This window comes from Ectothiorhodospira shaposhnikovii (assembly GCF_022227765.1).
Classification (GTDB): Bacteria; Pseudomonadota; Gammaproteobacteria; order Ectothiorhodospirales; family Ectothiorhodospiraceae; genus Ectothiorhodospira.
Map to the genome: position 1 here is coordinate 1 of NZ_JAJMLZ010000002.1, position 55,778 is coordinate 55,778.

The window sequence follows — 55,778 nt, forward strand, 5'->3', positions numbered from 1 at the left end:
CCAACTTTTCAAGCACTTAAAAAAACAACCCGACAGCACGCAAGCCCGGACACTCCCTTCCCCACTCTCTCCAACCCCTCTCCCGCAAGGGGAGAGGGGCTGGCAAACCGCTACAGCGCAAGCTCCAGCACGAAGGCGCACAGGAACAGCAGGGCAAATACCGCAAACAGCTTTCCGGTCAACGGTGGCAGATCGCTGCGATCGGCTTGGCGGTTCACAACCTTCATCAACGGCACAAAGGCCAGGGGTAACGAAAAAAGAAGCTGCCACACCCAGGGCAGCAAACCAGCCAACCATAATCCCAAACTGACCAGGTAAGCACCCACCAGCATGGCCACATACAGATATCGTCCCGCATCGAGCCCAATCCTCACCGTCAATGTCCCCAGACCATGGCGGCGATCTTCCTCATGATCCCGGATCTCGTTCGCCAGCAGCACCAAGGACGTAAGCAGACTGAACGGGATGCTTACCGCCAGCATGGACAGGGTCATCGGCGCCCCCATGGCCATGGCCGATCCGCCCACCAGCAGGACGCCCATGAACCAGAACACCAGCACCACGCCAAGCCCCCGGCGCTTGTAGTGGACAGGCTCCGCGGAATAGAAATACCCCCCCAGCAGACCCAGGATGATGATCACCAACAGGGGCCAACCCTGCATCAGAACAAGCCCCAGCCCGATCAACAGGGACACGCCGAAGAAGATCATTCCCAGGGCGTGATAACGCCGAACATGCTCGATGGCCTCCGCCCACTCCCGGCGCGCCTCCCCTTCCGCGGCCTGTAAACAGGATTCCAGCACCGGTAGGTCGGCATGATCGTTGATCAGGTTCACTGCCGCCTGAATGAGCACCCCCGCCCCGATGATCAGCAGCGCCAGCCAGAGATTACCGTATCCCTGCTGCAGCGCCAGCACCGTGCCCAGACCGCAGGCGGCGATCGCCACGGTGTAGGAAAAGGGCCGGATGGCTCGTCTGAATCGATACGCCCCAGCAGGCTTCATGAATCTCTCCCGGAAATGACCAAACGGATCAGGATATACGCGATCCACGCCAAGGCGAAAGAATGCCCCGACCCCACCCGCGGGTAGAACACCGTCATTCCGCGCACTCAATGGGGCTACCGACCCCAAGCCCCAGTCGCTGAGCGGCGCTGCCCTGATTCATGGCAATCTCCACCAGGCCGATGGAATTGCGGTACCAAAACAGCCCCCCCGGACCCACCTCCCCAAAAACCCGTCGATAGGGAATGTGCCTACCCGCCAGATTGAACACCACGGCATCACTCAGCGAGCCGGCCGGGATCCCGGTCATCGCATTGCCGTAGACATCCACATAGACCACCTCCCACAGGGCCGTCGGCCAGTCCCAGCCTTGCAACGCATCCGGCTGGACCGGATCACCCGGGACGATTTCCCCATTGGCCAGCATGGCCGCCACCGGCGCAAACAGATCCCGACCATGAAAACTTTGGGAAAGGAACGGCGGTTCCCAGCGGATGACCCATGCCTCCATCGCACCCAGGCGACGGGCCGCCGGCAGCAGCAAGCCATTGTCAGGCCCGACAAACCAGTGCGTGCCGGCATGCAGCATCAGGGGACGACGGGGCGTCCCCACCCCCGGATCCACCACGCACAAAAATACACACCCCGACGGAAAAGGCGCCAGCAGTGCCTGCAGCAGATAGGCGGCGGCACGGGGGCGGAAGGCCGGCGCGTCGCTCTGCAGGTGAATCACCCGGGAACGCGGCGCCCGATGAGCCAGCACGGCCTCCATCTGCCCCAGATAGGGGCCCTCCCCGCCAAAATCGGTGAAGGTCACGATCACAAACCCACCCCCCTTTCAGAGTCTTGCATGGCCCCGATACCACAGACACGAAAAAGCCGGCACTAAGGCCGGCTTTTTCGGAACAGCGTGAACAGCAGATGATGCCGAGAAAGATTACTCGGCGGCCTCCGCAGCCGCAGGCTCCGGACGATCCACCAGTTCCACGTAAGCCATCGGTGCGTTGTCTCCCTTACGGAAACCGCACTTCAGGATACGCAGGTAACCACCCGGACGCGCCTGGTAACGAGGGCCCAGTTCATTGAACAGCTTGCCCACGATCTCGTCGTCCCGCAGACGTGCAAAGGCAAGACGGCGAGTGTGAACGCTGTCTTCCTTGGCCAAGGTGATCAAGGGCTCAGCCACCCGGCGCAGTTCCTTCGCCTTGGGCAGCGTCGTCTTGATCGCTTCGTGGCGGAACAGCGACAGCGCCAGGCTCTGCATGGTGGCCTTGCGGTGTGAACTGTTGCGATTAAGTTGCCTACCCGAGTGACGGTGACGCATGGCTTATATTCCTTAAGTCAAAATCTGCGAGACGACCGGGATTAACCGGCGCTCTTCTTTTCGTGTTCTTTAAGGCCCGGCGGCGGCCAGTTCTCAAGACGCATACCCATGGACAGGCCATGGGAGGCCAGCACGTCCTTGATCTCGGTCAGGGACTTCTTGCCCAGGTTCGGGGTCTTGAGCAACTCCACTTCGGTTCTCTGAATCAGATCACCGATGTAGTAGATGTTCTCCGCCTTCAGGCAGTTGGCCGAACGCACCGTCAACTCCAGATCATCCACCGGCCGCAACAGAATCGGGTCGATGTCCATGGACTTGCTTTCCTGGGTCACGGTCTCGTCACCCCGCAGTTCCACAAATGCCATCAACTGACTCTGCAGGATGGTGGCCGCCTGGCGAATGGCGTCGTCCGGTGACACGGTGCCGTTGGTCTCCAGTTCGATGACCAGACGGTCCATGTCGGTGCGCTGTTCCACACGGGCACTTTCCACGTTGTAGGCCACACGACGGATCGGGCTGAAGCTGGCATCCAGCATCAGGCGGCCGATCGGGCGATCCTCGCCATCGGCCTGACGACGGGCGGAGACCGGCTGATAGCCGCGACCCTTGCCCACCTTCAGGGTCATGTTCAGCTCACCGCTCTTGGTGAGATGAGCAATGACATGCTCCGGATTCACCACTTCCACGTCATGATCCAGGGTGATGTCACCGGCCGTGACCACTCCCGGTCCCTTCTTCTTCAGGACCAGAGTGGCTTCGTCCCGGGCGGTCATGCGCAGTGCGATGCCCTTCAGGTTCAGCAACACGTCGACGACGTCTTCCTGAACCCCTTCGAGGGTGGTGTACTCATGCAGCACACCTTCGATCTCCGCCTCCACCACGGCGGCGCCGGGGATGGAGGACAGCAGAATACGGCGAAGTGCGTTGCCGAGCGTATGACCGAAACCCCGCTCAAGCGGCTCCAGCACCACCTTGGACACATTGTCCGTGATGGACTGGACCTCGATATGCCGAGGCTTGAGGAGTTCGTTGACCTTGGTCTGCATCAAAGACCTCGTAACTGATTACTTGGAGTAGAGCTCGACCACCAGGGATTCGTTGATATCCGCCGGCAGGTCGCTGCGCTCAGGAGCGTTCTTGAACACGCCTTCCATTTTCTTGGTGTCCACGTCCACCCACTCGGGGAAGCCGAACTGCTCGGCCAGCGCCAGGGAATCCTGGATGCGGACCTGCTTGCGGGACTTCTCGCGAATGGAGATCACGTCCGTGGGCTTGACCTGGTAGGAAGGGATGTTCACGGTGCGACCGTTCACCTGGATGGCCTTGTGGCTCACCAGCTGACGGGCTTCCGCGCGGGTGCTGCCGAAGCCCATCCGGTACACCACGTTGTCCAGCCGGCATTCCAGCAGACGCAGCAGGTTGTCACCGGTGGAGCCCTTCAGGCGGCTCGCTTCCTTATAGTAGTTGCGGAACTGACGCTCCAGAACTCCATAGATACGGCGCAGCTTCTGCTTTTCACGCAGCTGCACACCGTAGTCGGACAGACGGGTACGGCGATCGCCGTGCTGCCCAGGAGCCTTGTCCAGCTTGCACTTGGAATCCAGTGCGCGGACGCGGCTCTTCAGGGACAAGTCGGTGCCTTCGCGGCGACTCAGCTTGCACTTGGGACCAATATAACGTGCCATGGTGCTCCTCCGGGACTATACGCGCCGCTTCTTCGGCGGACGGCAACCATTGTGGGGAATCGGCGTGATGTCGCTGATGTTCGTGATCTTGAAGCCCACGTTGTTCAGGGCGCGAACCGCCGACTCCCGCCCCGGGCCAGGACCCTTGACGAGCACTTCCAGATTCTTGAGACCATATTCCTGAGCAGCCGTACCGGCACGCTCGGCAGCCACCTGGGCGGCGAACGGCGTGCTCTTGCGGGAGCCGCGGAACCCGGAACCACCGGCCGTGGCCCAGGACAGGGTGTTGCCCTGGCGGTCGGTGATCGTCACGATCGTGTTGTTGAAGGACGCATAGACATGCGCCACACCGTCGGAGACGGACTTCTTGACCTTCTTACGGGTCCGGGTGGGGGCCTGTGCCATACCTGTTTCCTGTAATCCTGATAATTACTTGCGGATGGGGCGACGCGGTCCCTTGCGGGTGCGCGCATTCGTGCGGGTACGCTGACCGCGCAGAGGCAGGCCGCGACGGTGGCGCAAGCCCCGGTAGCAACCCAGATCCATCAAGCGCTTGATGTTCATGGAGGTCTCACGACGGAGGTCACCCTCGACCGTGAAACGACCCACTTCCGTACGCACCTTCTCCACTTCGTCTTCGGAGAGTTCGCGGATCTTGATGTCCGGACGAATCCCAGCTGCCTCGCAGATTTTCTGGGCACGGGTTTTACCAACACCATAAATTGCCTGAAGGGCAATCACGGCATGTTTGTGGTCCGGAATATTGACACCTGCTACACGAGCCATCCAGCTATCTCCAAGCACCGGCGGAAAAGCCGGGTATTCTAACCAGTGAACGCCGCCGAATCAACGGTTAACCCTGCCGCTGTTTGTGACGGGGATCCGAGCAGATCACACGCACCACACCATTGCGGCGGATGATCTTGCAGTTGCGGCAAATCTTTTTTACAGACGCACGTACTTTCATCTCAATTTCCTCTAGCTGGGCCTGCTATCGCAGCATGCCCGACTTGCCATAGCCTTTCAGGTTGGCCTTGCGCATCAATCCCTCGTACTGATGGGACACCAGGTGCGCCTGCAACTGCGCCATGAAATCCATCACCACGATCACGATGATCAGCAGGGACGCACCACCGAAGTAGAAGGGCACGTTCCAGTACAGGATCAGGAACTCGGGCATCAGACACACGGCGGTGATGTAGATGGCACCCACCGCCGTCAGACGGGTCATGACACCATCGATATACCGCTCGGTCTGCGCCCCCGGCCGGATACCTGGAATGAAGGCACCTGACTTTTTCAGGTTTTCCGCCGTCTCCCGGGCATTGAACACCAACGCCGTATAGAAGAAGCAGAAGAATACGATTGCCGCACCATAAAGCATCACGTAGAGCGGCTGTCCCGGGCCCAAGGCCGTCGACAGATCCCGCAACCAGGTCATGCCCTCCGCCTGCCCGAACCAGGTCCCCAGGGTAGCGGGGAACAGGATGATGCTGGAGGCGAAGATGGCCGGAATCACACCCGCCATGTTCAGCTTCAGGGGCAGATGACTGCTCTGACCGCCGAAGACCTTACGCCCTACCTGGCGCTTGGCATAGTTGACCGTGATACGACGCTGACCACGTTCCACGAAGACGATGAAACCGATCACCGCCATGCCCATGGTCATGAGCAGGATCACGAAGGCAGGAGACAGCTCACCGGTGCTGGCCAGTTCCAGAGTCCCTCCCAGGGCACCCGGCAGACCGGCAACGATACCGGCGAAGATGATGATGGAGATACCGTTGCCGATACCCCGCTCAGTCACCTGTTCACCCAACCACATCAGAAACACCGTACCGGTCACCAGAGAGACCACTGTGGTGAAGATGAAACCGATACCCGGATTCACCGCCACCGTAGTGTCGCCGATCACCTGCTGATTCAGGGCGATGGCGATACCGATACTCTGGATCAGGGCCAGGAACACCGTGCCGTAGCGGGTGTACTGGGTGATTTTTCGCCTACCCGGCTCCCCTTCCTTCTTGATCTGTTGCAGGGCCGGCACCGTTGCAGCCAGAAGCTGCATGATGATGGCCGCCGAGATGTACGGCATCACCCCGAGGGCAAACAGACTCAGACGCTCAAGGGCCCCACCCGCAAACATGTTGAACATGTCCAGAATGGTTCCCGACTGAGCGTCGTAGAACTGCGCCATTGCAATGGGATCGATCCCCGGCACCGGGATGAAGGTCCCGATGCGGTAGACCACCAACGCCATCAGCACAAACAAAAGGCGCTGGCGAAGTTCAGTGAACCTCCCCAGCCCGCCTAGTGTTGCGCCCCCTGCTGTATTGGAAGCGGCCACTTAGTCCTCGATTTGCCCGCCGGCGGCCTCGATGGCAGCCCGCGCGCCCTTGGTTACGGCCACGCCCTTGAGGCTCACGGCCTTGTCAATGGAACCCGAAGCAATCACCTTGGCCTTGACGGTCTGTTCCGGCACGATGCCGGCGGCCTTCAGGGCAGCCAGATCGATCACGCCTTCCAGACCGGCCAGCTCGTGCAGACGCACCTCGGCATTGCCGGCACTGGTACGGGAACGGAAACCCACCTTCGGCAGGCGGCGCTGCAGGGGCATCTGACCGCCCTCGAAGCCCACCTTGTGATAACCGCCAGCACGGGACTTCTGACCCTTGTGACCACGGCCACCGGTCTTGCCCAGACCGGAACCGATACCACGGCCAAGACGCTTGGCGTCGGGACGGCTACCCGGTGCGGGACTCAGATTGTTCAGTCTCATCTCAAACCTCCTCAACCTTCAGGAGATAGGATACCTTGTTGATCATCCCCCGATTTTCCGGCGTATCCTTGACGACCACCGGATTGTGGATACGACGGATGCCGAGGCCGCGCAGGCAGGCCTGGTGGCTCTTCAGCCGCCCATGCTTGCTGCGGATCAGCGTCACCTTGAGTTCGTTCGCGGCTGCCATGATTACCCCACGATCTCTTCGAGTTTCTTGCCACGCTTGGCGGCGATGAGCTTCGGATCATGCACGGCGGTCAAGCCATTCAGGGTCGCGCGCACCACATTAATGGGGTTGCGCGAGCCAATGCACTTGGCCAGCACGTTACGCACACCCGCCACTTCGAAGACGGCACGCATGGCACCACCGGCAATGATACCGGTACCTTCGGAAGCCGGCTGCATGAAGACCTTCGCGGCGCCGTGACGGGAACTCACGGAGTAATGCAGCGTGCCATCGTTCAGGGGGACGGAGCGCATGTTCTTGCGCGCGGATTCCATCGCCTTCTGGATGGCCAGGGGCACTTCACGGGCCTTGCCGTAGCCAAAGCCGACCTTGCCGTTGCCGTCACCGACCACGGTCAGGGCAGTAAAACGAAACTGGCGTCCACCCTTGACCACCTTGGCCACGCGGTTGACGGAGATGAGCTTCTCCTGAAGGCCGTCGTTCTCGCTCGCATTCACACTTGCCATTGCATCACCCTTGTCAGAATTCCAGGCCACCTTCGCGGGCGGCATCGGCCAGCGCCTTCACACGGCCGTGATACTTGAACCCCGAGCGGTCGAACGCCACCTTCTTGATACCCTTGGCGACCGCACGCTCGGCAATCAGACGGCCCACGGCGGCAGCCGCTTCGATGTTGCCGGTGGACTTCAGGCCACCGCGCACATCGGCTTCCACGGTGGAGGCGCAGGTCAGCACCTCGGAACCGGAGGGCGCGATGATCTGCGCGTACACATGCCGCGGCGTGCGGTGCACGCAGAGACGATGGGCGCCGAGTTCACGGATTTTGTACCGGGCCCGCTTGGAGCGCCGGAGTCGAGCTTCTTTCTTATCCATTGCGGTCACCTAGCCTACTTCTTCTTCGCTTCCTTGCGGATGATCTGTTCATTCGCATACCGGATACCCTTGCCCTTGTAGGGCTCCGGCGGACGGTAGCGGCGAATCTCGGAGGCAACCTGCCCCACCTTCTGCTTGTCGACACCCTTCACCAGGATTTCGGTCTGGCTGGGGGTCTCAATGCTGATGCCTTCCGGCACCGGGTATTCCACCGGGTGGGACAGACCGAGAGTCAGGTTCAGCTTGTTACCCTGTGCCTGGGCACGATAGCCCACGCCCACGAGTTCCAGCTTGCGCTGGAAACCTTCGCTCACACCCACCACCATGTTGTTCACAACGGCGCGCATTGTACCCGCCATGGCGTTGTGACGGGTATCATTATTGGCAGGCTTGAAGGTAAGCACACCTTCTTCCTGGGCAATCTCGACGTTCGGGTTGGCCGGGAAGGCAATGTTTCCCTTCGGCCCCTTCACGGAGATCGACTCATTGCTGATAGACACATCGACGCCCTTGGGCAGTGCGATGGGGTTTTTCGCTACTCGGGACATGGCTTCAATCCGATTAGGAGACGATGCAGAGTACTTCGCCGCCCTGACCCTGGGCGCGGGCCTGGCGATCGGTCATCACACCCTTGGAGGTGGAGACGATGGCGACACCCAGTCCGCCGATCACCTTGGGCAGTTCATCCTTGCTACGGTAGATCCGCAGACCAGGCCGGCTGACGCGACGGATGGTCTCGATGACCGGGCGGCCCTGGAAGTACTTCAGCTTCACCGTCATGACGGGTTTCTTGTCCTGCTCGCTCACCACCACATCGGCGACGTAGCCTTCGTCCTTGAGGACGTTGGCGATGGCCACCTTCAGCTTGGAAGACGGCAGGCTGATTTCGGTCTTGGCAGCGCGCTGGCCATTGCGGATGCGGGTCAGCAGATCTGCCACGGGATCGGTCATGCTCATATCAGGTGTTTCCCTCTTACCAGCTCGACTTGACCAGGCCGGGGACATCCCCGCGCATGGCCGCCTCGCGCAGCTTGTTGCGACCCAGGCCAAATTTCCGATAGTACCCATGGGGACGACCGGTCAGGTGGCAGCGATTGCGCTGACGCACAGGACTGGAATCACGGGGCAGCTTCTGCAGCTTCATCACTGCAGCCATGCGATCCTCGTGGCTCGTCTCCGGGTTCTGGATGAGCGCCTTCAGCTCCGCGCGCTTCGCCGAGTACTGCTTAACCAACTGGGCGCGCTTGAGTTCGCGCATCATCATGGAAGTTTTGGCCATAGCTCTATAAACCTCTTATTGCTTGAACGGGAAGCGGAACGCTTCCAGCAGCGCCCGGCCTTCCTCGTCGGTCTTGGCCGTGGTGGTGATGGTGATGTCCATGCCACGCAGGGCGTCGATCTTGTCGTAGTCCACTTCAGGGAAGATGATCTGTTCCCGAATGCCCATGTTGAAGTTGCCGCGACCGTCGAAGGACTTGCCGGAGATACCACGGAAGTCACGCACACGGGGCAGCGCCACGTTCACCAGACGATCGAGGAATTCGTACATCCGCTCCCGGCGCAGGGTCACCTTGCAGCCAATGGGGTAGTCATCACGGATCTTGAAGCCGGCGATGGACTTGCGGGCACGGGTCACCACGGGCTTCTGACCAGCGATGGCGGTCATGTCGCCCAGGGCGTGCTCGATGATCTTCTTGTCGGCCACCGCCTCACCCAGACCCATGTTCAGGGTGATCTTGGTGATGCGCGGTACCTCCATGACGTTGGAATAGTTGAAGCGCTCCATGAGCTGCTTCACCACCGTCTCCTGATAAAATGCTTTCAGCCTGGCCATCTGATCCACCTTAAGACGCGTCGACGACTTCGTTGTTGGACTTGTAGACGCGCACCTTACGGCCGTCCTCCAGAGTCCTGAACCCGACGCGGTCGCCCTTGCCGGACGCAGGGTTGTACAGCATCACGTTGGAGATGTGCAAGGGCATCTCCTTGTCGATGATGCCGCCACTCACGCCCGCGTAGGGGTTTGGCTTCTGGTGTTTTTTCACCATGTTGATGTTCTGGACCAGCACCCGATCATTTTCGAGCACCTTCAGAACGGTACCGCGGCGGCCCTTGTCTTTGCCGGCGATGACTACCACGTCATCACCCTGTCGAATTCTGCGCATCGTCTCTTACCTCAGCCTTACAGGACTTCCGGCGCCAGTGAAATAATCTTCATGAACCGCTCGCCGCGCAGTTCGCGGGTCACGGGTCCGAAGATACGGGTGCCGATGGGCTGGAGCTGGTTGTTGAGCAGAACGGCCGCGTTGCGGTCAAAGCGCACCACCGAACCATCCGGACGACGCACGCCCTTGGCCGTCCGCACCACCACGGCGTTATACACCTCGCCCTTCTTCACCTTGCCGCGGGGGATGGCGTCCTTGACGCTCACCTTGATGATGTCACCCACGCCGGCATAGCGGCGATGAGAGCCGCCGAGCACCTTGATGCACTGGACCCGGCGCGCCCCGCTGTTGTCCGCTGCATCCAAAACCGTCTGCATCTGAATCATGTTCTGATCTCACTTCCTATCGGTGGTCACTTGCACCGGCTTACTCAGGCGCGCGCTCAACGACCTTAAGCAGACGGAACGTCTTGGTCCGGGACATGGGACGGCACTCCTTCACCAGGACCTTGTCGCCCATCCGGGAATCATTGTTCTCGTCGTGCACATGGAGCTTCGTGGAGCGACGCATGTACTTACCGTACAGCGGATGCTTGACCCGGCGCTCGATGAGCACGGTACGGGTCTTGTCCATCTTGTCGCTCACCACACGGCCGGTGATCGCACGCTGTTCTTTCTGTTCCTGTTCGCTCATGACTTCACTCGCCTGCCATCGAACGCTGATTCAGCACGGTCTTGATGCGGGCAATGTCCTTACGGATCTTGCCGAAGCGGTCAGGACGCGGCGACTGGCCGGTGCCCTTCTGCATGCGCATTTTGAACTGCTCGCGATAGAGCTCCAGCAGTTCGCCCCGCAGCTCGTCGCTGCCCTTTTCACGTACTTCGCTTACCTTCATCACATCACCTGCCGAGTCACAAATGCGGTCTTGATGGGCAGCTTGGCGGCGGCCAGGCGGAAGGCCTCGCGTGCCACTTCCTCACTGACGCCTTCCATCTCGTAGAGCACGCGACCGGGCTGAATCTTGCACACCCAGTATTCCACGTTGCCCTTACCCTTACCCATGCGCACTTCAACGGGCTTTTTGGTGACCGGCACATCCGGGAACACCCGGATCCAGATCTTGCCGCCACGCTTGATGTGACGGGTCATGGCACGACGGGCCGCCTCGATCTGGCGCGCCGTGATCCGGCCCCGGTCCATGGACTTCAGGGCGTATTCACCGAAACTGACCTTTTCGCCGGAGGTGGCGAGACCGCGGTTCTTGCCCTTGAACTGCTTGCGGAATTTGGTCCTCTTGGGCTGCAGCATCTTTCAACTCCTCAGTTAACCGCGGCCTTGCCATCCTGGGGAGCGTCCGTCTTGCTATCGAAGTCGAACACCTCACCCTTGAACACCCACACCTTGACGCCGATGATGCCGTACGTGGTGCGAGCTTCGGCAAACCCATAATCAATGTCAGCGCGCAACGTATGCAGCGGCACGCGGCCTTCCCGGTACCACTCGCTGCGGGCGATTTCCGCACCGTTCAAGCGACCGGACACATGAACCTTCACACCCAGCGCGCCCAGGCGCATCGCGTTGCCCACGGCGCGCTTCATGGCGCGGCGGAACATGATGCGGCGCTCCAGCTGCTGGGCGATCCCTTCGGCGACCAACTGCGCGTCGGTCTCCGGCTTGCGGATCTCTTCAATGTTGATCTTGACGTTGGGGACAGCCAGACCCAGTCGACCCGCCACTTCCTTGCGCAGGGACTCGATGTCTTCGCCCTTCTTGCCGATGACGATACCCGGACGCGCCGTGTGGATCGTAATGAACGCCTGGCGCGCAGGCCTGGCGATCTGGATCCGGCTGACAGAGGCCTGGGCCAGTTTCTGCTTCAGGAACTGACGAATTTCCAGGTCCTTGTGCAGGTTATCCGCATAATCCCGTCCGTCGGCGTACCAGGTTGACGCCCAGTCGGCGGAGATCCCAAGGCGGAAGCCGATCGGATTTACTTTCTGACCCATCTCAGACCCCTAACTTTACTCAGCGCTCACGGCCACAGTGATATGGCTCGTGCGTTTCGTGATCCGGTTGGCACGGCCTTTCGCCCGTGCCGCGATGCGCTTGAGAACCGGCCCCTGGTCCACGCAAATGCGTGATACCTTGAGCTCGTCCACATCAGCGCCGTCATTGTGTTCTGCGTTGGCAATGGCCGACTCGAGAACCTTCTTCACCAGGTGAGCACCCTTCTTGGGGCTGAAGCTCAGCACCTGGAGAGCCCGCTCGACGGGCAGTCCCCGAATCTGATCCGCCACCAGGCGGCATTTCTGCGGCGATATACGCGCAAATCGCAGTTGAGCCATGGTTTCCATGATGATCCTCTACCTAGCCTTCTTGTCGGCCACATGGCCCTTGAAGGTGCGCGTTGCCGCGAACTCCCCGAGCTTGTGACCCACCATATTCTCGCTGACCAGCACGGGCACGTGCTGCCGACCGTTATGCACGGCGATGGTCAAGCCCACCATTTGCGGAATGACCATCGACCGGCGGGACCAGGTCTTGACCGGACGCCGGTCATTGTTGGCGGCGGCGGTTTCGACCTTCTTCAGCAGATGATGATCGACAAAAGGACCTTTCTTGAGCGAACGCGGCACTGACCTATCCCCTCTTACTTCGCTTTGCGACGGCGAACAATCATGTTGTCCGTACGCTTGTTCTTGCGGGTCTTGTAACCCTTGGTCGGCACACCCCACGGGGTGACCGGATGCAGACCGAAGTTCCGGCCCTCACCACCACCATGGGGGTGGTCCACCGGGTTCATGGCCGTACCGCGAACGGTGGGACGGATACCCAGCCAGCGCTTCGCACCGGCCTTGCCGAACTTGCGCAGACTGTGTTCCTGGTTACCCACTTCGCCGATGGTGGCGCGGCAGTCGACATGCACCTTACGCATCTCGCCGGAGCGCAGACGCAGGGTTGCATACTGACCTTCACGGGCCACCAGCTGGACGCCGGCGCCGGCACTGCGAGCCAGCTGGGCGCCCTTGCCGGGACGCATCTCGATGCAATGCACCACGGTACCCAGCGGAATGTTCCGCAGGGGCAGCGCGCTGCCCGGCTTGATCGGAGCATGGACGCCGGAGACGATCGGATCGCCCGCCTTGACGCCGCGGGGCGCAATGATATACCGCCGCTCGCCGTCTGCATACAGGACCAGCGCAAGATGCGCGGTGCGGTTCGGATCATATTCCAGGCGCTCGACCTTGCCCGGGATGTCATCCTTGTTCCGCTTGAAGTCCACGATGCGGTAGTGCTGCTTGTGTCCGCCGCCCACGTGCCGCACAGTCACACGGCCCTGGTTGTTACGACCACCCGACCGGCGCTTCTTTTCCAGCAGAGGACCGAAGGGCTCGCCCTTATGCAGATCGGGCGTCACCACCCGGACCACAAAACGACGGCCCGCGGAGGTGGGTTTCGACTTGACGATCGCCATCTCGCGTTACCTTTCCGATTACTCGTTGCCGGCCAATTGAATGTCGTGCCCTGCTTCCAGGGTCACGTAGGCCTTTTTCCAATGCTTGCGGCGTCCGGCGTGGACACCCATGCGCTTGCGCTTACCCTGCTGGTTCAGCATGCGCACAGAGTTGACCTTGACGTCGAACAAGGACTCAACCGCCTTCTTCACCTCGACGCGGGTCGCGTCGACGGCCACTTTGAACACGTGCTGATTGTTCAGCTCAGCCAGCATGGTGCCCTTTTCGGACACATGCGGGGCCACCAGGACCTTGAGCAGTCTTTCCTCGTTCATGACAGCCACCCTTCAACTTGCTTCAGCGCCGGCACGGTGATGACCACCTTGTCGAAGCCCACCAGAGCCACCGGATTCAGATCCACCACTTCGCACACACCCACGCGGAGCAGGTTGCGGGCAGACAGATAGAGATTGATATCCGCCTCGCTGGTGACGATCAGGGCACCCTCGAGATTCATGCCGTCCAGCTTGGCCTTCAGGTCACGGGTCTTGGGGGCATCGACACTGAATGCATCCACCACCACCAGGCGATCCTGACGGACCAGCTCGGAGAAGATGCTGGCCATGGCGGCGCGATACATCTTCTTGTTCAGCTTCTGGGAATAATCCCGGGGACGCGCCGCAAAGGTCACACCACCCCCACGCCACAGCGGACTGCGGATGGTACCGGCACGGGCACGACCACTCCCCTTCTGACGCCAGGGCTTGGCACCGCCGCCACGCACATCACTGCGGCTCTTCTGCGCCTTGGTACCGGCACGACCGCCTGCCATGTAGGCAACCACGGCCTGGTGCACCAGGGCCTCGTTAAAATCCCGACCGAACGCGCGATCAGAGACCTCGACGTCCTGCTGGGTGTCTTGAACCTGAAGCTTCATGAGATTCAACCTTTCGCCTTAACAGCGGGACGCACCAGCACGTCACCACCGGTGGAACCCGGCACCGCACCATGAATCAGGAGCAGATTGCGCTCGACATCAACCCGGACCACTTCCAGGTTCTGCACGGTGCAGCGCTCATTCCCCATCTGGCCGGCCATCTTCTTACCCTTGAATACGCGACCCGGAGTCTGGTTTTGACCGATCGAGCCCGGCGCCCGGTGAGAGCGCGAGTTACCGTGAGTGGCATCCTGCATGCTGAAATTATGACGCTTGATGACACCCTGGAAGCCCTTACCCTTGCTGGTCCCGGTGACATCCACCTTCTGACCCGCGGAAAAGACTTCCACATTGAGGCTGGCACCCGCTTCGATGCCTTCACCTTCTCCGTCTTCAAGACGGAATTCCCAAAGCCCGCGACCGGCTTCCACACCGGCCTTGGCCAGGTGGCCCGCCTGGGGCTTGGAAACACGACTTGCCTTGCGGCTGCCCACCGCGACCTGCACGGCCCGATAACCATCCCGGTCGCTGGTCTTAACCTGCGCCACCCGGTTAGGCTCAACCTCGATGACAGACACCGGCAGGGAGACCCCGTCTTCAGTGAAGACACGAGTCATGCCCACCTTGCGACCGACCAGTCCGATTGCCATGACACTACCTCTTGCTTCCGCCCCGAAACGGAGCGCCGAAGAAATTATTCTGCGTTCTGAAAATCACGGCCCGGCACAAGTTACCCTGCACCGGGCCATGGAAAGCCAACAATTATGCCACAACTAATGCGGCTAGTTAAGCTTTATTTGCACATCCACGCCGGCGGCCAGATCCAGCTTCATCAGGGCGTCCACGGTCTTGTCCGTGGGGTCCATGATATCCATCAGGCGCTTGTGGGTACGGATTTCGTACTGATCACGGGCATCCTTGTTGACGTGCGGAGAAATCAGCACGGTAAAGCTTTCCATCTTGGTCGGCAGCGGGATCGGACCCTTCACACGGGCACCGGTCCGCTTCGCGGTTTCCACGATCTCACTGGCGGAACGATCAATCAGACGATGATCGAAGGCCTTGAGGCGAATACGGATTCTCTGCTTGGCTGCCATGATGCTTACTCGATGATCTTGGAAACGACACCGGCGCCGACGGTACGGCCACCTTCACGGATCGCGAAGCGCAGACCGTCTTCCATCGCGATCGGCGCGATCAGGGATACGGTCATCTTCACGTTGTCACCCGGCATCACCATCTCGATGCCTTCCGGCAGATCGCAGGAACCGGTCACGTCCGTGGTACGGAAGTAGAACTGCGGACGGTAGCCGTTGAAGAACGGGGTATGACGACCACCCTCTTCCTTCGACAGCACGTACACTTCCGCTTCGAACTTGGTGTGCGGGGTGATGGAGCCGCTCTTGCACAGCACCTGACCACGCTCCACCTCGTCACGCTTGGTGCCGCGCAGCAGCACGCCCACGTTGTCACCCGCCTGACCCTGATCCAGCAGCTTGCGGAACATTTCCACGCCGGTCACGGTGGTCTTGATGGTGTCGCGGATACCCACGATGGAGACTTCGTCACCCACCTTCACGATGCCGCGCTCGATACGACCAGTCACCACGGTACCACGACCGGAGATGGAGAACACATCTTCCACCGGCATCAGGAACGCGCCGTCGATGGCACGCTCCGGCTCCGGAATGTACTCGTCCAGGGCCGCAATCAGCTTGTCGATGGCCGGCATGCCGATGTCGGAGGTGTCGCCTTCCAGCGCCTTGAGCGCGGAACCCACGATGATCGGGGTGTCGTCGCCAGGGAAGTCGTAGCTCGACAGCAGGTCGCGCACTTCCATCTCCACCAGCTCCAGCAGCTCGGCGTCGTCCACCATGTCGGCCTTGTTCAGGAACACGACGATGTAGGGCACGCCCACCTGACGGGCCAGCAGGATGTGCTCACGGGTCTGAGGCATCGGGCCGTCGGCCGCGGACACCACCAGGATCGCGCCGTCCATCTGCGCCGCACCGGTGATCATGTTCTTCACATAGTCGGCGTGGCCGGGGCAGTCCACGTGGGCATAGTGACGATTGTCGGACTCGTACTCCACGTGCGCGGTGGCAATTGTGATACCACGAGCGCGCTCTTCCGGGGCGTTGTCGATCTGGTCGTAGGCACGGGCCTCACCACCAAACTTCTTCGCCTGAACCACCGTCAGCGCCGCCGTCAGCGTGGTCTTGCCATGGTCAACGTGACCGATCGTGCCCACGTTCACGTGCGGCTTCTTACGCTCAAATTTTTCCTTCGACACCTTGTATTACCCCTTCAATATTCGAATCTGGTGACGTCCGATCAGGCCGATCTTCAGGACGACTTCTTGATGACCGCTTCAGCCACGCTGGCCGGCGCTTCCGCATACTTGGAGAATTCCATGGAGTACACGGCGCGACCCTGAGTGGCGGAACGCAGGTCGGTGGAGTAACCGAACATCTCGGCCAGCGGCACTTCGGCGCGAACGATCTTGCCCGCCGGGGCATCGTCCATACCCTGCACCAGACCGCGACGACGGTTCAGGTCACCCATCACGTCGCCCATGTATTCTTCCGGCGTCACCACTTCCACCTTCATGATGGGCTCCAGCAGCACGGCGCCCGCCTTGGCGGCGCCTTCCTTGAAGCCGATGGAACCGGCGATCTTGAACGCGGCTTCCGAGGAGTCCACGTCGTGGTAGGAGCCGTCGAACAGGGTGACCTTCACATCCACCACCGGGAAGCCGGCGATGACACCGTTCTTGATCTGCTCCTGCACACCCTTATCCACGGCCGGGATGTATTCCTTGGGTACCACACCGCCGACGATGGCGTTGACGAACTCATAACCGGTACCCGCTTCCAGGGGCTCGATGCGCAGCCAGACGTGACCGTACTGACCACGACCACCGGACTGACGCACGAACTTGCCTTCCTGCTCCACCGTCTTGCGGATGGTTTCGCGGTAAGCCACCTGAGGCTTGCCCACGTTGGCCTCCACCTTGAACTCGCGACGCATGCGGTCGACGATGATGTCCAGGTGCAGCTCGCCCATGCCGGAGATGATGGTCTGGCCGGATTCCTCGTCGGTACGCACCTGGAAGGAAGGATCTTCCTGAGCCAGCTTGGACAGGGCCACACCCATCTTTTCCTGGTCGCCCTTGGTCTTGGGCTCCACGGCCACGGAGATCACCGGCTCGGGGAACTCCATGCGCTCCAGGGTGATGATGTCGTTCAGGTCGCACAGGGTGTCACCGGTGGTGACATCCTTCAGACCCACAGCAGCGGCGATGTCGCCGGCGCGCACTTCCTTGATCTCTTCGCGGGAGTTGGCATGCATCTGCACGATACGGCCGATGCGCTCCTTTTTACCCTTGACCGGATTGTAGACACTGTCACCGGACTGCACCACGCCGGAGTAGACGCGGAAGAAGGTCAGCGTACCGACGAACGGGTCGGTGGCGATCTTGAATGCCAGCGCGGCAAACGGCTCGTCATCGGTGGAATGACGCACGCCTTCGCTTTCGGCCGCATCATCCAGGATACCCTTGATGGCCAGCACGTCGGTGGGGGCCGGCATGAACTCGATCACCGCGTCCAGCATGCGCTGCACGCCCTTGTTCTTGAAGGCGGTACCGCACAGGGCGGGGATGACTTCGTTGCGCAGGGTACGGGCACGCAGGCCCTGCTTGATCTCGTCGATGCTCAGCTCGCCGCCTTCCAGGTACTTCTCCATCAGCTCCTCGGAGCCTTCAGCAGCAGCCTCGACCATGTGCTCACGCCATTCGTTGCACAGATCCACCATCTCGGCCGGGATATCCTTGGCCTCGAAGGTCATGCCCTGAGAGGCGTCATCCCAGTAGATGGCCTTCATGGTCAGCAGATCCACCACACCGGAGAAACTGTCCTCGGCGCCGATGGGCATCACGATGGGCACGGGATTGGCGGCCAGGCGGTCGCGGATCTGACCGATCACGCGCAGGAAGTTGGCACCGGGGCGGTCCATCTTGTTGACGAACGCCATCCGCGGCACCTGGTACTTATTGGCCTGACGCCACACGGTCTCGGACTGGGGCTCCACGCCGCCCACGGCACAGAACACGGCACAGGCACCGTCCAGCACGCGCAGGGAACGCTCCACCTCAATGGTGAAGTCCACGTGCCCGGGCGTATCGATGATATTGATGCGGTGCTCGGGGAACTGCTTGTCCATGCCGGACCAGAAGCAGGTGGTCGCAGCGGAAGTGATGGTGATGCCGCGCTCCTGCTCCTGCTCCATCCAGTCCATGGTGGCAGCGCCGTCATGCACCTCACCGAGCTTGTGGGAGACGCCGGTATAGAACAGGATACGCTCCGTCGTGGTCGTCTTGCCGGCGTCGATGTGCGCCATGATACCGATGTTCCGGTAGCGCTCGATGGGTGTTTTGCGTGCCACTTGAATTACCTCGAAAAGTCTTGTTTCCGACCGCCGGTTGCCTTACCAGCGGTAATGCGAGAAGGCCTTGTTGGCATCCGCCATGCGATGGGTGTCTTCACGCTTCTTCACGGCGGCACCCTTGCTTTCAGCGGCATCCATCAGTTCACCCGCCAGCTTCAGGGCCATGGACTTCTCGCCGCGCTTGCGGGAGGCATCCACGATCCAGCGCATGGCCAGCGCGTTCTGACGCACGGCGCGCACTTCCACGGGCACCTGATAGGTGGCACCACCCACGCGACGGGACTTCACCTCGACGCGGGGACGCACGTTTTCCAGGGCCTGCTCCAGCACCTGGATACCGTCGCCCTTCTTCGACTCAATCTGGGTCAGGGCACCGTACAGCACGCGCTCCGCAACGGACTTCTTGCCGTCGCGCATCACGGTATTGATGAATTTGGCGAGCAGCTCACTCCCGTACTTGGGATCGGGAAGGATGGTGCGCTTGGGAGCTTCAGATCTTCTGGACATGGTCTTATCTCAACGAGCCCTTAGGCCTTCTTGGGACGCTTGGCGCCGTACTTGGAGCGAGCCTGCTTACGGTTCTGTACACCCTGGGTATCCAGGCTGCCACGGACCGTGTGATAGCGCACACCCGGCAAATCCTTGACACGACCACCACGAATGAGCACCACCGAGTGTTCCTGAAGGTTGTGACCTTCACCACCGATGTAGCTGGAGACCTCGTAACCGTTCGTCAGGCGCACACGAGCGACCTTACGCAGCGCGGAGTTCGGCTTCTTCGGCGTGGTGGTATAGACACGTGTACACACGCCACGCTTCTGCGGGCAGGCCTCCAGGGCCGGCACGTTGCTCTTTTCCGTCGGGCGCTTGCGCGGCTTGCGCACTAACTGGTTAATTGTTGCCATGAAAGCGTTTCTCCTAGCCCAAAAACAACGACAGGCCGGACCTACCGGCCTGTCGAGGGTGCGATATGTTAGGCAGAGGGCCCGTCAGTGTCAAGACATGACGGACCCTCTCACCACCAAAAGACTGCTGCATCATTCCTCGGAGGCCGCGGCGCTGTCCGAATCCCCGTTGGATTCGGGGGTCACCGGGGCCTGGGACGGAGCAGGCGCCGTTTCCGGCACGGCCAGGGTCAGCCCCTCGCTGTGACGGCGACGACGACGCTCCTTGTGGTACGCCAGCCCGGAACCCGCCGGGATCAGGCGACCCACAATCACGTTCTCCTTCAGGCCGCGCAGGTCGTCCCGGGCACCGCGCACGGCGGACTCGGTGAGCACCCTCGTGGTTTCCTGGAAGGAAGCCGCTGAGATGAAGGATTCCGTGACCAGCGAGGCCTTGGTGATGCCCAGCAGCACCCGATCATACAGGGGATGCTGCTTGTCCGGTCCCAGCATGTCCATCTCTTCCACCACCCGGGCACGATCCACCTGCTCCCCGGTAAGGAAGCGGCTGTCTCCCGGATAGGTGATTTCCACCTTGCGCAGCATCTGGCGAATGATCACCTCGATGTGCTTGTCGTTGATCTTCACGCCCTGCAGACGATAAACGTCCTGGATCTCCTTGACCATGTATTCAGCCAGGGCGGTGACGCCCAGCAGGCGCAGGATGTCATGGGGGTTGGGTTCACCGTCGGCGATCACTTCCCCGCGCTCCACGTGCTCACCTTCGAACACATTCACCTGACGCCACTTGGGAATCAGCTCCTCATGGGTCTCGCCGCTCTTGTCATCGGTGATGATCAGACGCTGCTTGCCCTTGGTGTCCTTGCCGAAGCTGACCGTACCGGAACGCTCCGCCAGGATGGCGGGCTCCTTCGGCTTTCTGGCCTCGAACAGGTCGGCCACCCGGGGCAGACCACCGGTGATGTCACGGGTCTTGGAAGACTCCTGCGGGATACGGGCGATAACGTCACCCACCTCCACCGTGGCCCCGTCTTCCAGGTTCACGATGGCGCCGCTCTGCAGCACGTAGTTGGCCGGAATCTCGGTGCCCGCCAGGCACAGGTCCTGACCATTGGGACCCACCAGCTTCACCATGGGGCGCAGGTCCTTGCCCTGGGAGCCGCGGGACTTGGGATCGATGACCACGGTGGAGGTCAGGCCGGTGATGTCGTCCACCTGCTTGTTCACCGTCACGCCATCAAGGAAGTCCTGCATGCGGATGGTACCGGCCACCTCGGTGATGATCGGGTGGGTATGCGGGTCCCAGGTCGCCACTTCCTTGCCGGCTTCCACCGCCTCGCCGTCGGCCACCAGGATGACCGCGCCATAGGGCAGCTTGTAGCGCTCGCGCTCGCGACCGGCTTCGTCGATGACGCCGATTTCACCGGAACGGGACACCGCCACCAGGTTGCCGTGCTTGTTGGTCACCGTCTTGATGTTGTGCAGACGGATGGAGCCCTTGCCCTTCACGGAGATGCTGCTGGCGGCCGCGGTACGGCTGGCGGCACCCCCGATATGGAAGGTACGCATGGTCAGCTGGGTACCCGGCTCACCGATGGACTGGGCGGCGATGACGCCCACCGCCTCGCCGATGTTCACCCGGTGACCACGGGCCAGATCGCGGCCGTAGCACTTGGCGCAGATGCCGTGACGGGTCTGGCAGGTGATGGCGGAACGCACCACCACCTCGTCCACGCCGGCGGCTTCCATGGCATCCACGGAGTCCTCGTCCAGCAGGGTGCCGCGGGGCATGATCAGGTCGCCGCTCAGGGACAGCACGTCTTCCGCCAGCACGCGCCCCAACACCCGCTCACGCAGCGGCTCCACCACGTCGCCGCCTTCGATGATCGGCTTCATGACGATGCCCTGGTCGGTACCGCAATCCTGCTCGGTCACCACCAGGTCCTGGGCCACGTCCACCAGACGCCGGGTCAGATAACCGGAGTTGGCGGTCTTGAGCGCCGTATCCGCCAGACCCTTACGGGCGCCGTGGGTGGAGATGAAGTACTGCAACACGTTCAGACCTTCACGGAAGTTCGCCGTGATGGGGGTCTCGATGATGGAGCCGTCCGGCTTGGCCATCAGGCCGCGCATCCCCGCCAGCTGACGGATCTGGGCGGCGGAACCACGGGCACCGGAGTCGGCCATCATGAAGATGGAGTTGAAGGAAGGCTGCTTGACGAGATTGCCTTCGGCGTCCTCCACCTCGTCCTTGCCCAGCTTCTCCATCATGGCCTTGGCCACCTGGTCATTGGTATGGGACCAGATGTCCACCACCTTGTTGTAGCGCTCGCCCTTGGTCACCAGACCCGAGGAATACTGCTCCTCGATGTCCTTCACCTGGGTCTCGGCCGCCGCCAGGATGCCCAGCTTCTCGTCCGGGATCACCATGTCGTTGATACCGAAGGAGACACCGCCCCGGGTGGAGTACTTGAAGCCGGTGTACATCAGCTGGTCGGCGAAGATCACCGTCTCCTTCAGACCCACCCGACGATAGCAGTGGTTGATCAGCCCGGAGATGGCCTTCTTGGTCAGATCGCGGTTGACGATCTCGAACGGCAGGCCGGGGGGCAGGATGCGGGACAGCAGGGCGCGACCCACGGTGGTCTGGTAGCGGGTCAGGGTTTCCGAATGCTCGCCGTCCTCGCTCACCACCACTTCGCGGATACGCACCTGCACGCGGGCGTGCAGTTCCACCACGCCGTTCTCGTAGGCGCGGTGCACCTCGTCCACGTCACTGAACATCATGCCCTCGCCCTTGGCATTGATGCGGTCGCGGGACATGTAGTACAGACCCAGCACGATGTCCTGGGACGGCACGATGATGGGCTCGCCGTTGGCCGGGGACAGGATGTTGTTGGTGGACATCATCAGGGCGCGGGCTTCCAGCTGCGCCTCCAGGGACAGGGGCACGTGCACCGCCATCTGGTCACCGTCGAAGTCCGCGTTGAACGCGGCACAGACCAACGGATGCAGCTGAATGGCCTTACCTTCGATGAGCACCGGCTCAAAGGCCTGGATGCCCAGACGGTGCAGGGTCGGCGCCCGGTTGAGCATCACCGGATGCTCGCGGATCACCTCTTCGAGGATATCCCAGACCTCCGGCCCTTCCCTTTCCACCAGCTTCTTGGCCGCCTTGATGGTAGTGGCCAGGCCGCGGCGATGCAGCTTGCCGAAGATGAAGGGCTTGAACAGTTCCAGGGCCATCTTCTTGGGCAGACCGCACTGGTGCAGGCGCAGGGTCGGACCCACCACGATCACGGAACGACCGGAGTAGTCCACGCGCTTGCCCAGCAGGTTCTGACGGAAGCGCCCCTGCTTGCCCTTGATCATGTCGGCCAGGGACTTGAGCGGGCGCTTGTTGGTGCCGGTGATGGCACGACCGCGACGGCCGTTGTCCAGCAGGGCATCCACCGCCTCCTGCAGCATGCGCTTTTCGTTGCGCACGATGATGTCCGGGGCGTTGAGCTCCAGCAGGCGCTTGAGACGGTTGTTGCGGTTGATGACCCGGCGATACAGATCGTTCAGGTCGGAGGTGGCGAAGCGACCGCCGTCCAGGGGCACCAGGGGACGCAGGTCCGGCGGCAGCACCGGCAGCACCGTGAGGATCATCCACTCGGGCTTGTTGCCGGACTCCAGGAAGGACTCGATCAGCTTCAGGCGCTTGGCCAGACGCTTGATCTTGGTGTCGGAACTGGTCTCGCGCACTTCCGTGCGCAGGCGGTTGGCCTCCTGCTGCAGATCGATGGAACGCAGCAGCTCGAACACGGCCTCGGCGCCCATGCGGGCATCGAACTCGTCGCCATGCTCCTCGATGGCGTCCAGGTACTGCTCGTCGCTCAGCAGCTGGCCCCGCTCCAGGGTGGTCATGCCCGGATCCACCACCACGAAGGCTTCAAAATACAGCACCCGCTCGATGTCGCGCAGGGTCATGTCCAGCAGCAGGCCGATGCGGGACGGCAGGCTCTTGAGGAACCAGATGTGGGCCACCGGGCTGGCCAGCTCGATATGCCCCATGCGCTCGCGGCGCACCTTGGTCTGGGTCACTTCCACGCCACACTTTTCGCACACCACACCGCGGTGCTTGAGGCGCTTGTACTTGCCGCACAGGCACTCGTAGTCCTTGATGGGGCCGAAGATCTTGGCGCAGAACAGGCCATCCCGTTCCGGCTTGAAGGTACGGTAGTTGATGGTTTCCGGCTTCTTGACCTCGCCGAATGACCAGGACCGGATCATTTCAGGGGACGCCAGCGCGATCCGGATGGCATCAAATTCTTCCACCTGGCCTTGCTGCTTGAGTAGATTGAGAAGATCTTTCATCGATTCACCTCGATTGAGTCGGAGCGGACACGTCCTGATTGCCCGACGGGGCGGACGGAAGGTCCGCCCCCGTCATGTGGTCCTGGCTCAGTCCTGCTCCAGTTCGATATTGATGGCCAGCGAACGGATTTCCTTCATGAGTACGTTGAAGGACTCGGGAATATTCGCTTCCATCCGGTGATCGCCGTCGACGATGTTCTTGTACATCTTGTTGCGGCCCTGTACGTCATCCGACTTCACGGTCAACATTTCCTGCAGTGTATAGGCGGCGCCGTAGGCCTCCAGGGCCCAGACTTCCATCTCCCCGAAGCGCTGGCCGCCGAACTGGGCCTTGCCGCCCAGCGGCTGCTGGGTGACCAGGCTGTACGGACCGGTGGAACGGGCGTGCATCTTGTCGTCCACCAGGTGGTTCAGCTTCAGCATGTGCATGTAGCCCACGGTGACCGGACGATCGAAAGAATCGCCGGTACGGCCGTCGAACAGGGTGGTCTGACCGGTTTCCGGCAGATCCGCCAGCTTGAGCATGTGCTTGATCTCATGCTCTTCGGCACCGTCGAACACCGGAGTGGCCATGGGCACGCCGCGACGCAGGCGCTTGGCCAGCTCGATGACTTCCTCGTCGGTGAGCTGGGACAGGTCTTCCTTGATGTTCTTGGGATCATGGTTGTAGACCTGATCCAGGAACCGGCGCAGCTCGTCCACCTGGGCCTTGGCATCGATCATGCGACCGATCTTCTGACCCAGGCCCTTGGCGGCCCACCCCAGGTGGGTCTCCAGCACCTGCCCCACGTTCATGCGCGACGGCACGCCCAGGGGGTTGAGCACGATATCCACCGGAGTGCCGTCATCCAGGTAAGGCATGTCTTCCATCGGTACGATCATGGACACCACACCCTTGTTACCGTGGCGGCCGGCCATCTTGTCACCGGGCTGCATGCGACGCTTCACGGCCAGGTAGACCTTGACCATCTTCAGCACGCCCGGGGCCAGATCGTCACCGGCGGTGAGCTTGGCCTTCTGCTCCTTGAAGCGCTTCTCGAAGGCGTCATGCTGCAGCTTGAGCTGATCCTGCATCAGTTCCAGCTGTTCGTTGACTTCCTCGCTGCGCATGCGGATCTCGAACCACTTCTCGCGAGGCAGTTCGCTCAGATAGGTGCGGGTCACCTTGGCGCCATCCTTCAGGCCGCCGGGGCCACCAGCCGCCAGCTTGCCGGAGAGCAGCTTCTCCACGCGGTCGTAGATGTCGTCCTCGTAGATGCGCAGCTGGTCCTTGAGATCCTTGCGGACGGATTCCAGGGCCATTTCCTCGATCTGCAGGGCACGCTTGTCCTTCTCCACGCCGTCGCGGGTGAAGACGCGCACGTCGATCACGGTGCCCTCGATGCCGGAAGAGACACGCAGGCTGGTGTCCTTCACGTCCGAGGCCTTCTCGCCGAAGATGGCGCGCAGCAGCTTCTCTTCCGGGGTCAGCTGGGTCTCGCCCTTGGGCGTGACCTTGCCTACCAGGATGTCACCCGGCTTCACCTCCGCACCCACGTAGACGATGCCCGACTCATCCAGCTTGGACAGCAGACCCTCGGACACGTTGGGGATGTCGGCACTGATCTCCTCCGGCCCCAGCTTGGTGTCCCGGGCCACACAGGTGAGTTCCTCGATATGGATCGAGGTAAAGCGGTCTTCCTGCACCACCCGCTCGGAGATGAGGATGGAATCCTCGAAGTTGTAGCCATTCCAGGGCATGAAGGCCACCAGCATGTTCTGGCCCAGGGCCAGTTCGCCCAGATCCGTCGAGGAACCGTCGGCGATCACGTCGCCGCGGGCGATGACGTCACCGACACGGACCAGCGGACGCTGGTTGATGCAGGTGTTCTGGTTGGAACGGGTGTACTTGATGAAGTTGTAGATGTCCACACCGGGTTCGCCGGCTTCGGTCTCGTCGTCGTTGACGCGCACCACCACGCGGGCCGCGTCCACGGAGTCCACCACCCCGCCGCGACGAGCCACGATGGAAGAACCGGAGTCGATGGCCACGGTACGCTCGATGCCGGTGCCCACCACCGGGGTCTCGGCACGCAGACAAGGCACCGCCTGACGCTGCATGTTGGAACCCATGAGGGCGCGGTTGGCGTCGTCATGCTCCAGGAACGGAATCAGCGCCGCCGCCACGGAGACGATCTGCTTGGGCGAGATATCCATGCACTGGATCTTGTCCGGGGTGGACATGGTGAACTCGTTCTGGAATCGGCAGGACACCAGTTCGTCCACCAAGTTGCCGGACTCGTCCAGGGTGGCGTTCGCCTGGGCGATGACGTAGTTGCCTTCCTCGATGGCCGACAGATACAGAATCTCCTCGGTCACCTTGCCGTCCACCACCCGGCGGTACGGGGTTTCCAAAAAGCCGTAGCGGTTGGTGCGGGCGTACACGGCCAGAGAGTTGATCAGACCGATGTTCGGACCTTCCGGGGTCTCGATGGGGCAGACGCGACCATAGTGGGTGGGATGCACGTCACGGACTTCGAAGCCCGCCCGCTCGCGGGTCAGACCGCCGGGACCCAGGGCGGAGATACGCCGCTTGTGGGTGACCTCCGACAGCGGGTTGTTCTGGTCCATGAACTGGGAGAGCTGGCTGGAGCCGAAGAATTCCTTCACCGCCGCCGCCACCGGCTTGGCGTTGATCAGTTCCTGGGGCATCAGACCTTCGCTCTCGGCCACGCTCAGGCGTTCCTTCACGGCCCGCTCCACGCGCACCAGGCCGACGCGGAAGACGTTCTCCGCCATCTCGCCCACGCTACGCACGCGACGGTTGCCCAGGTGGTCGATGTCGTCCACATGGCCGTTGCCGTTACGGATATCGATCAGGACCTTGATCACGTCCAGGATATCGTTGTTGTCCAGCACGCCGGGGCCGATTTCTTCCTCGCGGCCGACGCGGCGGTTGAACTTCATGCGACCCACGGCGGAAAGATCGTACCGGTCTTCGCTGAAGAACAGGCTCTGGAACAGATTCTCGGCGGCATCCTTGGTCGGCGGCTCACCCGGACGCATCATCCGGTAGATCTCCACCTGGGCCTCCAGCTGGGAACGCGTGGTGTCAATGCGCAGGGTGCTGGAGATGTAGGGACCGTGATCCAGATCGTTGGTGTAGAGGGTACGGAAGGTCTTGGTGCCGGAACGACGGATCTTCTCCAGCATGTCGGGCGTGAGCTCGTCGTTGGCATTGGCCACCAGCTCGCCGCTGTCCTCGTCGACGATGGTATGGGCCAGGATCTTGCCCACCAGGAACTCGGCCGGCACTTCCAGGGACTTCAGCTCGGCCTGCTCCATCTGGCGCACGTGGCGGGCAGTGATGCGACGGCCGGATTCCACCAGCAACTGGTCGCCCACATAGATGTCAAAGGCCGCCGTCTCGCCACGCAGGCGCTCCGGGACCAGTTCCATCTCGAAACCTTCCTTGAGGATCTTGACCGTATTGGTCTCGAAGAAGGTTTCCAGGATGTCTTCTTCCTCCATGCCCAGGGCACGGAGCAGCACCGTCGCGGGCAGCTTGCGGCGACGGTCGATACGCACAAAGATGGCGTCCTTGGGATCAAACTCGAAGTCCAGCCAGGAGCCGCGGTAGGGAATCACGCGGGCATTGAACAGGAGTTTGCCGGAACTGTGGGTCTTGCCCTTGTCGTGGTCGAAGAACACGCCGGGGGACCGATGCAGCTGGGACACGATCACGCGCTCGGTACCATTGATCACAAAGGTACCGTTCTCGGTCATGAGCGGCAGTTCGCCCATGTAGACTTCCTGCTCCTTGATGTCCTTGACCACACGGGAGCCCGCCGGGGCTTCCTTGTCGTAGATCACCAGGCGCAGCAGCACACGCAGCGGAGCGGCGTAGGTCATCCCCCGCAGCTGGCATTCCTTCACATCAAATACGGGATCACCCAAGCGGTAGCTGACGTATTCCAGTTCCACGGACCCGGAATAACTCACGATCGGGAACACCGACTTGAAGGCGGCGTGCAGGCCTACCTCATCGCGGCCCTGACGGGGCTCGCTCATCTGCAGAAACTGACGGTAGGAATCAATCTGCGTGGCCAGCAGATAGGGGACATCGAGGATCTGGGGCCGTTTGCCGAAATCCTTGCGGATGCGCTTCTTCTCGGTGTAGCTATAAGCCATTGTGATTCCTCACACTAGAATCGACACGCCACCCTTGTGTGCGGGGTGAAGTGGAGCAAGCAGCAAGAGGCCGGCGGTGCATCACCGCCAGCCCCCGGGTGTCACGCGACCAGGTCGCGAAACAAAGACCAGACCAACGCCTTACTTGAGTTCGACGCTGGCGCCGGCTTCTTCCAGTTCCTTCTTGATCTTTTCGGCTTCTTCCTTGTTCACGCCTTCCTTCACGGTGGCGGGAGCGGATTCGACCATGTCCTTGGCTTCCTTCAGACCCAGACCGGTCAGGCCGCGGATGACCTTGATCACGTTGACCTTGTTGGCGCCGAAGCTGGTCATGACGACGTCGAACTCGTCCTTGACCTCGGCAGCGGCTTCGCCACCGGCGGCGGCGACGGGGGCGGCGGCCACGGCAGCGGCAGCGCTCACGCCGAACTTCTCTTCCATCGCGGAAATCAGATCAACGATTTCCAGGACGGTCATGTTGGAAATGGTTTCCAGGATTTCTTCTTTCGAAACAGCCATGGTTAACTCCTAAGAGGGTGTGATACCCGATTCGGTTCAAAAATGTACTCAGGCAGCCGCCTGTTTCTGGTCGCGAATGGCGGCCACAGTGCGAACGAACTTGCCCGGGACTTCGTTGAGGGTGCGCGCGAACTTGTCGAGCGGCGCCTTCATGACAGCCATGAGCAGGCTGATGGCCTGATCGCGGGTCGGCATGCTGGCCAGACGATCCAGTTCGCCCGGACCCAGCAGCTGTCCACCCACGGACACCATCTTGCACTCCAGCTTCGCGTGGTTCTTGGCAAAGTCCTTGACCAGTCTTGCAGCGGCACCCGGATCTTCCTGGGAGAAGGCCAGGACCAGAGGTCCGACCATGCCTTCCTGCATGCACTGGAAATCGGTCCCCTCGACCGCACGACGGGCAAGGGAGTTCTTCACCACCCGCAGGTAGACGCCGGACTCACGCGCTTTCTTGCGCAGTTCGGTCATCTCGCCCACGGAGAGCCCGCGATATTCGGCCGCAACGGCCGAATGAGCGCTGGCGGCCACCGCAGCGACCTCAGAGACAATCGCCTTCTTGTCTTCGAGATTCAGTGCCACGGATATACCTCCTGTTTGACGTCAAGGGCATGCGCCGATGACGCTGAGTGATAAAGCCGGAGGCCGGGCCTCCGACTACCTTTACGGCGTACCCTCAGCAGGAAGAACCTGAATCGGGAGACACCGTCTGCGCAGGCGGACCTGAAACTTCCATTAAGTCCCGGCAACCGGGACGCCTGCGGTCTTGGACGGATACCGGCTTGCGCCGGCAGTCCCACCCAAACTTAAACATTTAAACGCCCTCCCCCCCCCCCGCGGGGGGAGAAGGACTTGAAGCCATTACAGCGCCAGCGAACCCTGATCCACCGGCACGCCGGGGCCCATGGTGGTGGAAACGGTCACCCGCTTCATGTACACACCCTTGGCGGCGGACGGCTTGGCCTTCATCAGGTCACCCAGCAACGCCATCAGGTTTTCTTCCAGCGCCTTGGGCTCAAAGCTCACGTTGCCGATGGTGCAGTGGATGATGCCGCCCTTGTCGGTGCGATAGCGCACCTGACCGGCCTTGGCATTCTTCACCGCGCCGGCCACGTCGGCGGCCACCGTCCCCACCTTGGGGTTCGGCATCAGGCCGCGGGGGCCCAGGATCTGGCCCAGCTGGCCCACCACGCGCATGGCGTCGGGGCTGGCGATCACCACGTCAAAGTTCAGATTGCCGGCCTTCACCTCGGCGGCCAGATCATCCATGCCCACGATGTCGGCACCGGCTTCGCGGGCGGCATCGGCATTGGCACCCTGGGTGAACACGGCCACGCGCACGGTCTTGCCGGTGCCGTTGGGCAGCACGGTGGAACCACGCACCACCTGGTCGGACTTACGCGGGTCCACACCCAGGTTCACGGCCACGTCCACGGATTCACTGAACTTGGCGGAAGCCGTGTCCTTCAGCAGTTGAAGGGCTTCGGACACCGGATACATCTTGCCCGGCTCGACCTTCTCGCGGATCGCCCGCATGCGCTTGCTCAGCTTTGCCATCTCACACGCCCTCCACGTCAAGACCCATACTGCGCGCACTGCCGGCGATGGAACGCACGGCGGCGTCCAGATCCGCGGCGGTCAGGTCGGGCATCTTGGTACGGGCAACCTCTTCCACCTGCTCACGGGTCACCTTGCCCACCTTGACGGTGTTGGGGGTGGCGGAACCCTTGGGTACACCGGCGGCCTTGCGCAGCAGCACGGAAGCCGGCGGGGTCTTGGTGATAAAGGTGAAGGAACGGTCGGAATAGACGGTGATCACCACGGGAATCGGCAGACCCGGCTCCAGATTCTGGGTCTGGGCATTAAAGGCCTTACAGAATTCCATGATGTTCACACCGCGCTGACCCAGCGCGGGGCCGACGGGCGGACTGGGGTTGGCCTTACCAGCGGCCACCTGAAGCTTGATGTAAGCTTCGATCTTCTTAGCCATGACATGAACTCCTGAGTGTGGGTGCTAGCGCCTTTCGGCTCCCCTGAGGAAAAGCGGCAGGACTCGGGGCTCCCCGGGTCCTGCCGCGATTCGGTGCTTCCAACAGACCTAGACTTTCTCGACCTGATGAAACTCCAGCTCCACGGGCGTGGAGCGGCCAAAAATCTGCACAGCCACCAGCAGGCGGTTCTTGTCGTAGTTCACCTCTTCGACGACGGCATTGAAGTCGTTGAAGGGGCCGTCGGTCACCCGGACCACTTCTCCGGGCTCGAACAAGACCTTGGGACGCGGCTTCTCCGCGCCCTCCTGCATGCGCTGCAGAATGACATCGGCTTCCTTGTCGGAAATGGGCGTGGGACGATCGGCATTGGCGCCGATGAAACCCAGCACCTTGGGCACGCTCTTCACGAGGTGCCAGGTGTCTTCGTCCATCTCCATCTGGACCAGGACATACCCGGGGAAGAACTTGCGCTCACTCTTGCGCTTTTGTCCGTCGCGCATCTCCACCACTTCCTCGGTGGGCACGAGGATGTCCCCGAACTTGTCCTGCATGTCGAAACGGGCAATGCGCTCCTTGAGGGAGCGCTTCACCTGATTCTCGAAACCGGAATATGCATGCACGACATACCAACGCAGGGCCATCTTGACTTCCTAATTGCTCAGCGGATGAATTCGCGAATCGACCACCCCAGCAGCATGTCGATCAGCCACAGCATGATCGCCACGAGGATAGTCACAGCCAGGACGACCAGAGAGGTCTGCAGGGTCTCGACCCGGGTGGGCCAGACCATTTTGCGCACTTCCGTGCGCGAATCCTGGAGGAACCCAGCCAGCGCCCGACCCTTGGCGGTAGTGAACACGATGCCCACCGCCACCCCGCTGATTGCCAGCAGGCCAAGAACGCGGAAGAGCGTCGACCCGTCCGAGAACCAATAAAAGCCGATGACGCCCGCCACCAGCAGCCCAACGGCTACCAGCAGCTTGACGGTGTCGAAACCGGCACCTTCTACTTCCGCTTTACCTGCCATGGGATAGAACTTGACCCGGTTGCAATCGCAACTGCCTGCGAGAGATGGCAGGCCAGGAGGGACTCGAACCCCCAACCTGCGGTTTTGGAGACCGCTGCTCTGCCAATTGAGCTACTGGCCTGTAACAACCGATACAAACGAATTGCTTTTTCGATTCAAACCCGGCGCCTGATTTCAGGCGCCGGACTCAAGCCGATGCAGCCAGACGATTGTATCGCCTCGGCGGATGATTCCGCCAGTACTTCTTACTGCTTACTCGATGATCTTGGCGACCACGCCGGCACCGACGGTACGGCCACCTTCACGGATCGCGAAGCGCAGACCGTCTTCCATCGCGATCGGCGCGATCAGGGATACGGTCATCTTCACGTTGTCACCCGGCATCACCATCTCGATGCCTTCCGGCAGATCGCAGGAACCGGTCACGTCCGTGGTACGGAAGTAGAACTGCGGACGGTAGCCGTTGAAGAACGGGGTATGACGACCACCCTCTTCCTTCGACAGCACGTACACTTCCGCTTCGAACTTGGTGTGCGGGGTGATGGAGCCGCTCTTGCACAGCACCTGACCACGCTCCACCTCGTCACGCTTGGTGCCGCGCAGCAGCACGCCCACGTTGTCACCCGCCTGACCCTGATCCAGCAGCTTGCGGAACATTTCCACGCCGGTCACGGTGGTCTTGATGGTGTCGCGGATACCCACGATGGAGACTTCGTCACCCACCTTCACGATGCCGCGCTCGATACGACCAGTCACCACGGTACCACGACCGGAGATGGAGAACACATCTTCCACCGGCATCAGGAACGCGCCGTCGATGGCACGCTCCGGCTCCGGAATGTACTCGTCCAGGGCCGCAATCAGCTTGTCGATGGCCGGCATGCCGATGTCGGAGGTGTCGCCTTCCAGCGCCTTGAGCGCGGAACCCACGATGATCGGGGTGTCGTCGCCAGGGAAGTCGTAGCTCGACAGCAGGTCGCGCACTTCCATCTCCACCAGCTCCAGCAGCTCGGCGTCGTCCACCATGTCGGCCTTGTTCAGGAACACGACGATGTAGGGCACGCCCACCTGACGGGCCAGCAGGATGTGCTCACGGGTCTGAGGCATCGGGCCGTCGGCCGCGGACACCACCAGGATCGCGCCGTCCATCTGCGCCGCACCGGTGATCATGTTCTTCACATAGTCGGCGTGGCCGGGGCAGTCCACGTGGGCATAGTGACGATTGTCGGACTCGTACTCCACGTGCGCGGTGGCAATTGTGATACCACGAGCGCGCTCTTCCGGGGCGTTGTCGATCTGGTCGTAGGCACGGGCCTCACCACCAAACTTCTTCGCCTGAACCACCGTCAGCGCCGCCGTCAGCGTGGTCTTGCCATGGTCAACGTGACCAATGGTACCCACGTTCACGTGCGGCTTCTTACGCTCGAATTTTTCCTTCGACATGGTCTAGCACCCCGGTTGAAGTTCTTGCTTTACACAAAAAGACATACGTTGGAGCCCATAACCGGACTTGAACCGGTGACCTCTTCCTTACCAAGGAAGTGCTCTACCGACTGAGCTATATGGGCCGGACTCATTCACTATGCTGTTGGAGCGGGTGATGGGAATCGAACCCACATCATCAGCTTGGAAGGCTGAGGTTCTACCATTGAACTACACCCGCGGAACCCCGCACTGCCGGTAGCGCCACTCAGTCGCCTTGCCGGCACCCGCCCGCTCGAAGCGGCACACGGGACGCCAAGTAAAACACCTCACCTTCCCTGACTCAGGAAGGAATCCCGGCGCTCACATTTTCGGTTGAACGCCGGAACCAGAAATCTGGTGGAGGGGGAAGGATTCGAACCTTCGAAGGCTGAGCCAGCAGATTTACAGTCTGCCCCCTTTGACCGCTCGGGAACCCCTCCAGGGGTGAAAGCCGGTGATTATTCGCATGCGAGACCCTTCTGTCAAGCATTAATTTCGATTGAAGTGAAATTCCCGCAATGGCGGTGAATGTCCCGGGGAAGTGGCGCGGGGAAGGGAGCGCTTCCTTAATGAAGTCATCACGGGCCTTTGCTACGATGCCCGTTTCATCCAGCAAGATCCATCATCAGGGGATATCGCACGACATGAAGGTCACCATTTACGGCTCCGGCTACGTAGGACTGGTCACGGGCGCCTGCCTGGCGGAAGTGGGCAACCACGTCCTGTGCGTGGACATCGACCCCGACAAGATCGAACGCCTCAAGCGCGGCGAGATCCCCATCTACGAGCCCGGCCTGGATGACCTGGTGGCCGAAAACGCCGCCACCGGCCGCCTCGCCTTCACCCTGGACCCGGCGGAAGGCGTCAAACACGGCCTGTTCCAATTCATCGCCGTGGGCACCCCGCCCGACGAGGACGGCTCCGCCGACCTGAGCCATGTACTGGCCGTGGCCCGCGCCATCGCCGACAACATGAGCGAATACCGCATCGTGGTGAACAAGTCCACCGTCCCCGTGGGCACCGCCGACAAGGTCAAGGCAGCCATCACCGACACCCTGGCCCAACGCGGCTCCCAGGTGGACTTCGACGTGGTCTCCAACCCGGAATTCCTCAAGGAAGGGGCCGCCATCGACGACTTCATGAAGCCCGACCGCATCATCGTCGGCACCGACAACCCGCGCACCGCCGAACTCATGCGCGCCCTCTATGCCCCCTTCAACCGCAACCATGACCGGGTCATGGCCATGGACATCCGCTCGGCGGAACTCACCAAATACGCCGCCAACGCCATGCTGGCCACCAAGATCAGCTTCATGAACGAACTGGCCAACCTGGCGGAAAAACTGGGCGCCGACATCGAGCATGTGCGCCAGGGTATCGGCTCCGACCCGCGCATCGGCTACCACTTCATCTATCCCGGCTGCGGCTACGGCGGCTCCTGCTTTCCCAAGGACGTGAAGGCCCTGGAACGCACCGCCCGCCAAGTGGGTTTCAAGGCCCAGCTGCTGGCCGCCGTGGAGGATGTGAACGAGCGCCAGAAGGAACGCCTGTTCGACAAGATCCGCACCCACTTCAACGGCGACCTCAAGGGCCGCACCATCGCCCTGTGGGGCCTTTCCTTCAAGCCCAACACGGACGACATGCGCGAGGCCTCCAGCCGTACCCTGATGGAAGCCCTGTGGGATGCCGGCGTCCATGTCCGTGCCCATGATCCGGTGGCCATGGAGGAATGCACCCGCCTCTACGGCGAGCGCCCGGACCTGACCCTGTACGAAGATCACGAAGAAGCCCTGGCGGGCGCCGACGCCCTGGCCATCGTCACCGAGTGGAATGTGTTCCGCAGCCCGGACTTCGACCTGATCCGCAAGCAGCTCAAGACCCCGACCATCTTTGACGGTCGCAACCTCTACGAGCCGCGACACCTGGAAGACATGGGGTTTGCCTATTACGCCATCGGCCGAGGCCGGTCCATCCAGGCCTGAGCCCGAGGGATCACCATGTCAAACAAACCCATCCTGGTCACCGGCGGCGCCGGCTACATCGGCAGCCACACCGCCCTGATGCTGGCCGAGGCCGGTGAACGCGTCATCGTCCTGGACAACCTCTCCACCGGCTTCGCCGACGCCGTCACCCAGGGCGAACTGATCATCGGCGACGTCGCCGACAAGGCGCTGGTCAGCCGCATCCTGCACGAGCATGACATCGACACCGTTATGCACTTCGCCGCCCACACCATCGTCCCCGAATCCGTCGCCGACCCGCTCAAGTACTACGGCAACAACACCTGCGGCACCCGCAACCTGCTGGAATGCTGCGCCCGGGCCGGCGTCAAGCATTTTGTCTTCTCCTCCACCGCCGCCGTCTACGGCATCCCCCACGACGGCATCGCCCGGGAAGACAGCCCTACCGCCCCCATCAACCCCTACGGCACTTCCAAGCTCATGAGCGAATGGATGCTCAGGGATCTCTCCGCCGCCGGCGAAATGCGCCACGTCATCCTGCGCTACTTCAATGTCGCCGGCTCCGACCCGCAAGGTCGCATCGGCCAGTCCACCGCAAAGGCCACCCTGCTGGTCAAGGTGGCCTGCGAAGCCGCCGTGGGCAAGCGTGCCCATGTCTCCATCTTCGGTACCGACTACCCCACCCCCGACGGCACCGGCGTGCGCGACTACATCCACGTCAGCGATCTGGCGGCCGCCCACCTCAAGGCCCTGGAACACCTCCGCGCCGGAGGCGAATCAGACACCTTCAACGTGGGCTACGGCCACGGCCTGAGCGTCAGGGAAGTGCTGGATGCGGTGGAGCGCCTGAACGGCAAGCCGCTGGACATCCGGGAAGAACCGCGCCGCCCCGGCGACCCGCCCAGCCTGGTGGCCGCGGCGGACCGAATCCGCGCCACACTGGGCTGGACCCCGCGGCACGACGACCTGGCGTTCATCGTTCGCACCTCGCTGGAGTGGGAACGGGCGCCGCGCTACTAAGAAGAAACAGGCCCGGCGATGAACCGGGCCTCAGGACTGCCGAACAAAGGCCTTCCTGCCCAGGTGCATCACCAACAAATGAGGGGGCATTTTCTGCCAGTGCCCCCGAATGATCAGCAACCACTCACTCAAACGCCGATGGACACCCCGATCCAGGGTGTCCGAAGGGGACAGGGACATCCTCAACCCCCAGTCCAGCACCGCCCCTCCGAACCCCACTGGATAACGGCGCCGCGCCAGATCCAGCACATCTCCCGGGACAGGGGTACCCACCAGACGATCCAGGTAATGCAGCGCCATGAAAAGGGGACGCTCAAGCCCGATCTCGGCCGCCCGCAGCAGCAGGCGCCGCCAGTCCTCGTCACCCGAAAAACCCCGGATCATCCCGTCCAGATCCAACAGATCCCGGAGCCCACCGGCCATCTCGCCCTCGGAAAAGAACAGATGCGTCGCGCTGTGCAGCACCCGGTCCTCCGGCGCCAGCACCCTGAAGAAACAGCCGTCGAGGGTCATCGCGGCATCCATCAGCAAGTCCGGACGGGTCTTCAGACGGGCCGTGGGCGGCAGGATCGAATGATGGACGTCAAGGGTCGTGCCGCGACGGATATGCTGCAGCGGCGGCAATTCATGCATCCATTCACGGTAATAGCGCTGATCGTAGTCGTCATGATGACTGTTCACCCAGCCCTTGAGCATCAGCGCCGCCTCCACCCGAGGCAACGCCTCCGGCGCCACCATGATGTCGATATCACCAAACAGGCGCCCTCCGGCAAACGCCAGATCGGCCACATGGTAGGCCGCGCCCTTGAGCAGAATGACCGGCACATCCAGCCCGGACAGCGCCTCCTCGATACAGGAAAGCTCCCACCGCAGCTCCTCTGCCTGGGTATTCACCCGGGCAATGGCCCATTCCAGATGCTGACGAGGACCGATGGGCACGGACGCCAGTAATCCGCACGCCTCAAGCCCCACCGCCAACCGGCCAAGCAATCGACTCAGGCGGGCCTGCCTGATCAATACGTCCCACTGGCCGGGAGAAAGGGTCCCCAGGGATACGGGATCCAGCACCCCGGACACGAGCAGTTCCCTTGCCGAACCACGCGCGTCAGGCAGCGGCATGGATGTCCTCCACCAGCCGCATGCCCTCATCCAGGCTACCGTAGCCGATTTCGTGGCACCCGCAACGCTCCACAAGATCCGCCAACGCTTCAAAACCTTGCCGACGCAGGGCTGAAAAATTGAAGGCGCTCTCCATCAGCAGTGCAAATGCGGCAGCCTGCCCCACCCCACGATGCACGGGCCGGGCACCACGGGTGAACTTCGGAAAGATCACCGCCACCGGGGCGGCCGGACGCCGCACGGCCAGCACGCTCTCACGGGGCGGGCGCATGAGCGCCACCGAACCCTTCACGGTGTCCCGCACCGTCCCACTGAACGCATCCTCCCCCGCCAGCCCCTTGATCAGGTCGATGGAGTCATTCTTCAGACTGATCGGGCGCGCCAGCCCTTCGATGCTGAGTGCATCCAGGGCCAGTGGCGCCAGCTCATCCGACAGCAACCGCCAACCGTGATGCACCAAGCCTGCCACCAGAGTGCTCTTGCCGGAACCCGGCGGCGCGGGAATCAACAGAGCCTTGCCGCCCTTTTCCACCACGGCGGCATGCAGAATCAGGCAATCCTTCACGGCGTCATGCACGCACCAGTTAAGCCCCCATTCCAGCAACGGAAAGGCCTGCGCATGGGGCAAGGGGAAGAAAGACGAACTGCCATCCACATGGAATTCAAGCTGCCTGCCGAACCATCGCCGCAGATTGCGAGGTGGTCTCACCTCCACGTGGAAGTCGGCGAACCCTTCCAGGCTCACCGGGTGATGCCGATACATCCGCTGGACTTCATCGGCCAGGTGTTCAACGGGGGAACTCAGGCGAAAGGAAAAGCGCCCGAAATGGATAATGGCACCGGCACCGGCCACCAGCGCTCTGAAGTCACGGGCGGGGATGGCACCCACCTCAACCAACGGGAGGGAGGCCTTTATGCCGTCCGCTCCACCAACTGCATCCCCTCCAGGGTGGACATGACCTGATACAACGCTTCCTGGGTTTTGCATCGGAGATCTTCGGATCCGGAAGTTTCGGTGTCGGGGGTGCAGGACCGCAGTAATGCCATGAAATCGCCGCGCCCAGCCGCCAGATGCTCCAGCACCTCACCGTGAAAACGGGACAGCACAAAGACATCACCCGAACCCTGATGAAAGACGGCCACGCCATCATCCAGGGTTCGAACGATCACGCCCGCAGGGTGCAACCGCCAAGTGATCGCGTCTGCCCCGTCAATATCCAATGTCAATCCGGAGAGCCGTCCGAGACATCGAAAAACTCGTCGGCATCATCAATCCAGACAGTCCTTTCGTAGGTTGATTCAAGATATTGCTTCACGCGGACTTTATCCCAGAAAACCCCGGGCCTGACCTCATACCGACCAGTCGCTTCAAGCTCAGTCCACATCGATATCACTTGGACCGGAGTCAAGGGATAAGTGCCTGAAAATGTAACGGCATTCATGTATGCGGCCACAAACGCACGCGCAAGGTTGTCGGGATCACGAAACGACAGCTTCTTATGCTGATGCCTGGATACAACATCCCGGAGAGTCAACGCCTCAACCCTTGAATTCACGTCAAGAACGCTCCCTACAACCTGAAAATGCCCTGCGGATCCGAATACCTCGACAAAGAGCCTATCCAACTCGGGTGAAGACGCCCCCCTAACCCCGGCAGCATTCCCCCAGTATCCGGGGGATTTTCCACACTGCAAGTTTTCCCGATCCCCCTTGCGACCACTGGCCTTCAGCGAATCAAACCCGGAGGGTGTATCGGCGACACAGGTCCAAGCTCCCAAGGCCGGCCTGTTGACCAAGGCGAAGAGGACGGAGGTTGAGCCGGCAGCCAGAGCAAACCGTCTTCGACTGGACTGCACCCCCTGAGAGCATGAGATTCCCGAAGCCTCACCGTCAGAAGGAGGCAACATGCGGGAACGCTCATCACCGGTATCGGGTATGTTTTTGTCAGCCATCACAACCAGCCTCGCAATAGGTGGGAATTCATGGCAGCAAGGCAACAAGACGCTTCAGCCGGAAGCTACCGGGAAGGGCCAGTACCCCTCTCACTCGGACCGGCAGCATTCAGAACAACCACAACTGCGCAAGCTTACCAGAAACCTGTCCGGGCGCACCCAGGATATGGTGTCAAGCCCTACAACAAAACAATGCAACAATAAAGCCAACCCGCTCAAGCCCCGGAATCGCAGGGATATTGGGCGCAATGTAACGTGACAACACTCACAAAATCAACCTGACTTTGTAAACCAAGCCGACACCTGAATTGACGATAAACAACCGACATCACCCACATCCATGATAATGCCCACCCAAACCATAGCGGCTAACAAAAACATCATCATCGACCGTGGCGGAAAAGCATTCACTCACATCCAGCATGTAAAAAAAACCGACAAAACATCAACGCTTCACACCTAGGCTACCCAGCCAACCGGAATATCGGATTCAACTCATGGCCTACCATTGAAAACAACCCACCAGGGTCAATGCAAATCAGACTCCATGATGGTCCCATGAGAGCAGCAAAGCCCGCTTGATGCGGAAGTCCCGTCGAACCGCAAAATGCCGGCTGCTTGCTAGACTCTGAAGTTGGAGCCACCTCACCAACTCAACCCAACACAACAGGACCGGAACATGGAAAAAATCCTGGACTTCGCTGGCACCCTCATCGCTCTGCTGGGCATTGCCACCTGTCTTGCCAGCGCCGGTACCTGGCTGATGGGTGATTACTACCTGCTCGGACTGGAGTTGATCGTTATTCTCACCGGCGGCATCGGCCTGCTGGTGACCGCCATCCTGTTCAAGGTGCAGGTGCTGGTCATGCGATCGTTTTAAACCTACCCCGTCACTCCCGAGCCTGCCTCATCACGTCAGCTCCTACCCCGTCACTCCCGCGAAAGCGGGAGTCCAGGACGGACACTCCAACCGCGACTGGATTCCCGCGTTCGCGGGAATGACGGGGAAGAATCGGAATGACCCATTCTAAGGCGTCAGATCCGCCTGCCGTAACAGATCCCGGATGTAGTTCCCGGGGATGGCATAACTGATGCCGCTGGGCCGATCCAGCGCCCGCTCCCGCCCCTCCTTCACAAATACCATGTTCAACACCCCCACCACCTCGCCGGTCGCGGGCCGGTACAGGGGGCTGCCGCTGTTACCGGGGTAAGCCGTGGCATCCAGCTGAAACACTGCATAGGGATCACGCAGGCGCCGGATCACCCGGGGATCCAACTGCTGGGTGGAATGCATGGGCATGGCAACCGGCGTGATGGCGGAAACAATCCCCACATGAGTGGCCGGCACCAGCCCCAGCATGGCGCCGATGGGAAAACCGGTGAGCGCCACCGTCTCGCCTTCCCGCAGGCGGTCGGAGTTACCCAGGCGCAATGCGGGCAGAGGCGCCCCCTCGATTCTCAACAACACCAGATCCCGCAACGGGTCAGAAGCCACCCGCTCCGCCCGACGCATTTCGCCGGAATCCCCCGAACCGGGAATGAAAACCGCCAGATGCTCCCGGTTGGCCGTATCGATGGTCAGGGGAATCACATGGTCATTGGTGATCACATGACGCCCGTCGGCCACCGCAAATCCCGTCCCCATCAGATTGGCCCGGGGCGAACGGGTCGGCTGGAAAGTCCCCACCCCCACCACGGAGGGCTTGACCCGGGCGATGGCATCGGCCAACTCCGATGCCGCCACCGACAGGGGCATCACCAGCAAGAGAACCAGAATCCACCAGCCGAGAGGGCGAGAACGCGGGGATGAGCGATGATTCGTCGACAGGTTTTTCACAGCGTCCGCTCCATGATTGCGCTTGGCTTTGATTATAGACCTCCTGCAGAATGCCTGAAAAACAGCGCGAGGCCCCCATGGACAGCACCTACCTCCTGCACCATCTTCCCTTCGCCGCCGGCGAACGCAACCCGGAAGCCCCCGCCCTCACCCACGGCGACACCACCCGGACCTACGGGCACACCACCCAGGCCATCCGGGATTTTGCCGCCGCGCTGGCCTCCATCGGCCTCACTCGCGGAGAACGGGTGGCCGTCTACCTGGAAAAACGCCTGGAAACCGTCACCGGCATCTTCGGCACCAGCGCGGCGGGGGGCGTCTTCGTGCCGGTGAACCCGATTCTCAAGCCCGACCAGGTGGCCTACATCCTGCGCAACTGCAACGTGCGCATCCTGATCACCTCGCCCGCCCGCCTCGGCGGCCTGCGGGAAGCCCTGGCGGACTGCCACGATCTGCGCCACATCATCCTGACCGAAGCCCCCGGCGACATGCCCGACCTGCCCGGCGTCGCCCTCCATGGCTGGCCCGAACCGGGCGGCCACGCCGACTACCGGGAGCCGCGCATCATCGACACCGACATGGCCGCCATCCTCTACACCTCCGGCAGCACCGGCGGCCCGAAGGGGGTGGTCCTGTCCCATCGCAACATGGTCATGGGCGCCAAAAGCGTGGCCCAATACCTGGAAAACCACGCCGACGACACCCTGCTGGCCGCTCTGCCCCTGTCCTTCGACGCGGGATTTTCCCAACTCACCACCGCCTTCCATGCCGGCGCCCGAGTGGTCCTGCTCAACTATCTACTGCCCCGGGACGTACTCAAGGCCCTGGTCCGGGAACGGGTGACCGGCCTGACCGCCGTACCGCCCCTGTGGATTCAGCTCACCCAGCAGGACTGGCCCGAGGGCATCGACGAACACCTGCGCTACATCGCCAACACCGGCGGGCGCATGCCCCTGGCCACCCTGCGTCGACTGCGGGATACCCTGCCCCGCACACGCCCCTATTTAATGTATGGCCTCACCGAAGCCTTCCGCGCCACCTACCTGCCGCCGGAAGAGGTGGATCGACGCCCCGATTCCATCGGCAAGGCCATCCCCAATGCCGAAGTCCTGGTCCTGCGGGAAGACGGCAGCCCTTGCGCCCCCAACGAACCGGGAGAACTGGTCCAGCGGGGCGCCCTGGTGGCCCAGGGCTACTGGAACGACCCAGACAAGACCGCCCGCCACTTCAGGCCCCTGCCCGCCCTGGCCCCGGGCCGCGAGTCTGGTCTGGTTCTGCCCGAGATCGCCGTCTTCTCCGGCGACACGGTGCGATACGACGAAGACGGCTACCTCTACTTCATCGGCCGTCGGGACGAGATGATCAAGACCTCGGGCTACCGGGTCAGTCCCACGGAAGTGGAAGAAATCCTCTACGCCACCCGGCTGGTAGGCGAATGCGTGGCCTTCGGCATCCCCGACGACACCCTGGGCCAGATCATCGCCGTCATCGCCACGCCGCCGACGGCGGACACGACCCTGGATGTGGACGCCCTGCTGGCCCAATGCAAGGCCCGCATGCCCGCCTACATGGTCCCGGCCCGCATCCACGCCCATGACGGCCCCCTCCCCCGCAACCCCAACGGCAAGCTGGACCGCAAGGCGCTGGCCGGCGCATGGTCTGCGAAGGCATCGGACAACAAATGAACAAACCCGCCCCCACCCACACCCCCATGACCCAGTTCCCCGTCCGTGACGGCGAACTCACCATCGGCGGCATGCCGCTCACCCGGCTGGCCGCCCGTGTGGGGCAGACGCCCTTCTACGCCCATGACCGCGGCCTGCTCACCCGGCGCGTGGCGCAACTGCGGGAACAACTCCCCCGGGGTATCCAGCTTCACTACGCCATGAAGGCCAACCCCATGCCCGCCCTGGTCTGCCACATGGCCGGCCTGGTGGACGGCATCGACGTGGCCTCGGCCGGAGAACTCAAGGTGGCCCTGGACGCCGGCGCCGATCCCGCCGACATCAGCTTTGCCGGCCCCGGCAAACAGCCGCTGGAACTGCAACAGGCCGTGGCCGCCGGCATCCTGGTCAACATCGAATCCTTCCGGGAAATCCCCCTCCTGGCCCAGGCATCGGAACAGCTGGGCCTGCCCGCCCGGGTAGCGGTTCGGGTCAACCCGGACTTCGAACTCAAGAGTTCCGGCATGAAGATGGGCGGCGGCCCCAAACAGTTCGGCGTGGATGCCGAGCAGGTGCCGGACCTGCTCCAGGCCATCGGCAACGCCGGGCTGCACTTTGAAGGCTTTCACCTGTTTGCCGGCTCCCAGAACCTGCAAGCCGGCGCCATCGTCGAGGCCCAGCAAAAAAGCTTTGAACTGGCCTGCCGACTGGCCGAACACGCCCCGGCACCGATCCGGTTCCTCAACCTGGGGGGCGGCTTCGGCATCCCCTACTTCCCCGGAGAACGCCCCCTGGATCCGGCCCCCATCGGCGACAACCTGGCCACGCTCCAGGCAGAAGCGGCCCGCCGCCTGCCGGAGGCGGCACTGGTGATCGAACTGGGGCGCTACTTCGTGGGCGAGGCGGGGGTCTACGTCTGCCGCATCCTGGATCGCAAGCTCTCCCGCGGCCACCCCTACCTGGTCACCGACGGCGGCCTGCACCAGCACCTGGCGGCCTCGGGCAACTTCGGCCAGATCATCCGCAAGAACTACCCGGTGGCCATCGGCAACCGCATGGACGAAACGGAGATGGAAACCGCCTCGGTAGTCGGCCCCCTGTGTACCCCTCTGGACCTACTGGCCGACCGCATGACCCTGCCCAAGGCCCAACCCGGTGATCTGGTGGTCATCTTTCAGTCAGGGGCCTACGGCCTGACGGCCAGCCCGGAAAAATTCCTCGGGCATCCGACCATTCCGGAAATCCTGGTCTGACCAGGCAACCAACATGGGGAAGCACCATGGTTCTATGAAACCCTTAAGGATACGCAACACCTGCTGGAACAGCTCAATGCCCGCAATCAATAAGCCTCCCATCGACATCGAGCCCCGTCACTGGGCAATCGTGTCCGACATCCTTTGCCGGCACCTGCCGGACACGGAAGTCAGGGCCTTCGGTTCCAGGGTCACCGGCAGGACCAAACCCTATTCGGACCTGGATCTACTCATCATGCCCAGAACGCCCATAAGCCTGCGACACCTGGGCTTGCTCCAGGAGGCCTTCAGCGAATCCGAGTTGCCCTGGAAGGTTGACCTTGTGGACGGCTCCACCATCAGCGACACATTCAGACTCGCCATCGTCCCCCAGTCCATCCGGATTCACCCCCCCGAACAAACCCCGGATCCGGTGGCTCAATCCCTGGAAAATCCGTCACCGGCCTCACTGAACGAGGGCGCTCCGGGGCAGGATAATCCCGAATCCCCCGCAAGCCCCACCAGACCGCCCCACAGGCCTGCCAGCCCACCCAAGCCGCCGCCGCCGCAATCCAGACACTTGTGGGATCCGGCCTCAGCCCCGCCATGAACAGCTTGCCCGACTCCATCACGACGGCCAGCGTCATCGCCAACGCAACAGCGACCCATGGACCACCCAAGGGTGTGACGCCCCACGGCCCCCAACGCCACAGCCACATCATGATGCCCACGGGGGCATACATCATCAGATGCAGCAGTACACTGCCGATTGCCACCGCCTCGGGCACCACATAGTGATACCAGAACGGCAAGAATCGCATCGATTCCAGCTTGGCCGATACCTCCCCCGCCTCCAGAACAAACCCCTTTCCGCCCAGATTGAGCAACACCATGAGCGCCAGGTAAGGGATCAACGAAAGCATCACCACCGGCCGCGCCCGATGGCGCAGCCGGCCCGGACTGAAATGACCGCGCCACACAAACAGCCCGATCCCCAGAAGCACCCCCAGCGCCCTGGAAAGTGCAGACCCACCCTCGGCAATGCCGGAAATCGTCAGAAACTGCCCGATTTCCACCCACACGCCAAACATCATTGCGGCAACCACGGACAGGAAGAATCTCCCCCAGCCCGAGACAGCCGCAAAATGCTCCCTCATCCACCACCCCACCAAGATACCGACAGGCAGGGTCATCACCACAATCATGCTCCGCAGCACCCACCAGCGCAGGCCAGCATCCTCAGAGACGGGCGCCCGCCAAAGCCCCCAGCCATTGGATTCCAGCTTACCCACCCACTCCTGCCAGGAAACGATGAAATCCAGCGGCAACCAGGCAAACAGCACATAGGCCACCCCATAGATCACCAACCCTCTTCGCAACGCGGTCAACCCACCCTGGCGCAGCGTCGCCAACCACCGGCGTCCCGGCCCCGACAATCCATACCATGCCAGCACGCCCACCACGCCACCAATGAAGTTGCCGCTCATATCCAGCAGGGACGGCTCTCGCCGGGGCAACCAGAACTGCAGGAACTCCACCATCGCCGTGGTCGCCAGGGCCAGCAGGACCACGAACAGCCCCACCAGGCAACGCCCCAGGAAACCGCGCACATAACCGGACAACCAGGCCGTCCAGAACAGCCCCAGAGGCACAAACATCAGGATGTTGGCCACCCACTGCTGCCGCGCCGAGGCACGCATTTGCGGGACATCCAGACTGGTGAAATGTGCCCAGGCCTGGGCAACACTCTGGTTACCGAAATCAAACGGCATCAAGGTGGCATAGAGCACCGCCAGGAGTGACAACCAGGCAGCCACCGCAAAATTAACTCCCTTTCGAGGCACATCAGCCAATGGAGATCTCCATCCAAAATATCATGATCGGGCGGTCGTCCGAATATATGGCAGAACATCCCATATCCGTTTACGCTGAACCTGTTGTTCCGAATCGACAGGCCACCCAACCAGTGGCACTTTTCTCATCTGGAGCATAATTACAAATTCAGCCCAAGACAGCGACCTGCCTACAGCGCACCCAGCTAAGGACCACCGCCCGTCGCCGAAAAATCCCTGTCGGGTTAAGCTACCATCCTTGCGCCATGGGACATCTCGAACTGCCTGACCCGGGCGCCCAAAGCCAAGGAGACCTCATGTCGTCCATCCGCCCCATCCTCTGCGTCGTCGGCGCCCGCCCCAATTTCATGAAGATCGCCCCCATCATGCGGGCCTTCGCCGCGGCAGAGATACCGGCCCTGCTCCTGCATACCGGTCAGCACTACGATGCCGACATGAATGACGCCTTCTTCCGCGATCTGGGCATCCCCCACCCGGACATCAACCTGGAAGTCGGCTCGGGCACCCACGCCCAGCAGACCGCGGAGATCATGCGTCGGGTGGAACCGGTCCTGGATCAGCATCAGCCCGCCGCCATCCTGGTGGTGGGTGATGTCAACTCCACCATCGCCTGCGCCCTGGTAGCCGCCAAGAAAGGTGTCCCCGTCATCCACGTGGAGGCCGGGCTGCGCAGCCGGGATCGCACCATGCCCGAAGAAATCAACCGAGTTCTGACCGACCAGATCTCCGACCTGCTATTCACCACCGAGCGCAGCGCCCTGGACAACCTAAAACAAGAAAGCATTGACCCGGAGCGGGTGCACTTCGTCGGCAACGTGATGATCGACACCCTGCACTACAACCTGCGCCAGGCCATACCGGCGTCAGACACCCTAAAGGCCCAGGGCCTGGATGCCGGACTCATCGACTCACCCGCGGGCTATGCCCTACTCACCCTGCACCGCCCCTCCAATGTGGATGACCGGACCGTGCTGACCGGCATCACGGACTGCATCAACCGCATCGCCCGTGATCTGCCCATCATCTTCCCCATTCACCCGCGCACCCGTGGCCGTCTGATGGAATTCGGCCTGCTGGACACCCTGGCCCCGCGTCGCGTCCTGTGCACTCCGCCCCTGGGATATCTGCAACTGCTGGGCCTGATGCGGGAGGCCCGCCTGGTCCTCACCGACTCCGGCGGCATACAGGAAGAAACCACCGCCCTGGGCATTCCCTGCATCACCCTGCGCCACAACACCGAGCGGCCCATCACCGTCACGGAGGGCACCAACACCCTGGTGGGCAACCAACCGGAAGCCATCATGGGAGCCGTCACCCAGGCGCTGGCACAACCGGCAAAGTCCGGACGCATCCCCGAATACTGGGACGGCAAGGCCGCGGAACGTATCGCCGCCGTACTCAAGGGGTGGTCGCCGGATCGGACGTAGGCACACGCGCTGCCGGGGGCGGCGGCGGATCCTGCAGGGCATGCAGCCAGCGCAGGGTGCTTGCCGCCACCTGATCCCGCCACTGCGCGCGGGAAAACGTGTGATCGGCCCCCTCGATGTTCATCACCTGCCCCTGCCGCAGCAATGAAGACCAAACCGGGTCCTGTTCAACGGTCCGCTCAAACCGGCGGGCCACCAGATCACGGCCACTGAGCAACCACAGTACCGGCCGCTTCGACCGCAACACGGCGTCCCGCAGTTGCCCGGACAGGGAAGCACCGGTTTCTACCCCATCACCGCGTCTGAACACACGCAGACACAGGCCCAGCAACTCACCACCGGATCGGTGCCAGGACACTCGCCCACGCCACACCTTGCGCCAGAATCCCCGATCAAGAAAACGCCCCAGGTAATAGTGCTTCAACACCACACCGGCATCCTCCCCCACCTCACCCAGCCAGGGATTCAGCAACACCAGCCCGGCTACCCGGGCATCCTTGGGGGCATAGACACCCGCTGCCCAGGCACCATCACACAACCCCCAGAGCACCACCCGCCGTACCCGCGGCACCGCCTTCAGCAAGGCATCCACCGCGGCCCGGATATCGTCGTCCACCGACTCAAACCCGGGCGACTCGCCCGTAGCATCCCCACAGCCACGAAAATCAAAGCGCAGACAGGCAAACCCGGCACCGGCCAGATACCGGGACAACAATAGAAACTGGCGATGACTCCCCACCCGATACTGGGGGCCACCCACCACCACGATCACCCCCACATCGCCGACCGGCCCATCCGGCACCGCCGCCACCCCCAGCAACTCATCATCACCGCAGGGAAAACACAGCGCCCGCTCGGTAAACGTACTCACCGGACTGCCTCCAGCGACTTCAGAAAATCCAGAGACCCATCACACAAGGCGGGTGCCACCATGATCTCCCGTGACTGCCAGAACCGTGGGCCATCCACTGCCGACACCCATACCGGCACCTCCAGCGCCCGCCATGCCTGCGCCAGACGCTGGACACCTCGCCCCGGCACGCCGCCGGCGGCCACCTCCAACAACCCCACCGGAGCCTGAAACCCCTCCGGTAGCACCAACTCGGCAGCCGACAGCCCCGCCGCCAGCGCCGGCCCAAGAGAATATCCCGCCACTTCCACCCCCTCACCAGTTTCCAGCGCCAGCCTGAGCGACTCAACCACTCCCGAGGCCTCTCCGCCCTCCAGCATCCCGGCCATGGCCCTGAGCCGCAAGAACTCGTTCAACTGCCGCTGCCCCTGCGTCACCGGTTGCCAGAAAAGCAAAGGCACCGATCTCTCGGTGCCCTTCAACCAGTCCGCCACCAGCAATGCGCCCGCCCGCAAGGACCACAACACCCGGGGACCGGCACAGTCCGCGTCCATCCACGCCCAGGCCCTGTCCAGATCCTCAAGCCAGGAATCCCAGTGTGCCTCCCCGAAGTCTCCGGCACTGTCGCCGCAGCCATGGAGATCCATCTGCAGGACCACCCAACCTGCTCGGGCAAAGGACCGTGCCGCCAGACCGATCATGCGGCGGGATGTATTCAGTTCCTCGGCAAAGGCCGGGACATGAATGATCCCGCCAACAGGACACCCCTCGGGTCGGGTCACCAGACAAAAGCGCCGTCCGGTACCGTGCCCCAGAAAAAAGGCCTCCCGCTGCATGGCCAACACCCTCACATCAAGCGGAATCCGCGAGTTTTGCCTCGACAAAGTTCACCAAAGAACCAACCGTCTCAAAGGTCTCTCCCTCGATTTCATCATCGGTAATGAAAAAATCGAAGCGCGTCTCCAGTCCATTGATCAGATTCACCACCGCCATGGAATCAAACTCCGGCAATGCCCCCAACAACCGGCTATCCGCGTCGAAGGTCATCGCCCGTCCACCAAGACTGAGCACTTCATCAATCACCGCCAGGACTTCTTTCTGGGTATCCAAGGACAACGCTCCATGGTCTAGAGTCAGGATCAACAACAAAAAGGAATGCTAACATAGCCAAGGCCCTGCTCAGCCCCCCGGAAACCCAACCCGTGGCCAGACCGCACCCATCCCGGCGCATCCTCATGATTGCCTATCACTTCCCGCCCCTGACGGGCAGTAGCGGCATCCAGAGAACCCTGCAGTTCGTGCGTCACCTGCCCGAGTTCGGCTGGGAACCCATCGTGCTCACCGTCCATCCTCGCGCCTACCCGAACACCAACCCCGACCTGCTCCGTGACATCCCCGCACACGTCCCGGTCATCCGAGCCCAAGCCTTCGACAGCGCTCGACATTTCGCCCTGGCGGGACGCTATCCTGCCTGCCTGGCCCGTCCGGATCGCTGGATCAGTTGGCTTCCCGCCGCCCTCCATCGCGGCCGACAACTCATTCGGACCTATCGCCCCCGGATCATCTGGAGCACCTACCCCATCGCCACCGCCCATGCCATCGGCTACCGGCTGCACCGGGCCAGCGGCCTGCCCTGGATCGCCGACTTCCGGGACCCCATGGCCCACGAGGGCTACCCCGAAGATCCAGCCACCTGGGCCGCCTTCAAGCGCATCGAAGAACAGGTATTCAGTGCCGCCGCCGGCGTCAGCTTCACCACGCCGGGCGCCCTGGACTTCTACCGGGATCGCTACCCCCGTTACCCGGGTGAATCATTCAAACTGATCGAAAACGGCTACGCCGAAGAAAACTTCGCCGGACTCGATGAACAGGCTGCCGCCAAGGGCCCCCTGCACCCCGGCCGAATCACCCTCCTGCACAGCGGCATCGTCTACCGCAACGAGCGCGACCCCACCCACCTGTTCCAGGCGTTGCAGACCCTCCGCCAACAGGACCTCCTCCACCCGGACCGATTCATCCTGCGTCTGCGGGCTCACCATAACGGCGACCACCTGCGAACACTGATCGACCGTTACCAACTGCAACCCCTGGTGGAACTGGCGCCCCCACTGCCCTACCGGGAGGCCCTGGAAGAAATGCTGCGGGCCGACGGTCTGCTCATCCTGCAGGCGGCCAACTGCAACCAGCAGATACCGGCCAAACTCTATGAATACCTCCGGGCCAGGCGCCCGCTGCTGGGGCTGACGGACCCGGCAGGCGACACCGCCCGGACCCTGAAAGACATGGGCTACCGGCACCTGGCCCCCCTGGACCAGCCCGAGCAGATTGCTCCGACACTGCTGACCCTGCTGAAGGATATGGATGCCGGACTCCCGCCCGGCCCGGATTCGGAGGTCATTCGTCGGTATTCCCGGCGTCAACTCACCCGAACTCTGGCATCATGGCTGGACAACCTATCCGAGCCACCCGAAACGCTCCCGCCCCCATGACTCCGACATAGCCATGCGCGACATACTGCTACTCATCATCATCGGCGGGTCCTTGCCCTTCATCCTGTTCATGCCCTGGATCGGGGTACTCATGTGGTACTGGATCGGGCTCATGAACCCCCACCGACTCGGCTGGACCTTCATCACCGACATGCCGGTAGCCATGATGGTGGGGGTGGTCACCCTCGCGGCCCTGGTCCTCACAAGGGACCGCAAACCCCTGCCCTTCACCCGCGAGATCGTCGTCCTGGTGATCTTCACCGGCTACATCACCATGACCACCTACTTCGCCTGGAGCCACATGGCCTGGGTCCAGTGGGACACGGTGATGAAAGTCCTGCTCATGACCTTCGTCACCCCCATGCTGATCTACGGCCGGACCCGCACCCTGCTGCTGATCCTGGTGGTGGCCGGCTCCATTGGCTTCTACGGCTTCAAGGGAGGATTGTTTTCCATCCTCACTGGAGGGGCTCACATGGTATTGGGGCCACAGAGAAGCTTCATCGCGGGCAACACGGACCTGGGTCTAGCGATGATCATGGTCCTGCCCATGCTGCTGATCATCGCCCGCATGTTCCGGGAAAACTGGGTGGATCTGGGCATCCTGTCCCGCTCCCCCAAGATCGCCGGCTATGCCGCCTACAGCGTATTCTGGCTGACGGCGGCCGCCATCATCTTCACCTACTCCCGGGGTGCCCTGCTGGGCCTCCTGGCCATCGCCCCGTTCATGTTCCTCAAGATGAGAAGAAAGGGCAGCCTGATCCTGGCAGCGGTCCTGGCCGTCACCGTCATCGGCGTGACCCTGCCCGAGCGGCTCGTCAGCCGCTGGCAGACCATCCAGACCTATGAAGAAGACCATTCCGCCATGCAGCGGGTCCAGGCCTGGGGCGTCAACTGGAACATGGCGGTGGAGCGGCCTCTGCTGGGCGCCGGCTTCAACAACGTCTATATCCCCAACAGCGTCTGGATGAGCTACGCCAATTTTGAAGGACCATGGCACCCCAACACCGCCCGCGTGGCCCATAGCCTGTATTTCCAGGTTATCGGGCACCACGGATTCGGGGGATTCGCGGTCTTCATGACCATGATCCTATTCACCCTGCTCACCCTGAACCGGATACGCAGGCAATCCCGGCATATCCCCGGCAAGGAGTGGATGGGCCAGTTTGCCTGGGCCATGCAGGTAGGATTGTTCGGATACCTGGTAGCCGGCGCCTTCCTGGACCGTGCCTACTTCGACCTGATGTTCGCCATGGTGGCCATCACTATCATCCTGCGCCGGGAACTGGACACCGTGGAGGCGCCGGCCCCGCAACAGGTTGGCACCGAAAACCCGGGCCACGAATCCTCATCGCCCGCGCCCAGGGATTTCGTCAGGACGCCGGAAAACGTCCAGGCCAGCCACGCCGCAACAACCGACCGCCCCATGTCGCGACACGCTCCCTGAGCATCAGCAAGGCACCCCGCCAGGTACGCACATTCAGGGCCAGGATGCCCCACTGCTCCCGGCGGTGGGGCATCCAGTCCGCTTTGTAAGGGTCATCCCCGGTCATAAAATCCACTTCACTCACCCGTTCATCATCCAGCATGCGCTCCATCATGAGCGCCGTCAGCAGAGTACCGGGGGAAAAGGCCTCAAAGCGCGGATCATGGGCCAGCTTGTAGATATGGGCACGCCCCTGATGACGCAGCCAGAGCTGAACAGCCACCGGGGCCTCGTCCACCGTCAACACCCCCAGGCGCAGCATTCCCGTCCGCGCGGCCATGTGGATCAAGCCCGGCATGAAATCGGGGAAAGGTTCAGGCCGTTTCCAGCTCACGGCATACACGGACTCGTAGGCGGCAACCGCCACCGGCACGTCATCCACCTGCCGGTACAGATGAAACGCCACCCCATGCAGACGCCGAAGTCGCCGCCCCTTGCGCTGCAGGGTGCTGCGCAGGTGCCCGGGCCGGCCGGCCAGATAGGTAACCCAGTCCATGCCCATGGTGGGAAGATACCGATTGCCGAAACGAAAATAGGGCTTCACGAAGAAACCCTCGTCCCGTAACGCCTGCTCCACCCGCCCCATCATCGGCCCCTGGAGGCACAGGGGTCCCAGGTCCAGCCCCTCACACAGCCCGGGCGTCGAACGCAGATGACGGACAATCGCCCGCAAGCCCTGTTCGCCGCGTGATCCCGCCGCCATCACCGGCCCATACATGGGGGCATAGTAATTCTGTAACGCCCGCCAGCGCCGCGGCCGCGCCCGGGACACCAGACACGGCAACACGCAGACAGGCTGCCCTCCGGCATCGAAGGCCACCGGGAAGCGGGGCGCGTCATCGGGATTGAGTCCATGGGCGATCAGGCACTCAAACCATGCCCAGGTACAGAAGGGATGACGGCACTCAGCCTGCTCGAACAATGCCCGGCACGCCACGGGCAGGGCCGCCAGACTCTCGAAGACCCGCACCCGGCTCATTGGGGCATCCATCAGCGAGGTCCGCCGGCCGCCACCTGTTCCAGCACCCGCGCCAGACGCGTCACCAGATGGCGCCGCTCAAATCCCCGCACATAGTCCTGGTCCGGATCAAACACCCCGTCTTCGGCATCCAGTATCCGGGCCAGACGTGCCTGGATGCCCGCCACATCCCCCGGGCGCTCCACCCATCCCAGTCGCCCCCGGCGGATGATCTCCGGGGTGGCGCCTTCCTCGGCCACGCACAGGATGGGTCGCCCGGCGGCGATATACTCAAACAACTTGCCGGGGATGACCCCTGAAGTGGTTTCGCCCCCATCCACGATCAGCAGCAACACATCCGCCCCTTTCTGCAGAGCCTTGGAGCGACGGTAAGGGACATCGGGAAAGAACCGGAACACCGGCTCCAGCCCATGCCGCGTCACCAGTTCATCCATGCGCGCCACGATCTCCGGCGCCCGCCCGCCGTAATATTCAAACTGGAAACGTCCCGCCAGATCGGGCCGCTCCCGCAACAGTCCCCCGGCCGCTTCCAGCAATTCATAGCCCCGCCGGTTCTTGAACAAACGCCCGGCATAGACGATGCGCAACACACCTGGCGTCTGCCCTTCCGGCTCGACCTCATCGAACTCCTCCGGATCATACCCATTGGTGATGGTCACCAGGGCCTCATCCGGCAATCGGGGCAGGCGACCGCGCATCACCTCGGTCTTGGGGCCGGACACCGTCACCACCGCCCCTGCCGTGGACACCAACCGCCGCTCCAGGGCCAGTTCCAGCCGTTGGCGCCAGGCAGGCACCCAGGCCCGCAACACATCCCCGGTCCACAGGTCCCGGTAATCCGCCACCCAGGGCACTCCCGTCCGTCGGGACAGATGTGCCCCCACAATCAAGGACGTGAAGTGAGGGGCCGTGGCCAGAATCACGTCGGGCCGAAACTCATCCACGATCCTGACACCCTGCCGGACCGCCGGCGGCCACCACAGCACCAGATCATCGGGGATCTGCACATGCCGATGGATAAAACGATCCATCCAGGCAACCCCTCGCTTGACGGAGGAGATCAGCCCGGAAGCCGACACCGCATGGGTGCCCGGCCCCGGCACAGAGTCGTTCCCCGGCACCGTCCCGGTCGCCTCCGCATCCACTGGTCGGCCAAGCCCCAGCAAACGCTTGACGGCCAGCACCAGGCGCTCCCGGGGGCGGGGCAACGGCACCCGGAACACCCGGGTGCCATCGGGGATTTCATCCAGGGTGGTCCGGTCCACCGGCTGCATGCCCCCTTCCGTCAGGGTCAACACGGCCGTCTCCCACCCCAGCGCCTGCAAATGTTGACAGAACTTGAGTGGCCGCAACCGGCCGATTCCCTTCACCGGTGGAAACTCCACCGCCACGATCAACACCCGGCGATGCGGCCTGGCAGTCATGAGCACACTCACCCCAAATAAAGATTCAAGGAAAAATCCGGTGTCAGCAATTCATCGAACACGGCCTGGATCAGACCCGCATGGCGCTGAACCGAATACTTGCGCGCCACTTCCTTCATAGCCGCCCGTCCCATCCGGGTCCGCAGGTCGGTATCGCCCAGTACCCGGTTGAGTACCTCCGCCAGGGCCATGGGCTGACCGGGCGCCACCAGGAAACCGGTTTTACCGTCACGAATGATCTCCGGCGGCGCGCCGATGTCCGTGGCCAGGATCGGCGTGCCCATGGCCATGGCCTCGATCACCACCCGACCGAACGGCTCCGGCGATACCGACCCATGCACCACCGCATCCGCGGCCTGCATGAACAGCGGCACGTCGTCCTGATACCCGGCAAAACATACTGCGTTCGCCAGACCCATCTCGTTCACCTGCTGCTGCAAGGCGCGTAGATAGTCATCGCGCCCGGGGGGCGCTTCACCGATCAGGACGAAACGGGCGCGGGGATGGACGGCCAGGACACTGGGCACAGCCTGGATCAGCACATGCTGTCCCTTCCAGTCCATGATCATGCCGGCCATCACCACCATCGGATCTTCCGGCCCCACGCCCAACCGCTCCCGCAGAGCCTTCACCTGAGCGGCATCCCTGGCGGCATAGCGGGCCAGATCCAGCCCCTCAGGCACCATGGTGATTCGTTCGGGCGCCACGCCCAGATCCAGCAACCCCTGACGGACAGGACCGGAAATGGCCAGGAAACGGCTGACCCAGCGGGTGAGAAACACCGCCAGCCGGGAATCCGGGCTGGGAATATTGCGTTCGTGGAGCACCACCGGGCATCCGGCCAGACGGCCCGCTATCACACCGGCCATGTTGGCGATGAAATCATTATTCAGATAAATGAGATCCGCCCGCTCGGTGCGGGCAATACGGGCCAGGTGGTGGGCATAGCGGAATATCTCCGCATCCAGCCGTTGCCAAAGGGGGCGCCGACGGCCACTCCCAATGCGGTGTCGTCGCGGTAGATGGATCGTTTTCACCGCCGGGGGGAAAGAGGCAAACTTGGCATCATCCAGAGAATGCACCACCACGGAACGAAAACACGCCTCGTCCAGGTGTTCCAGACAGGTACGCAGGCTGATCACCGCCCCGCCGAACCCCACGCCGGTCTCCAGATACAGGATCGTCGCGGGGC

The 55,778-nt window shown here is 62.2% G+C and carries 63 protein-coding genes, 4 tRNA genes and 1 pseudogene (1 of these 68 running past the window's edge); 9 read left to right on the plus strand and 59 right to left on the minus strand.

Annotation, left to right across the window (positions count from 1 at the left end; translation table 11 throughout):
* Positions 1-110 precede the first annotated feature (110 nt).
* From LQD11_RS02565 to LQD11_RS02795, 47 genes are all read right to left on the minus strand, one after another.
* Entirely contained in the window at positions 111-1,004 is an 894-nt protein-coding gene (locus LQD11_RS02565; protein WP_238616150.1) for a prenyltransferase, read from the minus strand.
* A 94-nt stretch (positions 1,005-1,098) separates the two neighbouring features.
* Positions 1,099-1,827: an SAM hydrolase/SAM-dependent halogenase family protein gene (locus tag LQD11_RS02570; protein WP_238616151.1), complete on the minus strand. Its 729-nt coding sequence runs from the start codon at positions 1,825-1,827 to the stop codon at positions 1,099-1,101.
* A 114-nt stretch (positions 1,828-1,941) separates the two neighbouring features.
* Positions 1,942-2,328 carry a 50S ribosomal protein L17 gene (rplQ, locus tag LQD11_RS02575; RefSeq protein WP_040406037.1) on the minus strand — a complete coding sequence of 129 codons (387 nt, stop codon included), beginning with the start codon at positions 2,326-2,328 and terminating at the stop codon, positions 1,942-1,944.
* A gap of 41 nt (positions 2,329-2,369) precedes the next feature.
* Positions 2,370-3,374 (minus strand): DNA-directed RNA polymerase subunit alpha, encoded by a 1,005-nt coding sequence (locus LQD11_RS02580; RefSeq protein WP_008933186.1) that lies wholly within the window; start codon positions 3,372-3,374, stop codon positions 2,370-2,372.
* 18 nt (positions 3,375-3,392) lie between these two features.
* Positions 3,393-4,013: a 30S ribosomal protein S4 gene (gene rpsD / locus LQD11_RS02585; RefSeq protein ID WP_008933185.1), complete on the minus strand. Its 621-nt coding sequence runs from the start codon at positions 4,011-4,013 to the stop codon at positions 3,393-3,395.
* 15 nt (positions 4,014-4,028) lie between these two features.
* Positions 4,029-4,418, minus strand: a complete 390-nt coding sequence (rpsK, locus tag LQD11_RS02590; protein WP_008933184.1) for a 30S ribosomal protein S11 — start codon at positions 4,416-4,418, stop codon at positions 4,029-4,031.
* Between the two features lie 24 nt (positions 4,419-4,442).
* Positions 4,443-4,799, minus strand: coding sequence for a 30S ribosomal protein S13 (gene rpsM / locus LQD11_RS02595; protein WP_008933183.1), 357 nt, complete (start codon positions 4,797-4,799; stop codon positions 4,443-4,445).
* 67 nt (positions 4,800-4,866) lie between these two features.
* Positions 4,867-4,980 carry a 50S ribosomal protein L36 gene (gene rpmJ / locus LQD11_RS02600; RefSeq protein WP_008933182.1) on the minus strand — a complete coding sequence of 38 codons (114 nt, stop codon included), beginning with the start codon at positions 4,978-4,980 and terminating at the stop codon, positions 4,867-4,869.
* Positions 4,981-5,004: 24 nt separating this feature from the next.
* The gene (secY, locus tag LQD11_RS02605) at positions 5,005-6,360 is read right to left on the minus strand and encodes a preprotein translocase subunit SecY (protein ID WP_040406035.1); all 1,356 of its coding nucleotides are present in this window, start codon (positions 6,358-6,360) and stop codon (positions 5,005-5,007) included.
* Positions 6,361-6,792 (minus strand): 50S ribosomal protein L15, encoded by a 432-nt coding sequence (gene rplO / locus LQD11_RS02610; protein ID WP_008933180.1) that lies wholly within the window; start codon positions 6,790-6,792, stop codon positions 6,361-6,363. It abuts the gene before it with no gap.
* Position 6,793: 1 nt separating this feature from the next.
* Positions 6,794-6,982 (minus strand): 50S ribosomal protein L30, encoded by a 189-nt coding sequence (gene rpmD, locus LQD11_RS02615; protein WP_008933179.1) that lies wholly within the window; start codon positions 6,980-6,982, stop codon positions 6,794-6,796.
* Positions 6,983-6,984: 2 nt separating this feature from the next.
* Positions 6,985-7,488: a 30S ribosomal protein S5 gene (gene rpsE, locus LQD11_RS02620; protein WP_200176795.1), complete on the minus strand. Its 504-nt coding sequence runs from the start codon at positions 7,486-7,488 to the stop codon at positions 6,985-6,987.
* A 13-nt stretch (positions 7,489-7,501) separates the two neighbouring features.
* Positions 7,502-7,855, minus strand: a complete 354-nt coding sequence (gene rplR, locus LQD11_RS02625) for a 50S ribosomal protein L18 (protein ID WP_008933177.1) — start codon at positions 7,853-7,855, stop codon at positions 7,502-7,504.
* Between the two features lie 14 nt (positions 7,856-7,869).
* A complete protein-coding gene (rplF, locus tag LQD11_RS02630) occupies positions 7,870-8,403 on the minus strand; it encodes a 50S ribosomal protein L6 (RefSeq protein ID WP_238616152.1) in 534 nt (177 codons plus the stop codon).
* 13 nt (positions 8,404-8,416) lie between these two features.
* Positions 8,417-8,812 carry a 30S ribosomal protein S8 gene (gene rpsH, locus LQD11_RS02635; RefSeq protein ID WP_238616153.1) on the minus strand — a complete coding sequence of 132 codons (396 nt, stop codon included), beginning with the start codon at positions 8,810-8,812 and terminating at the stop codon, positions 8,417-8,419.
* A gap of 16 nt (positions 8,813-8,828) precedes the next feature.
* Positions 8,829-9,134 carry a 30S ribosomal protein S14 gene (gene rpsN / locus LQD11_RS02640; RefSeq protein ID WP_008933174.1) on the minus strand — a complete coding sequence of 102 codons (306 nt, stop codon included), beginning with the start codon at positions 9,132-9,134 and terminating at the stop codon, positions 8,829-8,831.
* A 15-nt stretch (positions 9,135-9,149) separates the two neighbouring features.
* Positions 9,150-9,689 carry a 50S ribosomal protein L5 gene (gene rplE / locus LQD11_RS02645; RefSeq protein WP_200176791.1) on the minus strand — a complete coding sequence of 180 codons (540 nt, stop codon included), beginning with the start codon at positions 9,687-9,689 and terminating at the stop codon, positions 9,150-9,152.
* 10 nt (positions 9,690-9,699) lie between these two features.
* Positions 9,700-10,020: a 50S ribosomal protein L24 gene (gene rplX / locus LQD11_RS02650; protein ID WP_008933172.1), complete on the minus strand. Its 321-nt coding sequence runs from the start codon at positions 10,018-10,020 to the stop codon at positions 9,700-9,702.
* A 17-nt stretch (positions 10,021-10,037) separates the two neighbouring features.
* Positions 10,038-10,406 (minus strand): 50S ribosomal protein L14, encoded by a 369-nt coding sequence (rplN, locus tag LQD11_RS02655; RefSeq protein ID WP_090203014.1) that lies wholly within the window; start codon positions 10,404-10,406, stop codon positions 10,038-10,040.
* Between the two features lie 40 nt (positions 10,407-10,446).
* Entirely contained in the window at positions 10,447-10,713 is a 267-nt protein-coding gene (rpsQ, locus tag LQD11_RS02660) for a 30S ribosomal protein S17 (protein ID WP_008933170.1), read from the minus strand.
* A gap of 4 nt (positions 10,714-10,717) precedes the next feature.
* Positions 10,718-10,915, minus strand: coding sequence for a 50S ribosomal protein L29 (gene rpmC / locus LQD11_RS02665; protein ID WP_200176789.1), 198 nt, complete (start codon positions 10,913-10,915; stop codon positions 10,718-10,720).
* On the minus strand, positions 10,915-11,328 hold the full coding sequence (gene rplP / locus LQD11_RS02670; RefSeq protein WP_200176788.1) for a 50S ribosomal protein L16: 414 nt from the start codon (positions 11,326-11,328) through the stop codon (positions 10,915-10,917). Before rplP ends, rpmC begins: the two co-directional genes overlap by 1 nt.
* Positions 11,329-11,339: 11 nt before the next feature.
* A complete protein-coding gene (gene rpsC / locus LQD11_RS02675; protein WP_008933167.1) occupies positions 11,340-12,026 on the minus strand; it encodes a 30S ribosomal protein S3 in 687 nt (228 codons plus the stop codon).
* A gap of 15 nt (positions 12,027-12,041) precedes the next feature.
* Complete coding sequence (gene rplV / locus LQD11_RS02680; protein ID WP_207143794.1) at positions 12,042-12,374, minus strand: 50S ribosomal protein L22; 333 nt, start codon at positions 12,372-12,374, stop codon at positions 12,042-12,044.
* Positions 12,375-12,383: 9 nt separating this feature from the next.
* Positions 12,384-12,656, minus strand: a complete 273-nt coding sequence (gene rpsS / locus LQD11_RS02685; protein WP_008933165.1) for a 30S ribosomal protein S19 — start codon at positions 12,654-12,656, stop codon at positions 12,384-12,386.
* Between the two features lie 14 nt (positions 12,657-12,670).
* Positions 12,671-13,495: a 50S ribosomal protein L2 gene (rplB, locus tag LQD11_RS02690; RefSeq protein ID WP_238616154.1), complete on the minus strand. Its 825-nt coding sequence runs from the start codon at positions 13,493-13,495 to the stop codon at positions 12,671-12,673.
* 18 nt (positions 13,496-13,513) lie between these two features.
* The gene (rplW, locus tag LQD11_RS02695; protein ID WP_200176787.1) at positions 13,514-13,810 is read right to left on the minus strand and encodes a 50S ribosomal protein L23; all 297 of its coding nucleotides are present in this window, start codon (positions 13,808-13,810) and stop codon (positions 13,514-13,516) included.
* Positions 13,807-14,412 (minus strand): 50S ribosomal protein L4, encoded by a 606-nt coding sequence (gene rplD / locus LQD11_RS02700; RefSeq protein ID WP_238616155.1) that lies wholly within the window; start codon positions 14,410-14,412, stop codon positions 13,807-13,809. The genes rplW and rplD overlap by 4 nt, the downstream gene beginning before the upstream one ends.
* A gap of 5 nt (positions 14,413-14,417) precedes the next feature.
* Positions 14,418-15,062: a 50S ribosomal protein L3 gene (rplC, locus tag LQD11_RS02705; RefSeq protein WP_008933161.1), complete on the minus strand. Its 645-nt coding sequence runs from the start codon at positions 15,060-15,062 to the stop codon at positions 14,418-14,420.
* A 132-nt stretch (positions 15,063-15,194) separates the two neighbouring features.
* The gene (gene rpsJ, locus LQD11_RS02710) at positions 15,195-15,509 is read right to left on the minus strand and encodes a 30S ribosomal protein S10 (protein WP_008933160.1); all 315 of its coding nucleotides are present in this window, start codon (positions 15,507-15,509) and stop codon (positions 15,195-15,197) included.
* A 5-nt stretch (positions 15,510-15,514) separates the two neighbouring features.
* Complete coding sequence (tuf, locus tag LQD11_RS02715) at positions 15,515-16,705, minus strand: elongation factor Tu (RefSeq protein WP_200176785.1); 1,191 nt, start codon at positions 16,703-16,705, stop codon at positions 15,515-15,517.
* A gap of 53 nt (positions 16,706-16,758) precedes the next feature.
* The gene (gene fusA / locus LQD11_RS02720; protein ID WP_238616156.1) at positions 16,759-18,858 is read right to left on the minus strand and encodes an elongation factor G; all 2,100 of its coding nucleotides are present in this window, start codon (positions 18,856-18,858) and stop codon (positions 16,759-16,761) included.
* 42 nt (positions 18,859-18,900) lie between these two features.
* Positions 18,901-19,368 (minus strand): 30S ribosomal protein S7, encoded by a 468-nt coding sequence (rpsG, locus tag LQD11_RS02725; RefSeq protein ID WP_090202982.1) that lies wholly within the window; start codon positions 19,366-19,368, stop codon positions 18,901-18,903.
* Between the two features lie 20 nt (positions 19,369-19,388).
* Positions 19,389-19,766, minus strand: coding sequence for a 30S ribosomal protein S12 (rpsL, locus tag LQD11_RS02730; RefSeq protein ID WP_008933192.1), 378 nt, complete (start codon positions 19,764-19,766; stop codon positions 19,389-19,391).
* A gap of 132 nt (positions 19,767-19,898) precedes the next feature.
* Positions 19,899-24,125, minus strand: a complete 4,227-nt coding sequence (gene rpoC / locus LQD11_RS02735; protein ID WP_238616157.1) for a DNA-directed RNA polymerase subunit beta' — start codon at positions 24,123-24,125, stop codon at positions 19,899-19,901.
* A gap of 87 nt (positions 24,126-24,212) precedes the next feature.
* Positions 24,213-28,295, minus strand: coding sequence for a DNA-directed RNA polymerase subunit beta (gene rpoB, locus LQD11_RS02740; RefSeq protein ID WP_238616158.1), 4,083 nt, complete (start codon positions 28,293-28,295; stop codon positions 24,213-24,215).
* 141 nt (positions 28,296-28,436) lie between these two features.
* The gene (gene rplL, locus LQD11_RS02745) at positions 28,437-28,814 is read right to left on the minus strand and encodes a 50S ribosomal protein L7/L12 (protein ID WP_090202975.1); all 378 of its coding nucleotides are present in this window, start codon (positions 28,812-28,814) and stop codon (positions 28,437-28,439) included.
* Between the two features lie 48 nt (positions 28,815-28,862).
* Entirely contained in the window at positions 28,863-29,387 is a 525-nt protein-coding gene (gene rplJ / locus LQD11_RS02750; RefSeq protein ID WP_238616512.1) for a 50S ribosomal protein L10, read from the minus strand.
* Between the two features lie 285 nt (positions 29,388-29,672).
* Positions 29,673-30,368 (minus strand): 50S ribosomal protein L1, encoded by a 696-nt coding sequence (gene rplA / locus LQD11_RS02755; protein ID WP_238616159.1) that lies wholly within the window; start codon positions 30,366-30,368, stop codon positions 29,673-29,675.
* Position 30,369: 1 nt separating this feature from the next.
* Entirely contained in the window at positions 30,370-30,801 is a 432-nt protein-coding gene (rplK, locus tag LQD11_RS02760; protein WP_200176780.1) for a 50S ribosomal protein L11, read from the minus strand.
* Positions 30,802-30,909: 108 nt separating this feature from the next.
* Complete coding sequence (gene nusG / locus LQD11_RS02765; RefSeq protein WP_238616160.1) at positions 30,910-31,443, minus strand: transcription termination/antitermination protein NusG; 534 nt, start codon at positions 31,441-31,443, stop codon at positions 30,910-30,912.
* A 17-nt stretch (positions 31,444-31,460) separates the two neighbouring features.
* Positions 31,461-31,829, minus strand: a complete 369-nt coding sequence (secE, locus tag LQD11_RS02770) for a preprotein translocase subunit SecE (RefSeq protein ID WP_238616161.1) — start codon at positions 31,827-31,829, stop codon at positions 31,461-31,463.
* Positions 31,830-31,874: 45 nt separating this feature from the next.
* A tRNA-Trp gene (locus tag LQD11_RS02775) sits at positions 31,875-31,950 on the minus strand.
* A gap of 131 nt (positions 31,951-32,081) precedes the next feature.
* On the minus strand, positions 32,082-33,272 hold the full coding sequence (gene tuf / locus LQD11_RS02780; RefSeq protein WP_200176777.1) for an elongation factor Tu: 1,191 nt from the start codon (positions 33,270-33,272) through the stop codon (positions 32,082-32,084).
* A 49-nt stretch (positions 33,273-33,321) separates the two neighbouring features.
* Positions 33,322-33,397, minus strand: a tRNA-Thr gene (locus LQD11_RS02785).
* A gap of 21 nt (positions 33,398-33,418) precedes the next feature.
* Positions 33,419-33,492 (minus strand) — tRNA-Gly (locus tag LQD11_RS02790).
* Positions 33,493-33,648: 156 nt separating this feature from the next.
* Positions 33,649-33,733 (minus strand) — tRNA-Tyr (locus tag LQD11_RS02795).
* 204 nt (positions 33,734-33,937) lie between these two features.
* Here LQD11_RS02795 and LQD11_RS02800 point away from each other — a divergent pair.
* Together LQD11_RS02800 and galE are read left to right on the plus strand one after the other, a co-directional pair.
* Positions 33,938-35,275, plus strand: coding sequence for a UDP-glucose dehydrogenase family protein (locus tag LQD11_RS02800; protein ID WP_238616162.1), 1,338 nt, complete (start codon positions 33,938-33,940; stop codon positions 35,273-35,275).
* Between the two features lie 15 nt (positions 35,276-35,290).
* Positions 35,291-36,274, plus strand: a complete 984-nt coding sequence (galE, locus tag LQD11_RS02805; protein ID WP_238616163.1) for a UDP-glucose 4-epimerase GalE — start codon at positions 35,291-35,293, stop codon at positions 36,272-36,274.
* A gap of 30 nt (positions 36,275-36,304) precedes the next feature.
* Here galE and LQD11_RS02810 read toward each other — a convergent pair whose 3' ends face one another.
* Genes LQD11_RS02810 through LQD11_RS02825 form a run of 4 tightly spaced genes read right to left on the minus strand, consistent with a single transcriptional unit; the run spans position 36,305 to position 39,345 of the window.
* On the minus strand, positions 36,305-37,393 hold the full coding sequence (locus LQD11_RS02810) for a nucleotidyltransferase domain-containing protein (protein ID WP_238616164.1): 1,089 nt from the start codon (positions 37,391-37,393) through the stop codon (positions 36,305-36,307).
* Entirely contained in the window at positions 37,380-38,282 is a 903-nt protein-coding gene (locus LQD11_RS02815; RefSeq protein WP_238616165.1) for an HprK-related kinase A, read from the minus strand. The genes LQD11_RS02810 and LQD11_RS02815 overlap by 14 nt, the downstream gene beginning before the upstream one ends.
* A gap of 23 nt (positions 38,283-38,305) precedes the next feature.
* A complete protein-coding gene (locus tag LQD11_RS02820) occupies positions 38,306-38,620 on the minus strand; it encodes a hypothetical protein (RefSeq protein WP_238616166.1) in 315 nt (104 codons plus the stop codon).
* Positions 38,617-39,345 carry a hypothetical protein gene (locus tag LQD11_RS02825; RefSeq protein ID WP_238616167.1) on the minus strand — a complete coding sequence of 243 codons (729 nt, stop codon included), beginning with the start codon at positions 39,343-39,345 and terminating at the stop codon, positions 38,617-38,619. The genes LQD11_RS02820 and LQD11_RS02825 overlap by 4 nt, the downstream gene beginning before the upstream one ends.
* A 679-nt stretch (positions 39,346-40,024) precedes the next feature.
* Here LQD11_RS02825 and LQD11_RS02830 point away from each other — a divergent pair.
* The gene (locus LQD11_RS02830) at positions 40,025-40,225 is read left to right on the plus strand and encodes a hypothetical protein (RefSeq protein WP_238616168.1); all 201 of its coding nucleotides are present in this window, start codon (positions 40,025-40,027) and stop codon (positions 40,223-40,225) included.
* A gap of 147 nt (positions 40,226-40,372) precedes the next feature.
* Here LQD11_RS02830 and LQD11_RS02835 read toward each other — a convergent pair whose 3' ends face one another.
* The gene (locus LQD11_RS02835) at positions 40,373-41,101 is read right to left on the minus strand and encodes a S1C family serine protease (RefSeq protein WP_238616513.1); all 729 of its coding nucleotides are present in this window, start codon (positions 41,099-41,101) and stop codon (positions 40,373-40,375) included.
* Between the two features lie 158 nt (positions 41,102-41,259).
* Here LQD11_RS02835 and LQD11_RS02840 point away from each other — a divergent pair, with 158 nt between their 5' ends.
* The 3 genes and pseudogenes from LQD11_RS02840 to LQD11_RS15675 all read left to right on the plus strand — a co-directional run.
* A complete protein-coding gene (locus tag LQD11_RS02840) occupies positions 41,260-42,867 on the plus strand; it encodes an acyl-CoA ligase (AMP-forming), exosortase A system-associated (RefSeq protein ID WP_238616514.1) in 1,608 nt (535 codons plus the stop codon).
* Positions 42,864-44,099: a pyridoxal-dependent decarboxylase, exosortase A system-associated gene (locus LQD11_RS02845; protein ID WP_238616169.1), complete on the plus strand. Its 1,236-nt coding sequence runs from the start codon at positions 42,864-42,866 to the stop codon at positions 44,097-44,099. Before LQD11_RS02840 ends, LQD11_RS02845 begins: the two co-directional genes overlap by 4 nt.
* Before the next feature lie 76 nt (positions 44,100-44,175).
* Positions 44,176-44,427 (plus strand): annotated as a pseudogene (locus LQD11_RS15675) (nucleotidyltransferase family protein); the annotation flags it as partial.
* Between the two features lie 22 nt (positions 44,428-44,449).
* Here LQD11_RS15675 and LQD11_RS15680 read toward each other — a convergent pair.
* A complete protein-coding gene (locus LQD11_RS15680) occupies positions 44,450-45,895 on the minus strand; it encodes a VanZ family protein (RefSeq protein ID WP_238616170.1) in 1,446 nt (481 codons plus the stop codon).
* Between the two features lie 332 nt (positions 45,896-46,227).
* Here LQD11_RS15680 and wecB point away from each other — a divergent pair, with 332 nt between their 5' ends.
* Entirely contained in the window at positions 46,228-47,358 is a 1,131-nt protein-coding gene (gene wecB / locus LQD11_RS02860; protein WP_238616171.1) for a non-hydrolyzing UDP-N-acetylglucosamine 2-epimerase, read from the plus strand.
* On the opposite strand, the gene LQD11_RS02865 is transcribed toward wecB, so the two are convergent.
* From LQD11_RS02865 to LQD11_RS02875, 3 genes are read right to left on the minus strand one after another with little or no spacing between them, the layout of a single operon-like run.
* Positions 47,330-48,229, minus strand: a complete 900-nt coding sequence (locus tag LQD11_RS02865; protein WP_238616172.1) for a hydrolase 1, exosortase A system-associated — start codon at positions 48,227-48,229, stop codon at positions 47,330-47,332. The two genes, wecB and LQD11_RS02865, sit on opposite strands and share 29 nt — an antisense overlap.
* Positions 48,226-49,059 carry a hydrolase 2, exosortase A system-associated gene (locus LQD11_RS02870; RefSeq protein ID WP_238616173.1) on the minus strand — a complete coding sequence of 278 codons (834 nt, stop codon included), beginning with the start codon at positions 49,057-49,059 and terminating at the stop codon, positions 48,226-48,228. The genes LQD11_RS02865 and LQD11_RS02870 overlap by 4 nt, the downstream gene beginning before the upstream one ends.
* 1 nt (position 49,060) lies before the next feature.
* Complete coding sequence (locus LQD11_RS02875) at positions 49,061-49,318, minus strand: acyl carrier protein (protein WP_238616174.1); 258 nt, start codon at positions 49,316-49,318, stop codon at positions 49,061-49,063.
* A gap of 92 nt (positions 49,319-49,410) precedes the next feature.
* Between LQD11_RS02875 and LQD11_RS02880 the strand changes: the two genes are divergently transcribed.
* Together LQD11_RS02880 and LQD11_RS02885 are read left to right on the plus strand one after the other, a co-directional pair.
* Positions 49,411-50,697, plus strand: a complete 1,287-nt coding sequence (locus LQD11_RS02880; protein WP_238616175.1) for a glycosyltransferase — start codon at positions 49,411-49,413, stop codon at positions 50,695-50,697.
* Positions 50,698-50,710: 13 nt separating this feature from the next.
* The gene (locus tag LQD11_RS02885; RefSeq protein ID WP_238616176.1) at positions 50,711-52,144 is read left to right on the plus strand and encodes a putative O-glycosylation ligase, exosortase A system-associated; all 1,434 of its coding nucleotides are present in this window, start codon (positions 50,711-50,713) and stop codon (positions 52,142-52,144) included.
* Here LQD11_RS02885 and LQD11_RS02890 read toward each other — a convergent pair.
* The 3 genes in view from LQD11_RS02890 to LQD11_RS02900 are tightly spaced (at most 8 nt apart) and all read right to left on the minus strand, a layout consistent with a single transcriptional unit that may run on beyond the window.
* Positions 52,071-53,174 (minus strand): GNAT family N-acetyltransferase, encoded by a 1,104-nt coding sequence (locus LQD11_RS02890; protein ID WP_238616177.1) that lies wholly within the window; start codon positions 53,172-53,174, stop codon positions 52,071-52,073. The genes LQD11_RS02885 and LQD11_RS02890 overlap by 74 nt on opposite strands.
* Positions 53,174-54,586, minus strand: a complete 1,413-nt coding sequence (locus tag LQD11_RS02895; RefSeq protein ID WP_238616178.1) for a glycosyltransferase family 4 protein — start codon at positions 54,584-54,586, stop codon at positions 53,174-53,176. Before LQD11_RS02895 ends, LQD11_RS02890 begins: the two co-directional genes overlap by 1 nt.
* A gap of 8 nt (positions 54,587-54,594) precedes the next feature.
* On the minus strand, positions 54,595-55,778 hold the 3' portion of the coding sequence (locus tag LQD11_RS02900; RefSeq protein ID WP_238616179.1) for a glycosyltransferase family 4 protein. It continues 52 nt past the right edge of the window; only the last 1,184 of its 1,236 coding nucleotides appear in the window; its start codon lies off the right edge, out of view — the gene reads right to left on this strand; the stop codon is at positions 54,595-54,597.

Coding starts and splice junctions, on each gene's coding strand:
- LQD11_RS02565 (WP_238616150.1), bottom strand. CDS start 1,004: ATGAAGCCTGCTGGGGCGTATCGATTCAGACGAGCCATCCGGCCCTTT.
- rplQ (WP_040406037.1), bottom strand. CDS start 2,328: ATGCGTCACCGTCACTCGGGTAGGCAACTTAATCGCAACAGTTCACAC.
- LQD11_RS02580 (WP_008933186.1), bottom strand. CDS start 3,374: ATGCAGACCAAGGTCAACGAACTCCTCAAGCCTCGGCATATCGAGGTC.
- rpsD (WP_008933185.1), bottom strand. CDS start 4,013: ATGGCACGTTATATTGGTCCCAAGTGCAAGCTGAGTCGCCGCGAAGGC.
- rpsK (WP_008933184.1), bottom strand. CDS start 4,418: ATGGCACAGGCCCCCACCCGGACCCGTAAGAAGGTCAAGAAGTCCGTC.
- rpsM (WP_008933183.1), bottom strand. CDS start 4,799: ATGGCTCGTGTAGCAGGTGTCAATATTCCGGACCACAAACATGCCGTG.
- rpmJ (WP_008933182.1), bottom strand. CDS start 4,980: ATGAAAGTACGTGCGTCTGTAAAAAAGATTTGCCGCAACTGCAAGATC.
- rplO (WP_008933180.1), bottom strand. CDS start 6,792: ATGAGACTGAACAATCTGAGTCCCGCACCGGGTAGCCGTCCCGACGCC.
- rpmD (WP_008933179.1), bottom strand. CDS start 6,982: ATGGCAGCCGCGAACGAACTCAAGGTGACGCTGATCCGCAGCAAGCAT.
- rpsE (WP_200176795.1), bottom strand. CDS start 7,488: ATGGCAAGTGTGAATGCGAGCGAGAACGACGGCCTTCAGGAGAAGCTC.
- rplR (WP_008933177.1), bottom strand. CDS start 7,855: ATGGATAAGAAAGAAGCTCGACTCCGGCGCTCCAAGCGGGCCCGGTAC.
- rplF (WP_238616152.1), bottom strand. CDS start 8,403: ATGTCCCGAGTAGCGAAAAACCCCATCGCACTGCCCAAGGGCGTCGAT.
- rpsH (WP_238616153.1), bottom strand. CDS start 8,812: ATGAGCATGACCGATCCCGTGGCAGATCTGCTGACCCGCATCCGCAAT.
- rpsN (WP_008933174.1), bottom strand. CDS start 9,134: ATGGCCAAAACTTCCATGATGATGCGCGAACTCAAGCGCGCCCAGTTG.
- rplE (WP_200176791.1), bottom strand. CDS start 9,689: ATGGCCAGGCTGAAAGCATTTTATCAGGAGACGGTGGTGAAGCAGCTC.
- rplX (WP_008933172.1), bottom strand. CDS start 10,020: ATGCGCAGAATTCGACAGGGTGATGACGTGGTAGTCATCGCCGGCAAA.
- rplN (WP_090203014.1), bottom strand. CDS start 10,406: ATGATTCAGATGCAGACGGTTTTGGATGCAGCGGACAACAGCGGGGCG.
- rpsQ (WP_008933170.1), bottom strand. CDS start 10,713: ATGAGCGAACAGGAACAGAAAGAACAGCGTGCGATCACCGGCCGTGTG.
- rpmC (WP_200176789.1), bottom strand. CDS start 10,915: ATGAAGGTAAGCGAAGTACGTGAAAAGGGCAGCGACGAGCTGCGGGGC.
- rplP (WP_200176788.1), bottom strand. CDS start 11,328: ATGCTGCAGCCCAAGAGGACCAAATTCCGCAAGCAGTTCAAGGGCAAG.
- rpsC (WP_008933167.1), bottom strand. CDS start 12,026: ATGGGTCAGAAAGTAAATCCGATCGGCTTCCGCCTTGGGATCTCCGCC.
- rplV (WP_207143794.1), bottom strand. CDS start 12,374: ATGGAAACCATGGCTCAACTGCGATTTGCGCGTATATCGCCGCAGAAA.
- rplB (WP_238616154.1), bottom strand. CDS start 13,495: ATGGCGATCGTCAAGTCGAAACCCACCTCCGCGGGCCGTCGTTTTGTG.
- rplW (WP_200176787.1), bottom strand. CDS start 13,810: ATGAACGAGGAAAGACTGCTCAAGGTCCTGGTGGCCCCGCATGTGTCC.
- rplD (WP_238616155.1), bottom strand. CDS start 14,412: ATGAAGCTTCAGGTTCAAGACACCCAGCAGGACGTCGAGGTCTCTGAT.
- rplC (WP_008933161.1), bottom strand. CDS start 15,062: ATGGCAATCGGACTGGTCGGTCGCAAGGTGGGCATGACTCGTGTCTTC.
- rpsJ (WP_008933160.1), bottom strand. CDS start 15,509: ATGGCAGCCAAGCAGAGAATCCGTATTCGCCTCAAGGCCTTCGATCAT.
- rpsG (WP_090202982.1), bottom strand. CDS start 19,368: ATGTCCAGAAGATCTGAAGCTCCCAAGCGCACCATCCTTCCCGATCCC.
- rpsL (WP_008933192.1), bottom strand. CDS start 19,766: ATGGCAACAATTAACCAGTTAGTGCGCAAGCCGCGCAAGCGCCCGACG.
- rpoC (WP_238616157.1), bottom strand. CDS start 24,125: ATGAAAGATCTTCTCAATCTACTCAAGCAGCAAGGCCAGGTGGAAGAA.
- rpoB (WP_238616158.1), bottom strand. CDS start 28,295: ATGGCTTATAGCTACACCGAGAAGAAGCGCATCCGCAAGGATTTCGGC.
- rplL (WP_090202975.1), bottom strand. CDS start 28,814: ATGGCTGTTTCGAAAGAAGAAATCCTGGAAACCATTTCCAACATGACC.
- rplA (WP_238616159.1), bottom strand. CDS start 30,368: ATGGCAAAGCTGAGCAAGCGCATGCGGGCGATCCGCGAGAAGGTCGAG.
- rplK (WP_200176780.1), bottom strand. CDS start 30,801: ATGGCTAAGAAGATCGAAGCTTACATCAAGCTTCAGGTGGCCGCTGGT.
- nusG (WP_238616160.1), bottom strand. CDS start 31,443: ATGGCCCTGCGTTGGTATGTCGTGCATGCATATTCCGGTTTCGAGAAT.
- secE (WP_238616161.1), bottom strand. CDS start 31,829: ATGGCAGGTAAAGCGGAAGTAGAAGGTGCCGGTTTCGACACCGTCAAG.
- tuf (WP_200176777.1), bottom strand. CDS start 33,272: ATGTCGAAGGAAAAATTCGAGCGTAAGAAGCCGCACGTGAACGTGGGT.
- LQD11_RS02800 (WP_238616162.1), top strand. CDS start 33,938: ATGAAGGTCACCATTTACGGCTCCGGCTACGTAGGACTGGTCACGGGC.
- galE (WP_238616163.1), top strand. CDS start 35,291: ATGTCAAACAAACCCATCCTGGTCACCGGCGGCGCCGGCTACATCGGC.
- LQD11_RS02810 (WP_238616164.1), bottom strand. CDS start 37,393: ATGCCGCTGCCTGACGCGCGTGGTTCGGCAAGGGAACTGCTCGTGTCC.
- LQD11_RS02825 (WP_238616167.1), bottom strand. CDS start 39,345: ATGGCTGACAAAAACATACCCGATACCGGTGATGAGCGTTCCCGCATG.
- LQD11_RS02830 (WP_238616168.1), top strand. CDS start 40,025: ATGGAAAAAATCCTGGACTTCGCTGGCACCCTCATCGCTCTGCTGGGC.
- LQD11_RS02835 (WP_238616513.1), bottom strand. CDS start 41,101: ATGCCCCTGTCGGTGGCGGCATCGGAGTTGGCCGATGCCATCGCCCGG.
- LQD11_RS02840 (WP_238616514.1), top strand. CDS start 41,260: ATGGACAGCACCTACCTCCTGCACCATCTTCCCTTCGCCGCCGGCGAA.
- LQD11_RS02845 (WP_238616169.1), top strand. CDS start 42,864: ATGAACAAACCCGCCCCCACCCACACCCCCATGACCCAGTTCCCCGTC.
- wecB (WP_238616171.1), top strand. CDS start 46,228: ATGTCGTCCATCCGCCCCATCCTCTGCGTCGTCGGCGCCCGCCCCAAT.
- LQD11_RS02885 (WP_238616176.1), top strand. CDS start 50,711: ATGCGCGACATACTGCTACTCATCATCATCGGCGGGTCCTTGCCCTTC.
- LQD11_RS02890 (WP_238616177.1), bottom strand. CDS start 53,174: ATGGATGCCCCAATGAGCCGGGTGCGGGTCTTCGAGAGTCTGGCGGCC.
- LQD11_RS02895 (WP_238616178.1), bottom strand. CDS start 54,586: ATGACTGCCAGGCCGCATCGCCGGGTGTTGATCGTGGCGGTGGAGTTT.